This is a genomic window from Variovorax sp. P2_H12 (assembly GCF_056403395.1).
Map to the genome: position 1 here is coordinate 1 of NZ_JBFUFO010000034.1, position 54,358 is coordinate 54,358.

The following is a 54,358-nucleotide window of genomic DNA, read 5'->3' on the forward strand; positions in this document are numbered from 1 at the left end:
AGGCGGGGTCCGCGCAAACTCGCTGCGCTCAGACACGCGCGGCCCTTGATCCGCCTGAAGCTGCGCTCCTCAGCGGCGCAGAGGGGATCGCCCGTCCCGCACCGCATGCCGGGCTTCGGGGTGTTCAACGGCCAGCTGCGCCTCCAACGTTCAGTGCGACCCCAACCTGTCCACGGCGGCGGGCGGTATGCCCTGGGCCGGCCGTTGAGGCACCGCCGAGCAGCGCAGCGGTACGCGGATCAAGGCTCGCGACTGTTTGAGCCGAAGGCGAGTTTGAGCGAGACCCCGCGTACCGCGAGCAGCGCAGGGAAGCCCGAAGGGCCGGTGACGTCGGCCGGCCCAGGGCATACCGCCCGCCGCCGCCACCCCTGCCCCCGCCACCCCTGCCCCCGCCACGACAAGACACACAGAGAGGCCCCATGAACCTCTCCAAACCCTTCGTCGAGCGCCCCATCGCCACGATGCTGCTGACCATCGGCATCGCGCTGGCCGGCATCGTCGCCTTCTTCGTGCTGCCGGTGTCGCCGCTGCCGCAAGTCGACTACCCGACGATCTCGGTGCAGGCCAGCCTGGCTGGTGCCAGTCCGAGCACCATGGCCTCGAGCGTCGCCACGCCGCTGGAGAGAAGGCTCGGCATCATTCCCGGCGTCAACGAACTGACATCGACCAGCTCCAACGGCTCGGCCCGCGTCACGCTGCAGTTCGACCTGAGCCGCAACATCGACAGCGCCGCACGCGAGGTGCAGGCCGCGATCAACGCCGCCCGTGCCGACCTGCCGGCCACGCTGCGCAGCAACCCGACCTATCGCAAGCGCAACCCGACCGCCGCACCGGTCGTGATCCTGGCGCTGACCTCCAAGACCCGCACGCCGGGCCAGATCTACGAGGCGGTGTCGAACATCGTGAGCCAGCGGCTGTCGCAGGTCGAGGGCGTCGGCGAGGTCGAGATCGGCGGCGGCTCGCTGCCCGCGGTGCGGGTCGAGCTGGAGCCCTTCGCGCTCAACCGCTTCGGCATCAGCAGCGAAGACGTGCGCGCCGCGATCCAGGCCAACAACGCCAACCGGCCCAAGGGCGCGATCGAGAGCGACGACCGCCGGCTGCAGATCTACACGCCAGCGCCCGGCCGCCATGCCTCGGAGTACCGCGACATGGTGATCGCCTGGCGCAACGACGCCGCGGTGCGCCTGGGCGATGTCGCGCGCGTGATCGACAGCGTCGAGAACACGCGCACCCTGGGCCTCTTCAACGGCGAGCCGGCGGTGATCGTGCTGGTCACGCAATCGCCGGGCGCCAACATCATCGAGACCGTCGATGGCGTGCGCCGGCTGCTGCCCGAGCTGCGCGCGCAGCTGCCGCAGGACATCGATGCCCAGGTCGCCTCGGACCGCACCAACTCGATCCGTGCCTCGCTGCGCGAGATCGAGGCCACGCTGATGATCTCGGTGGTTCTGGTGGTGCTGGTGGTGGGCCTCTTCCTGCGCAAGGCGCGCGCCACCATCGTGCCGGCGGTGGCGACCGTGGTGTCGCTGCTCGGCACCTTCGGCGTCATGCACCTGCTGGGCTACAGCCTCAACAACCTGAGTCTGATGGCGCTCACGGTCGCCACCGGCTTCGTGGTCGACGACGCGATCGTGGTGCTGGAAAACACCACCCGCCACGTCGAGGCCGGCATGAACCGGGTCGAGGCGGCGCTGCGCGGTGCCCGCGAGGTCGGTTTCACGGTGCTGTCGATCAGCCTGTCCCTGGTGGCGGTGTTCATCCCGCTGCTGTTCATGGGCGGGCAGGTGGGGCGGCTGTTCCGCGAGTTCGCGGTCACGCTGTCGGCCGCGGTGCTGATCTCGCTCGTGATCTCGCTGACCACCACGCCGATGCTGTGCGCCATGCTGCTGCGCAGCGAGGCCGAGGAGGGCGGCAAGACGCCCGGGCGCCTGCGCGCCTGGTTCAGCCGCCAGGCGGAGCGGGCCTGGAACGGCACGCTGCGCATGTATGCGCACAGCCTCGACTGGGCGCTGGCGAGCAAGGGCGTGGTGATGGTGGTGCTGCTGGCGGTGATCGGGCTCAACATCTACCTGTTCAACGCCATCCCCAAGGGCTACTTCCCGCAGCAGGACAACGGCCAGCTCAACGCCGGGCTGCGCGCCGACCAGAGCATCTCCTCGGCGGCGATCGCCGACAAGCTGCGCCAGGCGGTGGACATCATCCGCAAGGACCCGGCGGTCGACACCGTGGTCGGCTTCTCGGGCGGCGGCCGCTCGGGCGGCGGCTTCATGTTCGTCAACCTCAAGCCGGTGGCGCAGCGCAGCGAGAAGACGCAGGCCGTGATCGACCGCCTGCGCCCCCAGCTCAACCAGCTGACCGGCCTGCGCGTGTTCCTGAGCCCGGTGCAGGACCTGCGCATGGGCGGGCGCTCGAGCAACTCGAGCTACCAGTACACGCTCAAGAGCGACAACCTGGCCGACCTGCGCGCCTGGTCGACCAAGCTGGCCAACCGGCTGCGCGACGAGACCGCGCTGACCGACGTCGACAGCGACGATGCCGACAACGGCGTCGAGACCTTCGTCGACGTCGACCGCGAGGCGGCCGCGCGACTCGGCGTGACGTCGGCCGCGGTCGACAACGCGCTCTACAACGCCTACGGCCAGCGCTCGGTGGCGACCATCTACGACGAGCTCAACCAGTATTCGGTGGTGATGGAATGGGCGCCGCGCTTCCAGCGCTCGCCGATCGTCCTGAAGGACCTCTACGTGCCGTCGACGCTGCAGACGACCACCAACGCGAGCGGCCAGTCGATCACCAGCTCGATCAAGAACACGACCGACGCCAACACTGGCACCTCGACCACGGTGTCGGCCAATCCGGCGCTGCGCACCGCCTCCACCGGCCAGCAGATCGCCACCGACACCACGCTCATGGTGCCGCTGTCGGCCTTCGCCAAGCTCAGCGAGCGGGCCGTTCCGACCTCGATCGACCACCAGGACACCGAGCTCGCGAGCACGGTCTCGTTCAGCCTGGCCGACGGCGTCAGCCTGTCGGATGCCAAGCGCATCGTGGCCCAGGCCGAGGCCGACATCGCGATGCCGATCAACGTGCGCGGCAGCTTCCAGGGCACGGCGCTGGCGGCGCAGCAGTCGCAGGGGCAGCAGTGGTTCCTGATCCTCGCCGCGCTGATCGTGATCTACATCGTGCTCGGCGTGCTCTACGAGAGTCTGGTGCACCCGATCACGGTGCTGACCACGCTGCCCTCGGCCGGCGTCGGCGCCGTGCTGGCGCTGCTGCTGTTCCGCATGGAGTTCTCGATCATCGCGCTGATCGGCGTCTTCCTGCTGATCGGCATCGTCAAGAAGAACGCGATCCTGATCATCGACTTCGCGCTCGAGGCCGAGCGCTCGCGCGGGCTCACGGCCGTGGAAGCGGTGCGCGAGGCCTGCCTGCTGCGCTTCCGCCCGATCCTGATGACCACGCTGGCGGCCGCGCTCGGCGCGCTGCCGCTGGCGATCGGCTTCGGCCTGGGCTCGGAATTGCGCCAGCCGCTGGGCGTCGCGATCATCGGCGGGCTGATCGCCAGCCAGCTGCTGACCCTGCTGACCACGCCGGTCGTCTATGTGCTGCTCGACAAGCTGCGCCGGCGGCCCGCCAACGAAAAGTACCTGAGCCGCGCGGCCGACTCCCCCCTGGCCCGCGCGCCCGACATTGCTTCGAATCCATGACCGCATCGAAACGCTTTTTCCCCAGTCGACCCGTGGCACTGGCCCTGGCGGCGCTGCTGGCGGGCTGCGCCGTCGGCCCGGCCTACGAGCGGCCGTCCATGGCGGCGCCGGCGGCCTGGAAGTCGGCCCCGGCCGCCGCCGGCTGGCAGCCTGCGGCGCCGGCCGACGCCTTCGACCGCGGCGAATGGTGGAAGCTGTTCGGCGACGCCACGCTCGACGGCCTGGCCGCACGCGTACAGGTGTCGAACCAGAACATCGCCACCGCCGTCGCCAACTACGCGCAGGCGCAGGCGCTGGTGCGCGGCCAGCGGGCGACGCTGTTCCCGCAGGTCACGCTCGACGGCAGCGTGCGGCGCACCGGCGGGCGCGACGTCTCGGCCGCCACCGCCTCGGCGGCCGTGCTGGGTGTCGATTGGCAACCGGACGTCTGGGGCCGGCTGCGCCAGGCGGTCGACAGTGCGCAGGCCAATGCCCAGGCCAGCGAAGCCGACCTGGCCGCGGCGCGCCTGTCGGCGGTGGGCGACCTGGCGACCAACTACTTCTCGCTGCGCGAGGCCGACGCCGAAATCCGCATCCTCGACGACACGCTCGAGGGCTACCAGCGCAGCCTGCAGATCACGCGCAACCGCTATGCCGCCAGCATCGCGGCCCAGAGCGACGTGCTGCAGGCCGAGACGCTCTACGCCAACACCCAGGCCGAGCGCGCCGCGCTGAAGCGCAACCGCGAAGCGCTCGAGCATGCGATCGCGGTGCTGGTCGGCGTGGCGCCGGCAGACTTCAACCTGCCCGTCGCCGAGTGGAACGTCGAGGTGCCCGGCGTGCCGACGGAAGTGCCCTCGACCCTGCTCGAACGCCGCCCCGACATCGCGGCGGCCGAGCGGCAGGTGGCGGCGGCGAATGCGCAGATCGGCATCGCGCGATCGGCCTACTACCCCAACTTCAGCCTGAGCGGCGGCATCAGCTCCAGCTCCTCGCGCGTGGGCGACCTGTTCAATGCCTCGAACACGCTGTGGTCGCTGGGTCTCTCGGTGGCTCAGGTGGTGTTCGACGCCGGCGCGATCGGCGCCAGCGTCGATGCCGCCAAGGCCGGCCACGAGGCCTCGGTGGCCCGCTATCGCCAGACCGTGCTGGCGGCCTTCCAGAGCGTGGAGGACCAGCTCAGCGCCGGCATCAGCCTGGCGCAGCAGGAGGGCCTGCGGCGCCAGAGCTCGGCCGCGGCCGACCGCACCGAGCAGCAGTTCCTGAACCGCTACCGCGCCGGCACCATCGACTACACCAGCGTGGTGGTGGCGCAGGTGTCGGCGCTCAACGCGCGGCGCACCCTGCTGCAGGTGCAGGCCAACCGCCAGACTTCGGCGGTGGCACTGATCCAGGCGCTCGGCGGTGGCTGGCATGCCGAGTGGATGGCGCCGGCGCCGCAGCCGGTCGCGGCGGCCACGTTGCCCAAGTCCTGACTCAGGCGCCGCGCAGCCGCGGCGGCTGCAGGTAGGCGCCGGACTCGAACAACTGGCTCTCGGCCTGGTCGATGCGCTTGACCACCGGCTTGCCGGCGCGGCTGGCCAGCAGCTCCAGCAAGGCCTCGGTCAGTGCCGTGCCGGCGGCGACCGAAGGGAAGAACGACGGGCTCTGGATGGCGAACAACAGCGTTTCGTCCGCCAGCAGCGACAGCGGCGAGGCCGCGCTGTCGGTCAGCGCGAGCACCTTGCAGCCGGCCGCCTTGGCGGCTTCGGCCACCTGCAGGGCCTCGCGCGAGTAGGGGGCGAAGCTGGCGACGAGCAGCGCATCGCCCTTGGCCATTGCGCGCTGCTGCATCTCGAGCGAGCCGCCCTGGCCGTCGATCAGCTGCACGCTGGTGCGGAACATCCGGTAGACGTAGACGAACGAGAACGCGATCGGAAAGCAGGCCCGGAAGCCGGCCGCGTGCACCGTGGTCGCCTTCTCCAGCAGGGCGCAGGCCTTCTGCAGCGAGGCCGCGCTCTGGCGCTGCGTGGCCACGAGGTTGTGCCGCTGCACCTCGAACATCTCCTCGACCAGGCTGCGGTCGGCGGCGCGGCCGACCAGTGTCCGGGCGCGCTCGCCGTAGGCCTCCGGACCGAGTCCCATCTCCGAGGCCACAGCCTCCTTGAACTGCGGCCAGCCCGCATAGCCCAGGTGCTGCGCGAAGCGCACCAGCGTGGCCGGGGTGCCGCCGGCGCGCGTGCCGACGGTGCGCATCGAATTCGTGACCACGTCGTTCGGATGGTCGAGCACGTACTTGGCGACCTGCTGCAGGGCAGGGCTGAGGCCGGTGTAGCGCTGGCGTAGATCGTCCTTGACGCCCATGGGATTTCCTTTTTGGTTTGGAACGAATGTACCGGATGGAACAAATGTGTTCCATCGTCTCTTGACGGAACAAATGTTCCAAATAATAATTTGGCCGGTACATTGGTTCCAAGCTCAGATCGCCATGACGCACGTCTTCCATCGCCATCTCCACCACACGCCGCCGGTCGCGACCTCCGCCAGCGGCATGACGATCCGCGATGCCGACGGCCGCGACTACCTCGACGCCTCGGGCGGCGCCGCGGTCTCGTCGCTGGGGCACGGGCACCCGGACGTGATCGCCGCGATGCACGCCCAGATCGACAAGCTGCCCTACGTCCACACCAGCTTCTTCACCACCGAGGTGGCGGAGCAGCTCGCGGACGAGTTGATCCGCACCGCGCCCGAGGGCATGAGCCATGTCTACCTGGTGAGCGGCGGGTCGGAGGCCGTCGAATCGGCGCTCAAGATGGCGCGCCAGTATTTCGTCGAGATCGGGCAGCCGCAGCGCACCCATTTCATCGCCCGCCGCCAGAGCTATCACGGCAACACGCTGGGGGCACTGGCGGTTGGCGGCAATGCCTGGCGGCGCGAGCCCTTCGCGCCCCTCCTGGTCCCGGCCACGCATGTGGCGCCGTGCTACCCCTACCGCGAGCAGCGCGACGGCGAGTCGGCCGAGCAGTACGGCCTGCGGCTCGCGGCCGAACTCGAAGCGGCGATCCTGGCGCAGGGCGCCGACCGCGTGATCGCCTTCGTGGCCGAGACCGTGGGCGGCGCCACCGCCGGCGTGCTGACGCCGGTGCCGGGGTATTTCAAGGCCGTGCGCGAGGTCTGCGACCGCCATGGCGTGCTGCTGATCCTCGACGAGGTGATGTGCGGCATGGGCCGCTGCGGCACGCTCTACGCTTGCGAGCAGGAGGGCGTGGTGCCCGACCTGGTCACGGTCGCCAAGGGGCTCGGCGGCGGCTACCAGCCGATCGGCGCGGTGCTCGCGCAGCGCCGCATCGTCGAGGCGATGTCACAGGGCAGCGGCTTCTTCCAGCACGGCCATACCTACCTCGGCCATCCGGTGGCCTGCGCGGCCGCGCTGGCGGTGCAGCAGGTGATCCGCCGCGACGGCCTGCTGGCCAAGGTGCGCGACGATGGCGAGGCGTTCGGCGCCATGCTGCGCACCACGCTCGGCAATCATCCGCACGTGGGCGACATTCGTGGCCGCGGCTTCTTCTGGGGTGTCGAGCTGGTGGCCGATCGGGCCACCAAGACGCCGTTCCCGCCCGGGCTGCGGCTGCACGCCTGGGTCAAGAAGGAGGCGATGGCGCGGGGCCTGCTGTGCTATCCCTTCGGCGGCACGGTCGACGGCCGGCAGGGCGACCACGTGCTGCTGGCGCCGCCCTTCATCGCCACGCGGCAGGACCTGCAGGAGATGGCGAGCCGGCTGGCCGCCGCGGTCGACGCCGTCACGCGCGCGGTCGGTGCGCCACAGGCGCGCTGAAGCGCCGACCGGACGTCCCCCTTTGTCGTTCTTCAACCTGCTTCGAGGAGTTGTTCCATGGCCTTTGCTCGTCTGTCCACGCATGCCTGCGCCACCCTGATGGCGATCTGCGCGCTGGTCCCGTTCACGTCCGTCCAGGCCCAGGAGGGCGGCACGCTGGCCAGGATCAAGGCCAGCGGCGCCATCACCTTCGGCTACCGCGAGTCGTCCTTCGGCTTCTCCTACCTCGACAGCAACCTGAAGCCGGTCGGCTACAGCATCGACATCTGCAACCGCATCGTCGAGGCCGTGAAGACCGAACTGAAGATGCCGGCCATCGAGATCCGCTACCAGGCCGTGACCTCGGCCAACCGCATTCCGCTGGTGGCCAACGGCACGGTCGACATCGAGTGCGGCTCGACCACCAACCTGGTCGAGCGGCAGAAGCAGGTGGCGTTCTCGCCGGACATCTTCCGCTACAACGTGCGCATGCTGGTCAAGGCCGAATCCGGCATCCGGAGCATCGCCGACCTGCAGGGCAAGACGGTGGTCACGACCACCGGCACGACGTCGTTCCGGCTGCTGCGCGATGCCGACAAGGGCAAGAACCTCGAGGTGGTCAACGTTGCGGCCAAGGACCATACCGAGTCCTTCCTGCTGGTCGAGAACGGCCGCGCCCAGGCCTTCGTGCTCGACGACATCCTGCTGGCGGGCCAGGTCGCCAATGCGCGCAACCCGAAGGACTTCCTGATCACCGGCGAGAGCCTGCGCACCGAGAACCAGTCGCTGATGCTGCGCAAGGACGACCCCGAATTCAAGGCGCTGGTGGACCGCGTGGTCGGCGGCATGATGAAATCGGGCGAGATGGAGAAGCTCTACCACCGCTGGTTCATGTCGCCCATCCCGCCGAAGAACATCAACATCAACTACCCGCTCAATGCCGAGACGAAAGACGCGTTCGCGAATCCGTCGTCGAAGGGCATCTGAACACTTTTCGACCATGACCCGCATTGCCCTCATCCACGCCCTGGCGCATTCGGTCGCTCCCATCAACGAGGCGATGGCGCGCGACTGGCCCGAAGCCGTCCGCATGAACCTGCTGGACGACAGCCTGTCGGCCGATCTCGCACGTGGCGGGCGAGGGCTCGACGAAGCGATGCACGAGCGCTTCCAGCGCCTCGCGCAGTACGCGGTCGATACCGGGGCGCAGGGCATTCTCTTCACCTGCTCGGCCTTCGGCCCCTGCATCGAGGCGGTGGCGCGGCGGCACCCGGGCATTGCCGTGCTCAAGCCCAACGAGGCGATGGTGGCGGAGGCGGCGGCAGGCACCGGCAAGCTGGGCTTGATCGCCACGTTCGCGCCGACGCTGGAATCGATGCCCCCCGAGTTTCCCGAGGGCGTCGAACTCGAACTCGGGCTGGCCGAGGGGGCGCTCGATGCGCTGAATCGCGGCGATGCGCAGGGGCACGACGAACGCATTGCCGGCGCGGCCCGGGCCTTGCGCGAGCGCGGCTGCACGCGTCTCGCGCTGGCCCAGTTCAGCATGGCGCGCGCCCGGGGCGCCTGCGAGGCGGCGTCGGGGCTGACCGTGCTGACCACGGTCGACAGCGCGGTGCGCGCGTTGCGGCGGCGCGCCTCGACCGAGTCTGAAAGTTAGCGGACGCCTTCAGACTCGCCGATTCGAGCAGTTAGGATCGTATTCACGATGCACCAGCTCCTCGACAACATCGCCTGGAACACCCTCTCGGGCCCCCATGCGAAGTACGCCACCGGCACCGACCGCGCGCGCCGATATGCCCCCGGCTTTTCTCCGATCGTCGGCTTCGCGAATGCCGAACATCCCGATCTCGATGCCCTGACGCCGTACTGCGAGCCCGGCGATCATTTCTATTGCATGGACTGGTCGGGCACGGCGCCCGCGGGCTGGCGGATCGACCTGGATTCGACCATGTTCAGGATGGTCTGGGCGGGGGGGCCGGTGCCCGACGACGACCAGGCCTTCGACGCCGTTGCGCTCGGGCCGGAACACGCGGCGCAAGCGGTCGCGCTGGCGGCGCTGACCCGTCCCGGCCCCTTCGGTTCGAGGACCCCCGAACTCGGCGACTACTTCGGTTGCTTCGAAGGGGAGCGCCTGATCGCCATGGCGGGCGAGCGCATGTGTGCCGGTGCGCTTCGCGAGATCAGCGGCGTGTGCACGCATCCCGACTTCCAGGGCCGGGGCCTCGCGCGCCGGCTGGCTGCGAAACTGATCCGCCGCCAGCTGCAGCGCGGGGAAACGCCGTTCCTGCATGTCATGCGGGACAACGAGAGCGCCCATCGGCTCTACGCCCGGATGGGTTTCCGCGACCACCGCGAGGCGGTCGTTCGCGTGATTTCGCACTGCTGAGCTGAACGGATCCTGACCGCGGCCATCGCGATAATCGACGCTCTTTCAAGGAGTGCGCGTGGATATCGTATTGCTGGCCAAGGCCGCCGTCATGGGCATCGTCGAGGGCCTGACTGAGTTTCTTCCCATCTCGTCGACCGGCCACCTGATCCTCGCGGGCTCGCTGCTCGGCTTCGACGACGACAAGGCCAAGGTCTTCGACATCGCGATCCAGACCGGCGCGATCTTCGCGGTCATCCTGGTCTACTGGCAGAAGATCCACTCGACCATCGTCGCGCTGCCGCGCCAGCCCAAGGCGCGGCGTTTCGCGCTCAATGTGCTGATCGGCTTCCTGCCGGCGGTGGTGCTGGGCCTGCTGTTCGGCAAGGCGATCAAGGCGAATCTCTTCACGCCGACCGTGGTGGCCAGCACCTTCATCATCGGCGGCTTCATCATCCTGTGGGCCGAGAAGCGGCCGCCGGGCTCGGTGCGCATCGAGCATGTGGACGACATGACGCCCTGGGACGCGTTCAAGGTCGGCCTGGTGCAGTGTTTCGCGATGATCCCGGGCACCAGCCGCAGCGGCTCGACCATCATCGGCGGCATGCTGCTGGGGCTGTCGCGCAAGGCGGCGACCGATTTCTCGTTCTTCCTCGCCATCCCGACCCTGATCGGCGCCGGCGTCTACAGCCTCTACAAGGAACGCGCGCTGCTGTCGGTGGCCGACATCCCGCTGTTCGCGGTCGGCCTGGTGTTCTCGTTCCTGAGCGCCTGGTTCTGCGTGCGCTGGCTGCTGCGCTACATCAGCACCCACGACTTCGTGCCGTTCGCGTGGTACCGGATCGCCTTCGGCATCGTGGTGCTGGCGACGGCGTGGAGCGGCATGGTGGTCTGGGCGGAATGACCTGCGTGAAGCGCGGACTTCGCCGCGCTGGCGGCCCGGCTTCGTCGAAAAACGTCAGCCCAGCAGGTTGCGCAGCGAGGCTTCCACCGCGGCCGCGGTGGCGATCGGCTTCTCCATCGGGAACAGGTGGGTGCCGTCGAGCATCATGATGCGGCCCTTGGTGACCAGCTGGGTCATCGCCATGCCCACTTTCCGCATCTCGACCGACTGGCGCCCGCCGACGAACGCCGCGGGGCATTTGAGCGGATGGGCGCGCAGCAGCGCGCCCAGGTTGTGCGGGATCGTTTCGTAGATCGCGGTCTCGACATCGCGGTCGAAGCTCAGCGCCCGCGAATTGGCCCCCACGCTCGGCACTGACGTGTCCTTGCTGCCCCCCGAGGGGGCCCTCGCGCCTTGGGGCGGCCCGGCGTCGCTCGCATCGTCGACGTCGAAGGTGCCGTGCTCGATGTAGTCGCGCAGCACGCGCTGGTCCCATTTTGCGAACGCCTTCTTGCTGCGGAAGTGCTCGAACACGGCCTCGCGGTGCTCCCAGGTGTTGCGGCGCTTGCGGCTCACCATGCCCGGCGACACGCTCTTCATCAGCGGCGTGCGCTTGATGAGATTGATGGTGCCGGCGCGCCAGCCGCCGATCAGCGGCGAGTCGAGCAGCACGACGCCGCGGGCGAGCTTGGGGTGGCGCGCGGCGCACATCAGGCTCAGGAAGCCGCCGAGCGAATGGCCGACCAGCAGCACCGGGGCGCCCGCGCGATCGGCACGTTCCTGCGCGAAGTCGGCGAGTTGCTGCACCAGGTGCGGCCAGTTGTCGGTGACCGGATACTTCGGGTCGTGGCCGAATTTTTCGAGCGCATCGATGTCGAAGCCGCGATTGCGCAGGCTGTCGAGCATCACGCGGTAGGTGCTGGCGGGAAAGCTGTTCCCATGCGAGAAGATGACTGGCGGCAACCCCATGACCACGCTCAGATCAGCTTTTCTTCGGGGGTCGTGATCTTGCGCAGCGGGCTGTGCCGCGTCGCCGGCATCTTCAGCGGATGCTCGGTGTAGGCATCGTCCCAGACCGGGTCCTCGATGCTGTCGAACACCTCGCGCAGCTTCTGGCCCCAGCTGTTGTGCATCATCCGGTAGTAGGGATTGTCGGCGTCGATGCAGACCACCTTGTCGGTGCGCAGGCTGTTGGCCTCGTACACCACGAGGTCGAGCGGCAGGCCGACCGAGAGATTCGACTTCATGGTCGAATCCATCGACACCAGCGCGCATTTGGCGGCTTCGTCGAGCGGGGTCTCGGGTGTCAGGACGCGGTCGAGCACCGGCTTGCCGTACTTCGACTCGCCGACCTGGAAGTAGGGCGTCTCGGTGGTCGCCTCGATGAAATTGCCGGCCGCATAGACCAGGAACAGGCGCATGCCCTCGCCCTTGACCTGGCCGCCGAAGACGAAGGAGACGTTGAAGTCCAGCCCGGCGTGCTTGAGCGCCTCGGCATCGCGGTCGTAGACATGGCGCACCGCCGAGCCCAGCACACGCGCGGCGTCGAACATGCTCCTGGCGTTCCAGATGGTGATCGGGGGGCTTTCCTCGCCGCTTTCCTTGGTCTCGCGCAGTTCCTCGATCTGCAGGATCTCGCGCACCGACTGCGAGATGCTCAGGTTGCCGGCCGACAGCAGGACCATGACGCGGTCGCCCGGCTGCTCGTAGACGATCATCTTGCGGAAGGTGCTGATGTGGTCCACGCCCGCATTGGTGCGTGAATCGGACAGGAACACCAGTCCGGCGTTGAGTTTGATGCCGACGCAATAGGTCATGAGGTCTTCTTGCACGAATCGGACCATCAGCCGATTTCGCGCGCCTGGAGTTTCTTCAGTGTGTAGAGCGCTTCGAGCGCCTCGCGCGGGCTCATCGCGTCGGGATCGAGCGCTGTCAGCGCGGATTCTACGGCGCTGGCCAGCGGCGTCTCGGCCACCGGCGGCGGCGCGAACAGGTCGACCTGGGCGCGTGTCTTCGTCTGCTGGGACTCCAGCGCCTCGAGCGCCTGCCGGGCGTGGTTGACCACGGCCGCGGGCATGCCGGCCAGCCGCGCCACCTGGATGCCGTAGCTCTTGCTCGCCGGGCCGGGCTGCATCTCGTGCAGGAACACGATGTCGCGGCCGGCTTCGGTCGCGCTCACGTGCATGTTGACCGCGCCATGGTGCGTCGCCGGGAACTCGGTGAGCTCGAAATAGTGGGTGGCGAAGAGGGTGAAGGCGCGCGTGCGGTCGTGCAGCTGGGCCGCGATGCCGGCCGCCAGCGCCAGGCCGTCGAAGGTGCTGGTGCCGCGGCCGATCTCGTCCATCAGCACCAGCGAATGGGCGGTGGCGCCATGCAGGATCTGCGCCGCCTCGGTCATCTCGAGCATGAAGGTCGACTGCGCGTTGGCCAGGTCGTCGGCCGCGCCGATGCGGGTATGGATGGCGTCGATGGGCCCGAGCCGGCAGCCCGCCGCCGGCACGTGCGAGCCGATGGAAGCCAAGAGCACGATGATCGCGACCTGCCGCATGTAGGTCGACTTGCCGCCCATGTTGGGGCCGGTGATCACCTGCATGCGCTGCTGCGGCCCGAGCCGGGTGTCGTTCGCGATGAAGGCGCCCGATGATTTTTCGGCGAGTCGCGCCTCGACCACCGGATGGCGGCCCTGGTCGATCTCGATGCAGGGATGGGCGACAAAACTCGGCGCCCGCCAGTGCAGCGTGTGCGAGCGCTCGGCCAGGGCGCACAGGGCATCCAGCGCGGCCAGCGCGGCGGCCAGCCGGGTCAGGGCTGCCACCGAGGGCTGGAGGGCGTCGAGCAGCTGCTCATAGAGCCACTTCTCGCGCGCCAGGGCGCGATCCTGCGCCGACAGCGCCTTGTCCTCGAAGGCCTTGAGCTCGGGCGTGATGAAGCGCTCGGCGTTCTTCAGCGTCTGCCGGCGGCGGTAGTTGTCGGGCACCTTGGCCAGCGCGCTCTGCGTGACCTCGATGTAGAAGCCGTGCACGCGGTTGAACTGCACCCGCAGGTTGCTGATGCCGGTGCGCTCGCGCTCGCTCGCTTCGAGCTTCAGCAGGAAGTCGTCGCAGTTCTCGCTGATGGCGCGCAGCTCGTCGAGTTCGGCGTCGTGGCCGCTGGCGATGACACCGCCGTCGCGTACCAGGGCCGAGGGTTCGGGATGGACCGCGGCCACCAGCAGTTCGACGCAGCCGGCCGGCGGCGCGAGCCGGCCGGCGATCTCGGCCAGCAGGGGCGCCGAGCCGGGCAATGCGGGCGACAGCTGCTCGGCCTTGGCCAGCGCCATCCGCAGCGCCACCAGTTCGCGCGGACGCACCTGCCCGAGGGCGATACGCGCCGCGATGCGTTCGACGTCGCTGGTGTTCCTGAGCTGCTCGCGCAGCGTGCGCCAGGGCGCGGAAGTGCCGCCGGGCGCGGTGGCCTGGAGTGCCTCGATGGCTTCGAGCCGGGCCTGGGCGTCGCCGCGGTCGCGCCGCGGCGCCAGCAGCCAGCGCTTGAGCCGCCGGCTGCCCATCCCGGTCATGCAGGTGTCGAGGAGCGAGAAGAGCGTCGGCGACTCCTCGCCGCGCAGGGTCTGGACCAGCTCGAGATTGCGCCGGGTGGTCGGCGGCAGCTCGATCAGCTCGCCGTCGCGTTCGACCGCGAGCCGCTGCACGTGCGACAGCGCGCGGCCCTGGGTGTGCTCGGCGTAGCCCAGCAGCGCGGCGGCCGCGGCATGCGCGTTGGTCAGCCCTTCGGCATTCCAGGCGGCCAGATTGGCGCTGCCCATCTGCTCGCACAGCTTGCGCTCGCCCAGGCCAGCGTCGAACTGCCAGGCCGGCCGCACCGAGAGCGTGAAGGGCGAGGTGCCGCGGGCGGCCTTCAGCCGCTGTTCGAAGCCGGGCGTGACTTCGGCGCTGTAGAGCAGCTCGCTGGGCGCGATGCGGGCGATCCAGGCTTCGAGCGCGTCGGTCGGGCATTCGGCCAGCCGCAGTTCGGCGCCGGTGACGCTGAGCCAGGCGAGCCCGCAGAAGTTGCGCGAGCCTGCATGCACCGCCAGCAGCAGGGATTCGCTCTTGTCGTTGAGCAGCTCGGCGTCGGTCAGCGTGCCGGGCGTGACCACCCGCACCACCTTGCGCTCGACCGGCCCCTTGGCGGCGCCGACCTCGCCGACCTGCTCGCAGATCGCGACCGATTCGCCGAGCTTGATCAGCCGCGCGAGGTAGGTGTCGACCGCGTGGAAGGGCACACCGGCCATGATCACGGGCTGGCCGGCCGACTGGCCGCGCTGGGTCAGCGTGATGTCGAGCAGGCGCGCTGCCTTCTCGGCATCGCCGTAGAAAAGCTCGTAGAAGTCGCCCATCCGGTAGAACAGCAGGGTCTCCGGATGGTCCGCCTTGAGGCCCAGATACTGGGTCATCATGGGGGTGTGTCCGGACGCATCCGGCTTCGCAGACCCTTGATTTGCAAGGGGTTTTTTCAGAGTCCCGTGGATTTCACCGGGGCTTTCACGATCGACGGCTGGCTGGTTCAAATGGCGGACACCTAACGAAACTTGGCTGCACTCGCGCCGCATGTCGACGCGTGCTGCAAAGCGCTTGCAGCCGGGCCGGCACATTATGGTTGACGAGCACGGACCGGGTTTCGACGTGCTGATGCTGGACCTGGGTGTCCTTCGGGGGGTGTTTCAGCGCCAGGAAAGGAGTGCCTCTTTTGGAGGCACCGTGTTGCAGGCCCCGCCAGGCAACGATCTCGGCTGAAGCCAGCAGGGTTCTCCACAGCGTTGTCCCCATAAATAAGGGAAAACCCGCAATCCTGCCTGGCCAGGCCGCGATCGCCCGTGATTGCCTCGAAATGGCGCCAGGCGGCACAATGCCGCGGCCCGATGGGTCGCTTCGCGCTGGCGCAGCCCGAGGTCGTTGTCTCTGGCAGCGCGGGAGGTAAAACCAGGATGCAGTTGTTGGCCCAGGCCGAGCACCACTTCCGTGTCGGGCAGATCGCGCTGGCGGAGACCCTTTTGCGCCAGGTCGTCGACCTCGATCCCCGCAACGCAAGGGCCTACGAACTGCTGGCCTACATCTGCGGCAATCGCCAGGAACTGGCGACCTGCGAGGATTTCCTGCAGAAGGCCTCGGCGCTGCCCTCCTGCTCTCCGGAGGCGCTCTTCTACCTGGGGCGCGTCCAGGCGCAGCGCGGCCGGCCGCGAGAGGCCATCGCCTCCTTCGGCCGCTCGCTGAAACTGGCGGGTCAGTACTTCGAAGGACTGCACGAGCTGGGCGTGGCGCACGGCGCGCTGTCGGAGCACGAAAAGGCGCTCGACGCCTTTCGCCGCGCCGAGCGGCTGAACCCGCGCTCTCCCGACCTCCAGTCCAACCTGGCTGGCACGCTGTCCACCCTGCATCAATTCGGCGCTGCCTTGCAGCACTACGACCGCGCCCTGGCGCTCGATTCGCGGCGCGTGAACGATTGGACCGACCGCGGCGCCGCTCTCACCGAGCTCGGGCGCGGCAGAGAGGCGCTCGAAAGCCACGAGCGCGCCTTGTCGCTGGCGCCTCTGGACCTCCCGGCCTGGTTCAACCGTGCGACCACGCTGACGCTGCTTAAAAGGCCGGCCGAGGCGCTGGCCTGCTATGACCAGGTCGCCCGGCAGGCACCGGAATGGGACTATGTGGCCGGCCATCGGCTGCACGCCGCCATGGCCGTGTGCCGCTGGCAGGATTGGGCGCAGCGGGTCGACCAAACGGTGGCACGGGTCGATGCGGGCGAGGGGGCAGCGACTCCCTTCACCCTGATGTCGGTCCCCGCCAGCCCCGCCACGCTGCTGCGATGCGCGCGCACCTATTCGCAAGACCTCTATCCGCCACGACCGATGGTCGCAAGCGCCGGCCCGCGGGATCCGGCGCGCAGGCTGCGGGTGGGCTATTTCTCTTCCGATTTCCGCAACCATCCGATGTCGCAGTTGATCACCCGCGTGCTGGAATGCCATGACCGCACGCGCTTCGAGACCTTCGGCTTCGCGCTCGGCACGCATCCCGTGGATCCGGTGGGGGCGCGCGTTGCCGCGGCACTGGAGCACTTCAGCAGGGTTGGCGAGCACAGCGACGCCGAGATCGCGGCGCTGGCGCGGGCGGCCGGGATCGACATTGCGGTCGATCTCAACGGCTTCAGCGAGGGCGGACGCCCGAGCATCTTCGCCAGGCGCGCGGCACCGGTGCAGGTCAATTACCTCGGCTTTCCCGGATCGATGGGCTGCGACTACATGGACTACATCCTGGCCGATGCGACCGTCATTCCCGAGGACGAATTCGGCCACTATGCCGAAAAGGCGGTCTGGCTGCCGGACAGCTATTTCCCCAACGACAACACCCTGGCCGTCGGCCGCGCGCCGACCACCCGCGCCGACATGGGGCTGCCCCAGCAGGCGGTGGTCTTCGCTTGCTTCAACAGCAACCACAAGATCACGCCGGACGTCTTCGACGTCTGGATGAGGCTGCTCAATGTTCCCGCGAGCGTGCTGTGGCTCCTGAAGAGCAACGACGACGCCCAGCACGCGCTGCGCGCCGAGGCGGCGGCCGCGGCGTCGATCCGCAGCGCATCGTCTGGGCCCCGCGCATGCCCCTGGCCGACCACCTGGCGCGCCACCGGCATGCGGACCTGTTCCTGGACACCTTCCACCACAACGCACACACGACCTGCTGCGACGCGCTGTGGGGCGGCCTCCCGGTGCTGACGCTGGCCGGCGCCTCCTTTCCATCGCGCGTCGGTGCCAGCTTGCTGGCGGCCGTCGGGCTGCCCGAACTCGTGACGCGCAGCGTCCCCGCGTACGAGCGGCTCGCGCTCGAACTGGCGAGTTCGCCCACGCGCCTGGCCGAGTTGCGCGAGGGGCTGCAACGCCAGCGCGCGACCTGGCCGCTGTTCGATTCGGAACGCTTCGCGCGGCGCATCGAGTCCGCCTTCGATGCCATGTGGGCGCGGCACGGCCAGGGTCTGGCACCGGATCACATCCGGATCGCGCGCTGATGAGGCAAGGCGCCGCCCCCCCAAGGCGGCCTGGGGGCCGTTTCAGGCCTGGCCGCGGCGCCGGCGGGCGACGCGCACGGCATCGACCCAGGTGTCGATGTTGAAGCGCTGGCCCGAATCCGCGATGCGCGCGGACGTGATGCGGTGCAGGGGCAGCCGCCGGGCATCGCCGGGCAGTTCGCCGTGGCCGACGATCACTTTCTTCTGCAGGTCCAGGTGATCGACCTGCAGCGTGCATTCGACCTTCCGGTCGTGGGCGTCGACGTAGCGGACCCGGATCCGCGGCGTTTCGTCGACGATGGCATGCTCGCCCTTGCCCTGGATGAACCATTCGGGAAGGGTGTCGGGGACGGAGTCGTCCGAGGGGCCGATCCCCCCGCGCACGGTCGGAATCTCGAGCGGCACGTGGCCCGATCGCACCCGCGCGGCTTCGATGCGGCGTTCCGCCTCGCGGCGCACCGCGATCCGGCGCCAGGCCCACATCGCGCCGAGCAGCAGCAGCACACCCGTCAACGTGGCAATCAAGAACTGCCATTGCGCCAGTTCGAAGCTCATGGCATGCCTCCTTGGCGCTTTTCGCCTTCCAATGCCTAAGTGTTCAAAGCAAACGCGAAATTCTCGGCACCTGACCGGCGAGTGTCAAACGGCCGCGTGGCATAGCGCGTTTGGGGGGCTCAATCCTCGTGGGGTTCGTGCGTGGCGATCGCGCCGCGGCGCCAGTAGCCGGAGGCCTTGACCCACTTCGGATGGGCGCCGCGTTCAGCCACGAGGTGGGCGCGAATCGCCTTGGCGGCGACGGATTCGCAGGCCACCCAGGCGTGGAAATCGCCCGGGGGAAGCGCCTGTTGGCGCAGGGCGTCGAGCAGCGCGGCGCCCGTGCCGGGCTCGGCCCCGCGACGGTGCAGCCAGCGAAGGCTGAGCGACGCCTGCGTGTCGAAGGCGATTTCGTCGGCCTCGCTGTCGACTTCCGCCAGCACCACCGCACGGGCGCCGGGCGGCAGTTCGGCCAGCCGACGGGAGATCGCGGGCAGGGCCGTGTCGTCGCCGATCAGCAGGTGCCAGTCGAAGGCGGTCGGGATGAGAAAGGAGCCGCGCGGGCCGCCGACGCCGACCACGTCGCCGGGGCGGGCCGCTTCGGCCCATTGCGTGGCCGGGCCGGCGTCGTGCAGCGCGAAATCGATTTCGAGCGTGCCGGCCGCCGGGTCGTGGCGGCGCGGCGTGTAGTCGCGCATCGCGGGCTTCGGGCCGGCCGGCCAGACCGGGCCTTCGGGCCCGGCCGTCGGCAGGGCGAGCCGCCCGGTCGCCGTGTCGGGGAAGAAGATCTTCGCGTGGTCGTCGAAGCCGGGACTGGTGAAGCCCGCGAGTTCGTCGCCGCCGAGCGTGACGCGGATCAGGTGCGGCGTGATGCGCTGCACGGCCTGCACCTGCAGCTTGCGAAACCGCAGGTCGTGGCGCACACGGCGCGGCAGGCGGTCGGGGGTGGTGAGCGGGGTGGCGCAAGAGGTTTCGGTCATGAGATTCAGATGCGTTCCAACTGTTGGGCGGCGCTGTCGAGCACCGCGGCGAATGCGTGGGCTTGTTGTTCGGTGAGAGGGGCTCCGGCGAGGCGCAGGCGCATCGCGAGCTTGAGGTTCTCGATGGCGCGCACCACCTGCGGCGGCCGGCCGGCACGCGGTCCGGCGCCATCGACGCCGCCGTCCATGCGGGCCATCATCTCGTCGGTGGTGGCACGGTTGGCGGCGAGGAAATCCAGGCCGCCGGCGGTGATGCTGTAGCGCTTGCGCCCGCCGCCATCGGCGGCATCGACGCTGACATAGCCGAGTTCCTCGAGCAGCGTGAGCGTGGGGTAGACGATGCCCGGGCTCGGGCTGTAGCGGCCGCCGAGGCGCTCCTCGATGGCCTTGATGAGCTCATAGCCGTGGCTCGGCTTGTGGGCGATCAGCTGCAGCAGCACGAAGCGCAGCCCGCCGTGGCCGAAGACCCGGCCCCCGCCGCCGCGGCTGCCGCCGCGATGGGTTTCGCCTTCGGCACGCCCGCCGCCGAGACCGTCGGTGTGTTCACCGCGCCGGCTGCCGTGTAAAAAGCCCTTGAAAGCTCGCATGATGGTCCTCGATGTTGATATCTGATTTGATAAAGATATATCTAAATAGAGTCTGAGTCAAGGTTTGAGCACACCGCGCCACACCTACGTCGCACGCATCAATCGCGTGACCGACCACATCGACAGCCATCTGGCGGAACCGCTCGATCTCGCGACGCTGGCCTCGGTGGCGCACTTTTCGGCCTGGCATTTCCACCGCGTGTTCCAGTCCATGACCGGCGAGACGCTGGCCGATCGCGTCCGGCGGCGCCGGCTGGAGGTGGCGGCGGCCCGGCTGCTGCTCGTTCCGCCCGAGCCGGTGCTGGCGATCGCGCTCGACGTCGGCTTCGGATCGGCGGCGGTGTTCACGCGCGCGTTCGGCGCCCACTTCGGCGTGACGCCGACCGCATGGCGGCGGGGCGGATCCCGGGCCTGGGCCGAGCGCCGCCGCGTCCAGCTCGGCGAGATCCATCAAGCCGAACGCACGGTGCCTCCGGCGGCGGGGGACGAACGGATCAAGGTCGTGCTCAAGACCCTGGCGCCGGCCCGCGTGGCCTTCCTGCGGCATGTCGGTCCCTACGGCAGTTCCGGCATCACGCGCACCTGGCAACGCTTCGCCGCCTGGTGCGACCCGCAGGGGCTGATGCAGCCGCGCCACCGGATGTACGGCATCGCGCATGACAACGCGGACCTCACGCCGCCGGAGCAGTGCCGCTATGACGCCTGCATCGAGGTCGACGCCGACTTCCGGCCCGCGCGCGAGATCGGTGTCCAGGAACTTCGCGGCGGCCGCTACGCCTGCATCGATTTCCAGGGCACGGCGGCCGAGATCCACGCCGCCTGGGTGCAGCTGTGCGACTGGCTGCCCGACAGCGGCTACCAGGCCGACGACGCGCCGCCGGTCGAGGTCTATGGCATGGACTTGGCGCTCGACGCGCAGACCGGCGCCTTCAGCTGCGCCCTGTGCATGCCGGTGCGGCCGCTCTAGGTGTCGCCGATCGGCTCCAGCACGGCGAGCAGGCGCGACAGGCGGGCGTCCAGCGCGGCCAGGTCCGAAGGCTTGAGGGTGGCAAGGATCCGGTGCTCGTTCTCGACATGCGCCTCAACGGCGCGGTCGATCAGCGCGAGCCCGTCCGGCGTCAATTGCACCAGCATGCTGCGGGCGTCATCGGGGTGCGGCAGGCGCTGCACCAGGGCGCGCGCCTCCAGGCCCTTGAGCCGGTGCGTCATGGTGCCCGAGCTCACCATCAGCGCCGAGAACAGGGCCGTCGGCGCCAGCCGGAAGGGCGCGCCGGAGCGCCGCAGCGTGGCCAGCACGTCGAATTCCCAATGGGTCAGCTGGAAGGCCGCAAAGGCCTCGTCCAGCCTGCGCTGCAGCAGGGCGGAGCAGCGGTTGATGCGCCCGATCGGCCCCATTGGAGCGACGTCCAGGTCGGGCCGCTCCCGGTGCCATTGACCCAGGATCACGTCCACCGCGTCCGGCTGTCGTTCGTTTCCCATGCGCCAAGTCCTCAGTTGTCTTGAGTTCAAGATTATCTGCTACGCTATTTATCTTGATTTCAAGATAAATAGATGATGGCCGAACAAAAACTCATCCGCTGGAACGAGGTCCTCCTGACAGCCCTCGCGCCCGCCATCTGGGGCTCCACCTATATCGTCGCCACCGAACTGCTGCCGCCGGACCGGCCGTTCACGGCGGCGTTGCTGCGCTGCCTGCCGGCCGGCCTGTTGCTGACGCTGTTTGTCCGGCGGCTGCCCGCGCGGCGCGACTGGGGCCGGCTGACGCTGCTCTCTGCGCTGAACATCGGCTTCTTCCAGGCGTTGCTGTTCGTCGCCGCATACCGGCTGCCCGGCGGCCTGGCGGCGGTGGTGGGCGCGATCCAGCCGCTGCTGGTGATGGGCCTGGCCTGGGCGCTGGACCATCGCCGGCCTGCGCGGCTGGCCGTGGGCGCGGCTCTGCTGGGGATCCTCGGCATGGCCGCGCTGCTGTTGTCGCCGGGCGCTGCCTGGGACCCGGTCGGTATCGCGGCGGCCCTGGCCGGGGCCGCCTGCATGGCCGCCGGCACCTTCCTGGCGCGGCGCTGGCGGCCCGATGTGCCGGTGCTGGCCTTCACCGGCTGGCAGTTGCTGGCGGGCGGCTTGATCCTGCTGCCGTTGGCCTGGGCCATCGATCCGCCGCTGCCGGCGCTGAGCGCGGTGCAAGTACTGGGCTATCTCTACCTGTCGCTGGTCGGCGCCTTGCTCGCCTATGCGCTGTGGTTCCAGGGCATCGCGCGCCTGCCGTCGGTGGCCGTGTCATCCCTCGGTCTCTTGAGCCCGTTGACGGCGGTGATCCTGGGCTGGGCCCTGCTGGGCCAGTCGATGACGGGCCTGTCGCTGGTCGGCCTCCTGATGGTGCTCGGCAGCATCCTGGCCGTGCAATGGGCCGCCAGCCCGGATGCCGGCGGCAAAACGTGACGAAATGCCGGTCCGGGCTGTGGGTGTATTGCGCAGGGGAGTCTTGAAAACTAGGGTAAACCCCTAAAATAGCAGGCATGACCGCATCGACCTCCTATTTCCCCCGCAACCCCAAGTTCACCGACGCATTCGAGCGTGACTTGGCCAACGACGATGCGCGCCACATCGGCCGCGACGAGCCGTCGGTCTTCGCGCCGGCCCTGAATCGCCTGGGCGCGGGCTTCCGCGCCTTGGTGCGCACCGTGCACTTCCTGCGCGCTTCCGCGCAGCGCCCAGCCCTGGGCATCCAGGCCAGCTGAGCCAAGCGCCCCACAAAAAAGCCCCTTGCGAGGGGCTTTTTTGTTGCCGCCCCACAGCCGAGGCCGGCGCAGCCAGGCCCGTCGGTGGAACACCGCGGATCTGGCTTTGCCAGTCCGCTGGTGTTGCCCCCGGTAGGGGGTGGGCGCCCGACACGAAGTGCGGGCAACCTGGGGGCGAGCCTATCTGTTCGGCATGTCCTTGACGGAATACCCGAGGCTCACGGTCGCATCCTCCGGAATCGCCGGCATCGTGGCATTCCAGGCCAGCCAGGACTCGCGCATCGCGGCCAGGCGGGCGGGCTCCTTGGGAACCTGGTTGGCCCGTTCGCGTTCGTCGGCCGGGATGTTGAACAGGTACTCGTTGCCGTCGACCTGCAGGTACTTCCAGTCGCCGTCGCGCAGCGCGCGCTGGCCGCGATGGTTCATGCGCCAGTGCAGCGGGCGCGCGAAGGTCCTGGTGGCGTCGCGCAGCACCGGCAGCAGGGACACGCCGTCGAGCGGGAACGCCGGATCGGCCGCGACACCCGCGGCGTCCAGCATCGTGGCCGACCAGTCCATCGTCATGCAGTGCTGTTCGCTCACGCCGCCGGCACCGATCACCTTCGGCCAGTGCGCGATCCACGGCACCCGGATGCCGCCCTCGGTCAGGTCCATCTTGCCGCCGACCAGCGGCCAGTTGTCGGAGAAGCGTTCGCCGCCGTTGTCGCTGGTGAAGACCACCAGCGTGTCGTCGGCGATGCCGTGCTTCTCGAGCGCCGCCATGATCCAGCCGATGCCTTCGTCCATGTGGTGGATCATGCGGCGGTAGGTGTGGATGTTGCCGCCCGCGAGGTCGAACAGGTTGTCCTTCACCGCCGGCGCTTTCGCCGCATCCTCGCGCGTTTCCCAGGGCCAGTGCGGCGCCGTGTAGTGCAGGCTCAGGAAGAAGGGTTCCTGCTGCTGGGCCATGCGTTCGACGTAGTCGACCGCGCGGCGCGACAGCAAGTCGGTGAGGTAGCCCTCCTGCCGGCAGTCCTCCTCGCCGGACCACAGGTCGTGCCGGCCGCTGGAGTCGCAGTGCGTGAAGTAGTCGACGCCGCCCGACATCGGGCCGAAGAATTCCTCGTAGCCCGAGCGCAGCGGGCCGAAGGCCGGCGGATAGCCCAGGTGCCACTTGCCGATCAGGGCCGTGCGGTAGCCGGCACCGCGCAGCAGCGAGGGCAGGGTGGGCTGGTCGGTGGGCAGGCCCAGCGTGGCGCTGCCGCGGCTCTTGCTGTTGATCGGCTCCTCGGCCGCGCCGCGCAGCCGATACTGGTAGCGCGCGGTGATCATCGCGAAACGCGTCGGCGAGCAGACGGGCGAATTGGCATAGCCCTGCGTGAAGCGCACGCCCTTCGCGGCGAGGCCGTCGAGCACCGGCGATACCGGCCCGAAGGACGCATCGCGGCCGCCGTAGCAGCCGAGGTCGGCATGGCCGAGGTCGTCGGCCACGATGAAGATGATGTTGGGTCGTTGCATTGTTTTCAGGGCTGGTAGCCGGATTTCTGGACCACCGGCGCCCACTGCGCCCGGTAGGCCTTGAGCATGGCCTCGGTCTGGGCCTGGGTGCTGACCACCGGTGTCATCAGCGTGTCCTTGAAGCGGCGCTGGGTGTCCGGGTCCTGCATGACTTCGCGGATCGCCTGCGACAGGCGTTCGACCTTGTCCTTCGGCATGGTCGCGGGTGCGAAGAAGGTGTTCCAGCCCGTGGCGACCAGGTCGAGGCCGGCTTCCTTGAAGGTCGGGATCTCGGGCGCGAAGGGCGAACGCTTCGCGCCTGAAACGGCCAGGATGCGGATCTTGCCGGCCTGGTGCTGCGGCAGGTCGACGTCGAAGGTGTCGAAGGCGATCGGCACCTGGCCGCCGATCAGGTCGGTGAGCAGCGGGCCTGAGCCGCGGTAGCCGACCACCTCGGCCCGCACCTTGGCCTTCTCGCCCATCATGAGGCCGAAGAAATGCGGCAGGCTGCCGGTCGCCGGCACGCCGAAGTTGGCCTTCTCCGGATTGGCGCGCATCCACGCCAGCAGGTGCGGCAGCTCGCGCACCGGCACCGCGGTCGACACGGCCAGCGCGAACTCGTAGTCGTTCACGTGGGACACCGGCACGAAATCCCGTTCGGCGTCGTAGCCGTTGTCCTTGAAGACCAGCGGCGCGACCACCATCACGGCCGGGTTGGCAAGCATCAGCACGTTCTGCCTGGCCGGCGTCGCCTTGACCTGCTGCGCCGCGAGCCGGCCGCCCGCGCCGGGCTTGTTGTCGACGATCACCGGCACGCCCAGCCGGGCCTGCAGCTTGTCGCCGACGATGCGGGCCACGCGATCGGTGGCACCGCCGGCGGCATAGCCGACCACGATGCGCAGCGGGCCGCCCTCGAGCGCCTGGGCGTGGGCAGACAGGGCCGCGGCGCCCAGTGCCAGGGCGGCGGCGAGGCGGGGGAAGAGTCGGCGAGAAATCATGGGTGCTCCGATGTGCAAGTTCAGTCGTTGGCCCGGAAGTTCACGGCCTTCATGATGCCGCCCCAGCGGGCGGTGTCCTCGCGCATTGTCTTCAACAGCGCCTCGGGGCCATCGCCCACCGGGTACATGCCGTTCTGCAGCAACTGCTGGCGCACCTCGCGCGAATTCACGGCGCGGGTGAATTCGGCGCGCAGCTTGTCGACGATCGGCTGCGGTGTCTTCAGGGGCGCGTAGTAGGCGAACCAGGCGGTCGCGACCACGTCCTTGAGGCCCGCTTCGGTGAAGGTCGGCCGGTCGGGCATCAGCGGCGAGCGCTTGTCGCCGCTGGTTGCGAGCACCTTCACGCGGCCGGTGGGCAGCATCTGGATGGCGCCGCCGATCGTGTCGAAGTACACCGGGATGGTGCCGCCCATCACGTCCTGGCGGGCCGGCGTCGAGCCGCGATACGGCACGTGGACCATCCTGAGCCCGGCCGAGCGGTTGAGCATTTCTCCGAGGAAATGCGAGGGCGTTCCCGCGCCATAGGAGGCAAAGCTCAGCGCGTCGCCCTGCGCCTTGGCCCAGGCCAGGAATTCGGGCAGCGTGTTCGCGGGCACGTCCTTGCCCACCACCAGCGCGAGCTCGAAGCGGGCCGCGTTGACGATCGGCACAAAATCCTTGATCGGGTCGTACGAGAGATGGCGGTAGGCGCCCGGGAACATGGTCATCATGCCCGCCGTGCCCAGCAGCAGCGTGCGGCCGTCGGGTGCCGCGGTCTTCACCGCTTCGACCGCGATGCGTCCAGCGGCGCCCGAGCGGTTGTCGATGATCAGCGGACCGAGCGAATCGCGCACCTCGTGCGCGATGGCGCGGGTCAGCACGTCCTGGGTGCCGCCGGCCGGCACGCCGATCAGGACCTTGATGGGTTGGCCGGGCGTGAAGGCCTGGGCGCCGGCCAGCGGCGCCAACGCGAGGCCGCCCAGGGCGGCGAGGACGCGGCGGCGGTCGAATCTGTGGTGCATGGGGTCCTGGTCTCCTTTGGATTGACTTTAGAGTCGCGGCATCCGATTGATCTAATCAACCATTCCAAGGACTTACCACTAGATGACCACGCCGCCCCGCCGCCCCCTGGACGACCTGCTGCTGTACCGGCTGTCGCGCCTGATCGCGGTCGGCGGCAGCATGGTCATCCGGCTTTGCGAGGGACGCTTCGGCATCACGCGGCGCGAGTGGCGCCTGATCGCCACGCTCGCCAGCCGCGGCGAGCTGAGCTCCTCGCAGCTGGCCGAGCACGCCCAACTCGATCGGGCCCGCACCTCGAAGGCCGTGGGCTCGCTGGTCGCCAAGGGACTGTTGTCGCGCGCGCACCCGGCGGGCGACCGCCGCCAGGTGCTGCTGGGCCTCACGCCGCGCGGACACGGGCTGTACGACGAGCTGTTCCCGTTGGTGACGCAGATCAACGCCGGGCTGATGGAGGCGCTGGACGCCGACGCCGCCGGCCGGCTCGACGATGCGCTTCGCCGCCTGCAGGCCCGCGCCGAGCGCATGGCCGGCGAGGCCGTGCTGCCCAAGGCCGATCGCGGGCGGCGCGGCGGTTGAGCCGCGGGCAGCGCCTCCTTGCCAAGGCGATCCGCGGGGTGCTTCGGCTCAGGGCTGCTGCTGCGCCGCAGCGGCCGGTCGCGCCGCGTCGCCCTCGATCCGCATCCGCGGCAGGAACTGCGGGTACTCGCGCTGCATGAAGTCGATCAGCCCCTCGCGCACCGTGCAGCGCAGGTCGAACGCCAGCGCCGACGACGCCGCGGTGCACAGCACCCGGATCTGCATCGTGCGCTCGGTGGTGTCGGTCACGCGCAGGTTGAAGAAGCGGCCGTCCCACTCGGGCGCCGCTTTCACGATGCGTTCGACCTCGGCCCGCAGCGGCGCCAGCGGCATGCCGTAGTCGGCGAAGACGAAGACCGAGCCGAGCAGCTGGGAGTCGTGGCGGGTCCAGTTCTGGAACGGCTTCTCGATGAAGTAGGTAAGCGGCAGGATGAGCCGCCGGTCGTCCCAGATCCGCAGCACCACGAAGGTCCCGGTGATCTCTTCGACCCGGCCCCATTCGCCCTCGACCACCAGCACGTCGTCGAGCCGGATCGGCTGCGCCAGCGCGATCTGCAGGCCGGCGATCAGGTTGCTGAACACCGGCTTGGCCGCCAGGCCGGCGACGATGCCGATCACGCCGGCCGAGGCCAGCAGGCTGGCGCCGACCTGGCGCGCCCCCGGGAAGGTCATGAGCATGAGCGCGGCACCCGCCACCAGCAGCACCGAGTTGGCGGTGCGCGCCAGCACCCGCGCCTGGGTCAGCACACGGCGGGCCTGCAGGTTGTCCCGGATGTCCGAGGGATGCTGCTTGACCATGCCTTGCGCGAAGCCGCTGACCGCGCCGACCGCGAGCCAGGTCCCTACCGCGATCAGCAGCAGCCCATTGAGATGGCGGACATTGCCGATGAACCGCAGGTCGTCCGGCGCGGCCTGCCAGACCAGCTGCAGCGCGATCAGGGGCAGCACGACCCGGGCCGGCCGCTTGATCGCGAGCAGCATCGCGTGCAGCGCCGGCACCGAACGGGTGACGCGATCGAGCACCAGCCCGGCCACCCGATGGGCCAGCAGCGCCAGGGGCACGGCGAGCAGCGCGGCCAGCAAGGGGCCGAACCACGGATGGGCGATCAGTGTCTGGATCATCAGGGGGTCTGGGGACTGTGCTCTGAGAGGGGTTGCAGGATGCGTGCCGCATCGTCGCGCAGTTGCGCCGCAATGCCCGTGGCGAGGTCGAGCCGGCGCAGCAGCCACGGCGTGACGTCGTTGTCGAAGGGGTCGGGCAGCGGAACCCGGCCGGCCAGGGTGGTCGCCGGGGCGCTGTCCGGCATCGCGGGGCCTCCGGTCGGTGCCGTGCCGATCATGGCAACGATGCGCTGGGCCGTGCGCGCGAGCGGGCCTTCGATCTCGGCCGGCGTGAGCCGGTCGCGCCGCAGCACCAGCATCGACTTGACCGCGCTCAACTGGGCCAGCAGTTGGTAGCTGTGGGCCTGCAGGTGTTCCAGCGGCTCGAGCGGCGGCTGCACCGCGCGCGGTTCCGACAGCGAGCGCTGCGTGGCCTGCACCAGGGCCGACAGGCTGTCGTAGGCCTCGCGGCGCGCCAGCCGCCATTCGAGTTCGGGGCTGACGCCCACCGAGCGCAACTGGCCCAGCCCCAGCGCGAGCCGCGCATGGCGCGCCTGGGCGCCCAGCACGCGCGCCACCAGGGCCGGGATCTGGCCGCGCTCCCACGACGGCAGCACGTAGCAGAAGGCCCAGGCCAGCGCGGCGCCGATCAGGGTGTCGGCCACGCGTTCGAACAGCGCGAAGGTGGTGCTCATGCCGGTGTTGAGCATGTGGGCCTGGACCAGTCCGAGCACGGTGGCCGCCACCGCGGTGATCAGGTAGCGCCGCACCGCGAAGCCGTGGGCGATCGCCTGCGCCAGCGTCATCCCGGCGAGAAGCGTCAGCGGCGACGGACGCGCCGACAGCAGCGCCACCGCGAAAACGCAGCCCAGCAGCGTGCCGGCCACGCGGCTGTTGCGCCGCTCCAGCGTCTGCGACAGGCTGCCCCGGAGCACGACCACGATGGTCAGCAGGATCCAGTACTCGTGCGAACCCCAGGGCAGCGCAAGCGCAATGCCGTAGCCGGCCGCGATCGCCAGCGCGGCGCGGATGGCGTGGCGCAGCGGCGGCGCGTCCCAGCGCCAGAGCGCGAGAAAGGGCCGCAACGACCATTCGGTCGGGCTCACGAACATCTGCCAGCTGGCCCGCACCACCGCCAGATCGGGCTCGCGGTCGCCACGGGCGAGGGCCGACAGCCGAAGCACCTCGTCGTTGATGTGGCCGATGCGGCTGGCCAGCCCGCGCGCCAGCATGGCCGGCGTCGGGCCGACGTAGCCGCGCGCCGGCACGGCTTCCGGTTCGAGGTGGATGGCTGTGAGCTCGCGGCGGCGGTCGACCACCACGGGGGGCTGGCGTCCCAGCAGCAACGCATCGGCCAGCGCCGTGGTGTCGCCAGCCAGCGCTTCGAGGATGCGCCGCATTTCGACCAGCGCCGCCGCGTGGCCCGGGTGCGCCTTGAGCGCGTCGAGGTCGAGCTCGCTGGCCAGCAGCAGGTCGCGCAGCTCGAGCACCGTCATCAGCATGCCGGCGAGGCGCTGCCGATACGGCGTGCGCGGCGATTCGAGCACGATGTCGCGCGCCGCCTGCAACTGGTCGGCCAGCGCGGCCTGCTGGCCCAGCAACTGGCCGAGCAGGGAGGCCGGCACTTCGCGGATGTCGCCGGAATCGTCGCGCGGCGTGAACTGGCAGGCCTCGGTGCGCATCAGCGCCGCCAGCGAGAGCAGCAGGTCGGCCATCACCTGCACCCGGTAGCGCGCGTTGAGCGCCAGGTTGGCGAGCACCGCGTAGATCACGTAGAGCCCGGCCCCGAGACCGAAATGCAGCGTGCGCTGCACGGCCTCGGCCATGTCGACGGGCTTCGGCGTCGACATCGAGAAGATCATCGAGAACATCACCGCGATCGCGATCGGAATGCCGCGCTTGCCCCAGGCCATCGCGAGGAAGGCCAGGAAGGTGGCGGGCACCAGCACCAGGCCGAGCCGCAGCGGCGCCGCATGCAGCATCTGCACGAGGAAGAACAGCGGCAGCCCGATCAGCGGCGCCGGCAGCATCTGCAGGAACTTGCCGCGGCGCGGCCCGGGCAGATCGGGCGGGGCGGTCACGATGACGCCGACCGAGGCGGCCGTGGCCGCGAGGGTGCCCAGCACCAGGTGCACGCCGCCCGAGATCAGCAGCAGCCCGAACGCCACCGACATGCCGTTGGCGATGTAGTGGCCCAGCGCCACGCGCATCGCGGCGCGGCTGCGGACGGCGGCCGCGCTCGGCGAGTGCATCACTTCGCGGCGGCGTCGCCTTCGGCGGGCGTGGCGGGCGCCTCGCGGCGGATGCGCGTGAGCTTGCGCGGCGCCGCGGGCACGGTGGCCGCGGCGGCAGCTTCGTCGCCGGACGCCGGCTCACGCGTGGCGTCGATGGTGCTGCGGGCGTAGGTGTCGCCCGCGTGGGCCGAGGGATCGACCGCGCGCACGCGGTCGCTGGCGCGCAACTTGTCGTCCAGGCCCGCGAACTTGGAGTACTTGGCCAGGAGCGGCACCAGCTGGCCGTAGATGCGCGGGGCGCCGGCCAGGCATTCGCGCTGGTCGAGGAACTCGGGCTCCCCGGTGAAGTTGCCGATCAGGCCGCCGGCCTCGGTGACGATCAAGGAGCCGGCCGCCACGTCCCAGATGTTGAGGCCGGTCTCGAAGAAGGCGTCCGTGAAGCCGGCCGCCACGTAGGCCAGGTCGAGCGCCGCCGCGCCGGGGCGGCGCAGGCCGGCCGCGCGCGGCATCAGGTCGGCCATGATGGCCAGGTACTGCTTGAAGTTGTCGCCGGTGCGGAACGGGAAGCCGGTCGAGATCAGGCACTCGGACAGCCGGGTTCGCTTGCTCACGCGCAGGCGGCGGTCGTTCATGAAGGCGCCGCGGCCCTTTGTGGCGGTGAAGAGGTCGTTGCGGCTCGGGTCGTAGATGACCGCCTGCTCGATCTTGCCGCGCACCGACAGTGCGATCGAGACGCAGTAGACCGGGAAGCCGTGGATGAAGTTGGTGGTGCCGTCCAGCGGATCGATGATCCAGACGAAATCCGAGTCCTTGGCCCCATGCTGGGAGCCCGATTCCTCGGCCAGGATGCCGTGCCCCGGGTAGGCGGTGAGCAGCGTCTCGATGATCGCGTGCTCGCTCGCATGATCGACTTCGGTCACGAAGTCATTGACCTGCTTCTGCGAAATGCGCACGGCCTCGACGTCGAGCGCGGCGCGATTGATGATGGCGCCGGCGGCGCGGGCGGCCTTGACGGCCACATTGAGCATGGGGTGCAGGTTGGGGGACGACATGAATTGTGTGAAGAACGGAAAAGGGGCGATCGGCTGATGCGCAGGCCCCCTGGAAAGCGGCCCGGCGATGCGGGCGGCGAGAATCGGGGGATTTTACCGGCTCCGCGAAGCCGCTGTCCCGAACCCCTGGCCGAGCCCCCCATGCGAACCCGATTCATCCTGATCCAGACCAGCCATGCCGGCAATGTCGGCGCCGCCGCCCGCGCCATGAAGACCATGGGCTTCGACGACCTGGTGCTGGTGGCGCCACGCTGGGCCAACGTGCTGCGGCGCGAGGAGACCATCCAGCGTGCCAGCGGGGCGCTCGACGTGCTGAACAACGCGCGCATCGTCGAGACGCTGGACGATGCCCTCGATGGTGTCACCCACCTGTGCGCGACCGCGATGATCCCGCGTGACTTCGGCCCCCCGACCCGCACGCCGCGCGAGCACCTGGAGCCGCTGGCCCGGGGGGAGGCGCAGCATGTCGCCTTCCTGTTCGGCTCCGAGCGCTTCGGCATGCGCAACGAGGACGTCTACCGCTGCAACGTCGCGCTCAGCATCCCGACCGATCCGGCCTTCGGTTCGCTGAACCTGGGCGCGGCGATCCAGGTGGTCGCCTACGAATGGCGGCTGGCCCTGGGCGGCTACGGGGTGCGCGACGCCACGCCGCCGCCCCGCGCGGCCGACGCGCAGTCGGTGGCCGGCATGCTCGACCACTGGGAGCGCTCGCTGGTCAAGATCGGCTTTCTCGACCCCGAGGCGCCCAAGAAGCTCATTCCGCGGCTGCAGCAGCTGTTCAACCGGGCGCAGCCGACGCCGGAGGAAATCCACATCCTGCGCGGCATCGCCAAGGCGATGGCGGAGGCGGCGGACGGTGGTCCGAAAACCCCATCCCCTGTGCGCGAAGGGCCGGGGATTTAGACTGCCGACCCCCTATCGATATAACAAGAACCCGCATGTTCTCGCGTCTGCGCTCCGACATCCAGTGCATCCTCGACCGCGACCCGGCGGCCCGCACGCGCTGGGAGGTGTTGACCCTCTATCCCGGCCTGCACGCCGTGGTGCTGCACCGTCTTGCGCACTGGTGCTGGGGGCATGGGCTCAAGTGGGTCGGCCGATTCATCTCCCAATGCTCGCGCTGGTTCACCGGCATCGAGATCCATCCCGGGGCGATCGTCGGCGACCGGGTGTTCTTCGATCACGCCATGGGCGTGGTGGTCGGCGAGACCGCCGAGATCGGCGACGGCTGCACCATCTACCAGGGCGTGACGCTGGGCGGCACCTCGCTCTACAAGGGGGCCAAGCGGCACCCGACGCTGGGCCGCAACGTGGTGGTCGGTGCCGGCGCCAAGGTTCTGGGCGGCTTCACGGTCGGTGACGGCGCCAAGGTCGGCTCGAACGCGGTCGTCACCAAGCCGGTGCCGGCCGGTGCCACGGCGGTCGGCAATCCGGCGCGGATCATCGAGGCCGATTCCGCCGCCCGGCGCGAGGAAACCGCCTCGCGCATGGGTTTTTCGGCCTACGGCGTGACTCAGAACGACGATCCGCTGTCGCTCGCGATGCGCGGCCTGATCGACAACGCCGCCGGCCAGGAGCACCAGATCGCGCTGCTGTGGCAGGCGATCGAGGCGCTGTCGGCGCAGCAGCCCGGCAAGAAGGACTGCGTGCCGGTGGATGCGGCCCGTGACGAATGCTTCGAGGCCGAGCGGTTGACCCAACTGGTCGGCAAGTAGAGGGCCCCCACGCTCCCCCACTTCGTGTGGGTCGCTGCCCCCCGAGGGGGCCGCAGGCCGCCTTGGGGCGGCCCGGCGCCGGCCTGGCTCCCCCCATGCTCGCCAAAGGGGGCAGGGGTGAGGGCGCCCCTTCCTACATCCCCACGTAGTTCGGTCCGCCGCCGCCTTCCGGCGTGACCCAGACGATGTTCTGGGTCGGGTCCTTGATGTCGCAGGTCTTGCAGTGCACGCAGTTCTGCGCGTTGATCTGCAGGCGTTCCTTGCCCTCGCTGTCCGGCACGAACTCGTAGACGCCCGCCGGGCAGTAGCGGCTTTCGGGGCCGGCGTACTCGGGCAGGTTGATCTCGGTCGGCACGGCGGCGTTCTTCAGCGTCAGGTGCGGCGGCTGATTCTCTTCGTGGTTGGTGTTGCTGATGAACACCGAGGAGAGCCGGTCGAAGGTGAGCTTGCCGTCGGGCTTCGGGTAGGCGATCTTCTTGCACGCCGCCGCGGGCTTGAGGCGTTCGTGGTCGGCCTGGTGGCGGTGCACGGTCCAGGGGATGTGGCCGCGCAGCACCAGTTGCTCGATGCCGGTCATGACCGTGCCGACGGCCAGGCCCTTCTTGAACCACTGCTTGAAGTTGCGCGCCTTGTTCAGTTCGGTGTGCAGCCAGCTCTTCTCGAAGGCGGCCGGATAGGCCGAGAGCTCGTCGTGCTGGCGGCCCGACGTCACCGCCTCGTAGGCGGCCTCGGCGGCCAGCATGCCGGTCTTGATCGCGGCATGGCTGCCCTTGATGCGGCTGGCGTTCAGGTAGCCGGCCTCGCAGCCCACCAGCGCGCCGCCCGGGAACACGGTCTTGGGCAGCGACAGGAGGCCGCCCGCGGTGATCGCGCGCGCGCCGTAGCTCAGGCGCTTGGGCGCCTTCAGGCCCTTGTCCTGGCCTTCGAAGTACCAGCGGATGTTGGGATGGGTCTTGAAGCGCTGGAACTCCTCGAACGGGCTCATGTACGGGTTCTGGTAGTCCAGGCCGACCACGTAGCCGATGATCAGCTGGTTGTTCTCCGCGTGGTACAGGAACGAGCCGCCATAGGTGTCCGAAGGCAGCGGCCAGCCGGCCGTGTGGATCGCCAGGCCCGGTTCGTGGCGCGCCGGGTCGATTTCCCACAGCTCCTTGATGCCGATGCCGTAGCTTTGCGGATCCTTGCCGTCGTCGAGCTTGTACTTGGCGATCAGCTGGCGGCCCAGGTGGCCGCGCGCGCCTTCGGCAAAGATCGTGTACTTGGCGTGCAGCTCCATGCCGAGCTGGAAGTTCTCGGTCGGCTCGCCGTCCTTGCCGATGCCGAGGTTGCCGGTGGCGACGCCGCGTACCTTGCCGTCGTCGGTGTAGAGCACCTCCGCGGCCGGGAAGCCGGGGAAGATCTCGACGCCGAGCCCTTCGGCCTGCTGCGCCAGCCAGCGCACCACGTTGCCCAGGCTGACGATGTAGTTGCCTTCGTTGTGGAAGTTCTTCGGCAGCATGAAGTTCGGCGTCCGGGTGGCGCCGGTCTCGGTCATCATGAGGAAGGTGTCGCGCGTGACAGGCTGGTTCAGCGGCGCGCCGAGCTCTTCCCAGTCGGGCAGCAGCTCGTACAAGGCGCGCGGATCCATGATCGCGCCCGAGAGGATGTGGGCGCCGGGCTCCGACCCCTTCTCGAGCACGACCACGGAGATGTCCTTGCCGTGCGAAGCGGCCAGCTGCTTCAGGCGGATCGCGGTCGCGAGGCCGCCCGGGCCGGCGCCGACCACGACCACGTCGTATTCCATGGCTTCGCGGGGGCCGAACTGGGCGAGTATTTCGTCATGCGTCATGTGGGTCTCGTCGATAATGATTTGAAGGTGCGAGGCACCGCGGCGGGCCGGGCCATTTTATGCGTCGCCCGCGTGCGTTCCGGGCCGTCGCTTCGGCGACTCCAACAGGACCTCATTCCATGGCTTACAGCATCGATCTTTCGGGCCGCGTGGCGTTCGTCACCGGCGCATCGAGTGGGCTCGGCGCCCAGTTCGCCAAGACACTCGCCCGGGCCGGTGCCGCGGTGGTACTGGCCAGCCGCAACACCGACCGCCTCAAGGAACTGCGCGCCCGCATCGAAGGCGAGGGCGGCGATGCCCACGTGGTCGAGCTCGACGTCACCGACCTGGGCAGCATCAAGGCCGCGGTGGCGCGCGCCGAGACCGAGGTCGGGCCGATCGACGTGCTGGTCAACAACTCCGGCGTCAGCAACACCCAGCGCCTGAAGGATGTCTCGAGCGAGGACTACGACTTCATCTTCGACACCAACGTCAAGGGCTCCTTCTTCGTCGCCCAGGAGGTCGGCAAGCGGATGCTGGCGCGCGCCAAGGGGGCGGCGCCGGGCACCTACATCGGCGGGCGCATCATCAACATCGCCTCGGTGGCGGCGCTCAAGGTGCTGCCGCAGATCGGCGTCTACTGCATGAGCAAGGCCGCGCTGGTTCAGATGACCAAGGCGATGGCCCTCGAATGGGGCCGCTTCGGCATCAACGTCAACGCCCTGTGCCCGGGCTACATCGCCACCGAACTCAACGAGGAGCACTGGGTGACCGATGGCGGCCAGAAGCTGGTCGGGATGCTGCCGCGCAAGCGTGTCGGCAAGCCCGAGGACCTCGACGGCCTGATCGTGCTGCTGGCCAGCGGACAGAGCCATTTCGTCAACGGTGCCGTGATCGCGGCCGACGACGGATTCGCGCTCTGAGGCCGCAGGCGGTCGCCGGCATCGTGGGGCGTGCACGAAGTGACGGAGCGCCGGGGCCTGGTCAAGCCGGGCGCAGCACGATGCGTGCCTCGAAGCCGGTGGCGGCACCCGAGGGCGGCGAGGCCAGGTCGAGCCGGGCCCCGAGCTTCTCGACGATGGTGCCGACGATCGACAGTCCGAGGCCGTAGCCGGCGCGGTCGGCGCCATGGCGCACATGGCGGTGCTGCAGCGTGCTCAATTGAGCGGCGCTGACGCCGGGGCCGAAGTCGCGCACCGCCAGCGTGCAGGGCGCCATCACTTCGACCACGACGCGGCCATGGCCGTAGCGCAGCGCGTTCTCCACCAGGTTGCGCAGCGCGATCGCCAGCGCGTCGACATCGCCGAGCGCGATCGGCGCCGCGCTGTCCGGCACCTTGAGCGACAGGCGTTCGTTCACGCGCGGGTCCTGCCAGAACTCCTGGGCCACCGTGCCGGCCAGCTGCACCAGGTCGATCGGGGCGCGCGTGAGCGAGGCGCCGGATTCGGCCCGGGACAACTGCAGCAGCTTCTCGGTGCGGTGGCCGAGCGTCTGGAGCGCCTCGAGCGCCGCCTGCACATCGGCGCGCCTGAGATCGTGTTCGAGCGCCGTCTGCAGTCGCAGCCGTGCAGCGGCCAGCGGCGTGCGCAGTTCGTGCGCCGCATTGGCCGCCAGCGCCCGTTCGACGTCCAGCGACTGCGACAGGCGCTCCAGCAGCTGGTTGACGTGGTCGCCCACCGACTGCAGCTCTTTCGGCAGGCCCTGCACCCCGATCGGCCGCAGGTCGGTGCCGCTGCGCTGCTCGATCTCCCCGGCGAGCTGCTGCAGCGCCCGCAACTCGGTGCGCGCCACATTGCGCAGCACCAGCGCCAGCACGGGCAGCACCGCGCCGAGCGGAATGATGAGGCCGAACAGGGTGCGGTTGAGCGCGGTGCGGCGTTCGTCCAGCGGATCGGCGACCTGCATGAACAGTTCGCGCACGGGATGCCGCACGGTGTAGACGCGCCAGGCGTCGGAGTTGGCGAAGCCGGGTGCCAGCGGCACGTCGAAGGCGTTGCCCGGCGCCTCGGCGGAGCGCAGCAGCACGCGTTCATGCAGGTTGACCACCTGGTAGATCACGGCGTCGGTCGGAAACAGCTGCGGCGGGGCGATCAGCGGCCGCCGCGCATCGGGGTTCTCGCGCTGCAGCTTGTCGAGTTCCTGTACCGCCATGTCGAACATGCGGTGCGAGACCTCGATCAGTTCGCTGTCGAAGTTGTGGTTGATCTCGCGGTCGACGTACCAGACGACGCCGAGCACGCACAGGAGCCAGACGCCGCCGACCCAGACGATCAGGGTGCGCGTGAGCCGGCCCGCGAGCGAATCGCGCCGGCCCAGTTGTTCGAAGCCGGTCTGCTGCAGCAGCTTGAGATTCATTCTTCCTCTTCGCCCGGCGTGAACGAGAGCCGGTAGCCCAGCCCGCGCAGGGTCTGGATGTGGTTGCGCCCGAGCTTGCGACGCAGCCGGCTGATGAAGACCTCCAGCGTGTTGCTGTCGGCCTCGTCGCCGAAGCCGTAGAGCGCGTCGGCCAGGTTCTCGCGGGTGTGGATGCGGTCGGGGCGGGTCGCCATCACGCGCAGCAGCGCCCATTCCTTCTGGGTCAGCGTGACCGGGAAGCCGTCCTTGCGCACCAGGTCGCGCGCCAGGTCGATCTCGAGCGTGCCAAGCTGCAGCACCGGGGCGCTGCTGGTGCTGCGCCGGCGCTCGACCGCGCGCAGCCGGGCCAGCAGTTCGGCCGGGTCGTAGGGCTTGATCAGGTAGTCGTCGGCGCCCGCGTCGAGACCGCGGATGCGGTCCGTCACCTGGTCGCGAGCGGTGAGCACGATCACGATCGGACGGTCGCGCAGGGCGCGCACGATGGGCAGCAGCGAGAGGCCGTCGCCGTCACCGAGGTGCAGGTCGAGCAGCACGGCGGCGTACTGCACCGCGGCCAGCGCGGCGCGCGCTTCGGCCAGGCCGGGCGCCACGTCGACCACGAAGGCCTTCGCCTCGAGGTAGCTGCACACCGCGCTTGCCAGGGCGGCATCGTCTTCGACCAGCAAAATGCGCACGGGCTCCGTCCTTTTCAAAAGAAGGAGTCTAGTGCCAGCTTCAGGCTGGGTTCAGCCGCGAAAACTAAGCTCGCGCCGGATGATTCGACCTACCGCCGCGCGTCCGCTCGCCCTGACCCTGATCGCCCTGGCCTTGCTGCTCCTGTGGGATGCGAGTGGCCTCGACCTGGCGCTGGCGAGGCTGGCGGGCACCCCGATGGGCTTTCCGTGGCGCGACCACTGGTTCCTGGTCAAGGTGATGCACGAAGGCGCCAAGTCCCTGAGCTGGGTGCTGGTGATCGCGCTGTTCGCCGCCATCCGGTGGCCCGTCGGCGTGCTGCGCCGACTGAATCCCGGCGAAAGAATCCAGCTTGCTGTCACGGCGCTCCTGTCCGTCCTGCTGATCTCGCTCATCAAGTACTGGAGCAACACCAGCTGTCCCTGGGAGCTCCAGACCTTCGGCGGCGTGGCTCGACACGTGTCGCACTGGGCCTGGGGCACCAGCGACGGCGGGTCGGGCCACTGCTTCCCGGCCGGCCACGCCTCGGCCGCCTTCGCGTACCTGGGCGGGTATTTCGCGTTTCGGCGCTCGTCGCCCGTCGTGGCGCGTATCTGGCTCGCCTGCACGCTGGTTGCCGGGTTGGCGCTCGGCCTGTCGCAGCAGCTTCGCGGCGCCCACTACATGAGCCATACGCTGTGGACGGCATGGGTGTGCTGGGTGGTCGCCTTCGCGATCGATGCGCTGGCGCGTTCGGCCCATTCGCGCCGCGTCTCCCGGCGTGCCAGGCTGGCCGCTCTACCGAAACTGAACGATTCCTGACCAAGTCATTCAGGGAGATTTAAGTCCGGCAGCCTAGTCTCGCCGGATGCTTGGTTCCCCCGCGCAATCCGTCTGTCTCCCTCACGAACACGCCACTGCAGGCTCCTCCACCCCCAGCCCCTCCGGGGCCCCCGCCGCAACCCCCTGGCGGGCCGTCGATGACTGGTTCGCACGCCCCCGGTCGGTGCGCAGGGTCATCGTCTGGCTGAGTCTCTATCTCGCCCTCGTCGCCAACTGGCCGCTGTGGATCGAACTCGCCCGCATCGGCGGTGCTCCGAGCGTCTATCTGACGTCGATCGCATCGATGGCGCTGCTCACGGTGTGCGGCACCGTGGCACTGCTGTCGTTCACGGCCTGGTCGCGCTGGATGAAGCCGATCTGGTTCGGCGTCGTGGTGCTGGCCGCGGTGGCTCAGCACTACATGCTGAGCTATCGCGTGGTGATGGACCCCAGCATGCTGGCCAATGCGGTGCAGACCGATGCCAACGAGGTGCGCGACCTGCTGAGCTGGCGGCTGGTGTTCAACGTGTTCCTGGTCTGCGCGCTGCCGGCCTGGGCGCTGTGGCGCGTGCGCGTGGAGCGGCTGCCGGTTCTCTCGCAGGCCTGGCGCAACGCCGTGCTGCTGCTCGCGGTGGCGGCCATCGCCGCCGGCGGCGCGCTGGCGATGAACCGGCAGTTGGCGCCGCTGATGCGCAACAACGCTCACCTGCGCTACATGATGAACCCGCTGGCCAGCCTCTACTCGGCGGCCACGGTCGCGGTCAGGCCGATGTTCCAGCGCAGCCGCCAATTGATCCCGGTGGCCGGCGGCACCGCGCTGGGTTCGAGCTACGCGGGCCAGGTGAAGCCGCCGCTGTTCGTGCTGGTGGTGGGCGAAACGGCGCGGGCGGACCACTTCGGGCTCAACGGCTATGCGCGCGACACCACGCCGGAACTCGCGGCGCGGCAGGTGCTGAGCTACCGCGACGTGCGCTCCTGCGGCACCAATACGCTGGCGTCCGTGCCCTGCATGTTCTCGCCGCTGGGCAAGCAGGCCTTCGAGGCCCGCAAGGACGACCACGAGAACCTGATGGATGTGCTGCAGGCCTCCGGCCTGGCCGTGTTCTGGCTCGACAACCAGGCCGGCGGCTGCAAGGGCGTGTGCGACCGCATCCCCCATGCGTCGGCCTTCGATCCTCTGGGCGCAGGCGTCAAGAGCGCGCTGTGCGATGGCGACGAATGCCTCGACGACGTGATGCTCAAGGGCCTGGACGAACGTCTGGCTGTGCTGCCCGCCGAGCGCCGCGCCAGGGGCGTGGTGCTCGTGATGCACCAGATGGGGAGCCATGGCCCCTCGTACTTCAAGCGTTCGTCGCCCGATGCGAAGCGCTTCCTGCCCGAGTGCAAGAGCAACGCGCTGGCCGAATGCAGCCACTTCGAGTTGCTGAACGGCTACGACAACTCGATCGCCTACACCGACCGCTTCCTCGGCAAGACCATCGACTGGCTCAAGGGTCAGTCCGGGCAGTTCGATCCCGCGCTGCTCTACCTGAGCGACCACGGCGAATCGCTGGGCGAGTACGGCCTGTTCCTGCACGGCGTGCCCTATGGCTTCGCCCCCGAGGTGCAGAAGCACGTGCCGATGGTGACCTGGTTCAGCGAAGGCATGAAAGCGCGGCGCCACTTGTCGAGCGCCTGCATGGCATCGGGCCTGGACACGCCGCTCACGCACGACAACCTCTATCACACGGTGCTGGGCGTGATGGATGTGGCGACGCCCACCTACCAGCCCGCACTCGACGCCCTGGCGTCCTGCCGCGGGCGCGACGCGGTCGCTACTTCTTCTCGCGCGGCAGCCGCCCCATCAGGAAGAACTCCGGGTTAGGCTGCATGCCGCTGAAGCTCGCCAACCGGTTCGAGAGACCGAAGAAGGCGGTGATGGCGGCGATGTCCCAGATGTCCTCGTCGTCGAAGCCGTGGGCATGCAGCGGCGCGAAGTCATGCTCGTCGATCTCGTGCGATCGCTCGCAGACCTTCATCGCGAACTCGAGCATCGCACGCTGGCGCGGCGTGATGTCCGCGCGGCGCCAGTTGACGGCCACCTGGTCGGCCACCAGCGGCTTCTTCTCGTAGATGCGCAGCAGCGCGCCGTGCGCCACCACGCAATAGAGGCACCGGTTCACCGCGCTGGTGGCGGTGACGATCATCTCGCGGTCGCCCTTCGTGAGCGAGCCTTCTTCCTTCAGCATCAGGGCGTCGTGGTAGGCGAAGAAGGCCCGCCACTCGGCCGGTCGGCGCGCGAGGCCGAGGAACACGTTGGGCACGAAGCCGGCCTTCTCCTGGACCTGAAGCACCGCGGCGCGGATGTCGTCGGGCAGGTCCTTGAGTTCGGCCAGGGGATAGCGATCGGTCATGAGGTCTCCTTGTTCCCTTGTTTCTGGGGGCTCGGCCCGATCATAGGGAGTGGGGAAGATGGAGTTCGCTGTCGTCCTTCAACCCGACCCCTGTCAAGCCGCGGCGCAGCGCCTCGCGCAGCAGCCATCCGAGCTTGAAGGCGGCCGTCGCGTAGGCGAGCCCTTCGGGCCGCACATTCGAGATGCAGTTGCGCTCGGCGTCGTGGCGGCCGCGCCGCGGCGCATGGGTGACGTAGATCCCCAGGCTGTCGGGCGAACTCAGGCCCGGGCGTTCGCCGATCAGCATGATCGACAGCCGCGCGCCGAAGGCCTCGCCGACTTCGTCCGCCAGGGCGACGCGCGCCTGGGTGGCGATCACCACCGGCGCCAGCGACAGGTCGGTGGGCAGATGTTCTCGCAGGGCCGCCAGCAGCGGCACGGCATGGCGAGCCACCGCCAGCGAGGACAGGCCGTCGCCGATGACGATGCACAGGTCGACGGGCGAGCCGGCATCGGCACGCAGCCGCTGCGCGTCTTCGGCATCGAGTTGCCGGCCCAGGTCGGGGCGCCGCAGATAGGCGGTGCGGTCGGGCGCTTGGCTGCGCACGTGAGCGACCTTCCAGCCGCCGTCGCGCAGCGCGGACTCGAGTGCCGGGACATCGAGTGCCGCATGGATCGCATCGCGCGCCATCGCATGCGCCCAGCCGAAGCGCAGCACCTCGTCGGTCGGCATGCCCGTGCCGGCACGGCCCAGCGCAAGCCGCGCCGGCGTGGCGCTGCGCCAGTCGCCCCAGGGGCTGGAGGTGACGATGTCCTTCATCGGGTCAATGCCGTCAAGGCGCCCATGTCCGCCAGCAGGCGGTTGGCCGCTGGCGGATGCAGCCGGCCGGCGCCGTCGCTGATCTGCATGCGCTGCAGCCAGGCCTCGAACTCGGGCGCACGCTTCAGGCCCAGCGTCTCGCGCAGGAACAGTGCGTCGTGGAAGGAGGTGCTCTGGTAGTTGAGCATCACGTCGTCGGCGCCGGGCACGCCCATGATGAAGTTGATGCCGGCGGTGCCGAGCAGCACCAGCAGCGTGTCCATGTCGTCCTGGTCGGCCTCGGCATGGTTGGTGTAGCAGATGTCGCAGCCGATCGGCAGCCCCAGCAGCTTGCCGCAGAAGTGGTCCTCGAGGCCGGCGCGGATGATCTGCTTGCCGTCGTAGAGGTACTCGGGCCCGATGAAGCCGACCACGGTGTTGATCAGGAGCGGCTGGTAGCGCCGCGCGAGCGCGTAGGCGCGTGCCTCGCAGGTCTGCTGGTCGACGCCGAAGTTGGCGTCGGCCGACAGCGCGCTGCCCTGGCCGGTCTCGAAGTACATCAGGTTGCGGCCCACCGTGCCGCGGTTCAGCGACTGTGCCGCGGCGTGGGCCTCGTCGAGCAGCTCGGGCGTGACGCCGAAGGAGAGGTTGGTCTTCTCGCTGCCGCCGATGGACTGGAACACCAGGTCGATCGGCGCTCCCGAATCGGCCAGCTTCAGCGTGTTGGTGACATGGGTCAGCACGCAGCTCTGCGTCGGGATCTCGAAGCGCTGGATCACCTCGTCGAGCAGGCGCAGCAGGTCGCCCAGCACCGGCATGCTGTCGGAAGCCGGGTTGAGCCCGATCACGGCATCGCCCGCGCCCATCAGCAAGCCGTCGAGCGTGGAGGCCGCGACGCCGCGCAGGTCGTCGGTCGGGTGGTTGGGTTGCAGCCGCACCGAGAGATGCCCCGGCAGGCCGATGGTGTCGCGGAAGCGCGTGACCACGCTGCACCTGCGCGCGACCGCGACCAGGTCCTGGTTGCGCATCAGCTTCGAGACGGCGGCCGCCATCTCGGGCGTGAGGCCGGGCGCCAGAGCGCTCAGCGCGGCAGTGCTCGCCTGCTCCGACAGGAGCCAGTTGCGGAAGTCGCCGACCGTGAGGTGCGACACGGGCGCGAAGGCCTGCGCATCGTGGCCGTCGATGATCAGGCGCGTGATGTTGTCCGACTCGTAGGGGATCAGTGCCTCGGTCAGGAATCGCTTGAGCGGGGTCTCGGCCAGCACGTGGCGGGCCGCCATGCGCTGCTGCGCGGTGGCCGCACCGATCCCGGCCAGGTAGTCGCCCGAGCGCGCCGGGCTGGCCATGGCCATGACCTGCTTGAGGTCGTCGAATTCGAAGACCAGGGAATCAATCGTGGTGCGATAGCGCATCGTGGAGGAAGGGGTAGGAAAGGGCGGTGGCAACGAGGTGCAAGCGACGCCGCGCCGCGGCAATAATGAACCCGTTCTTCCATTCAACCAAGGGTTTGCCGTGCGATCAGTTCTTTGTGCCGCCGTTGTTTCGTTGTTCGTCCTGCCGAGCGCCTTCGCGCAGTCCGCGTCGGTCACCAAGCCGAGCGGCCTGATTTTCCAGTCGCTGACCGACGGCAAGGGCGCCTCGCCGGCCGCCACCGACGTGGTCAAGGTGCACTACCGCGGCACCTTCCCCGATGGCAAGGAGTTCGACAGCTCCTACAAGCGCGGCGAGCCGACCGAATTTCCGCTCAACGGCGTGATTCCGTGCTGGACCGAGGGCGTCCAGCTGATGAAGCCGGGCGGCAAGGCCAAGCTCACATGCCCGCCCGCGATCGCCTACGGCACGCGCGGCGCCGGCGGCGTGATCCCCCCGAACGCCACCCTCAACTTCGAGATCGAACTGATCTCGGTGAAAGCCAAATAAGGGCCTTCTTTCCAGGAATACCGCGGAACCGGCTTGGCCGGGCCGCTGGTATTGCCCCCGGTAGGGGGTGGGCGGGCTACACGAAGTGAGCCCAACCTGGGGGCGAGCAACAGTCAGAAAGGTTGGAACTGGTAGAGCCAGGTTTCTGACAGGGTCTGGTTGCCGTTCTTCAGGAAGAGCCGCATGTCGACCGGTTCGTTGCCTTCGGCCGTGAAGTCGAATTGCGCGCGCCAGTGGCCCGGCACGCCGTTCGGCACGGCTTCCGCGAAGATGTAGGAAAACTTGCCGCGCGAGGCGGTGAGCACCAGCTCGGGCTTGACGCCGAAGGGCAGCGACTCCAGCGGCTTGCCGATGAACTCGACCATGAACTTGCGCACGCCCGGCGGCCGCGGCTGGCCGGGCTGGCCGCCGCGCCCGAGGCGGGTGGCGACGCAGCGCGCGAGCGGCGACGGGAAGGGCTCCTCCGCGGTCCAGTAGAGCCGGTACTTGAGCGTCACGCTCGAGCCCGCCGTGGCCGGCGCCTTGGGCACCCAGCAGGCGAGCACGTTGTCGTGGATCTCGTCGTCGGTCGGGATTTCGATCAACTGCACCGAGCCCTCGCCCCAGGCGCCGAGCGGCTCGACCCACAGGCTGGGCCGCTTCTCGTAGTAGACGCCGTCCTGGTAGTGGTCGAAGCCGCGGTCGCGCTGCAGCAGGCCGAAGCCCTTCGGGTTGTTGTCGCTGAAGGACGAGGCGCGGGTCTGGGTCGGGTTGTTGAGCGGCCGCCAGATGCGCTCGCCGGCGCCGTTCCACATCGCCAGGCCGTCCGAATCGTGCACTTCCGGCCGCCAGTCGATGCCGGTCGGCTTCACGGTCTCGGAGTACCAGTACATCGAGGTCAGCGGCGCGAGCCCGAAGCGGCCGACGTCGCGGCGCAGGAACAGGCGGCATTCGATGTCCATCAGCACGCCCTTGCCGCGCTGCAGGACGAACTTGTAGGCGCCGGTGATGCTGGGCCCCTCGAGCAGCGCATAGATCGTCATGGCATCCGAGCCCTGGGCCGGGGGCTCGAAGTAGAAGCGCGTGAAGGTCGGGAACTCCTCCGGCCGGTCGGGCATCGCGGCGTCCAGCGCGATGCCGCGCGCCGACAGGCCGTACTGGTAGAGCTCGCCGATGGCCCGAAAGTACGAAGCGCCGAGGAAGGCCGCCCAGTCGTTCTTCTGCCAGGGCAGCCTGGCCTGGTCGCCGAGGCGGCTTTCCTGCAGCCGGAAGCCCGCGAAGCCGGCGCCGTCGGGCAGCTTCTTGGCCGGGCTGTCGTCGGGCATCGTGAAGTAGGCCGGGTCGTAGAGGATCTCGCGCGCGAAGCCGTCGCCGCTCGCGTTCTCGAGCACGTACATGTGGACCGGCACCTGGAAATAGCGCCCCAGGTGGAAGAAGGTCACCGGGAACGGGCCCGGGCCGTCCCGGAACAGGGCGTGGTCGGTGTTGAACCGGATCTTGCCGTGGGCGTCGTAGTCGATCCGCTCCAGCACGTCGGCCGGCAGCGAGGTGTCGCCGACGAAGGGCGCGGCGCCCAGCGACTTCGCCCGGGCGACCAGGCGTTCGAAGGAGAAAGGGCTCGGCTGGCTGAGCTTGAGGCCGTTGGCCGCGAGGGCTTCGGCAGGCAGTCCGAGGGCGGCGAGCGCGAGCGAGGCGCCACCGGCGGTGAGGAGTGAGCGACGGTCGATCATGTGGGCCAAATGGTAACGAGGCGCGGGCCCGCAGCCCGTAGGCCGGGGCCCTGAAACAAAATCCAGGTCCGGTGGTGCAGGCGTCGTCCTACATGCGAATTCGAAAGCAAGACACGGAGTGCGTTGTCTTTCGTCGTTCCCTACAGTGAACGCATCGATTCACGGCAACACCACGAGGACGCAGATGAACATGAGCAACACCAATGAAATGCGGGCGCTCGCCACGGCGAGCGATCCGCGCTGGGCGGCGGTCGCCGCACGCGATCCGGCGGCGGACGGCCGCTTCGTCTATTCGGTCCGGACCACCGGCGTGTACTGCCGGCCGTCCTGCGCGGCGCGGCCGGCCCGCCCCGAGAACGTGGACTTCCATGCCACCGCGGCCGAGGCCGAGCGTGCCGGGTTCAGGCCCTGCATGCGCTGCAAGCCCGACCAGCCGGCACGCGCCGAGCGCGAGGCGGCGCGTATCGCCGAGCTGTGCCGTTTCATCGAAGACGCGGAGCCGGCGCCCACCCTGGACACGCTCGCCGAGCGTGCCGGTCTCAGCAGTTCGCACCTGCACCGCCTCTTCAAGGAGGTCACGGGGCTCACGCCGAAGGCCTATGCGGCCGCGCATCGCGCCCGCCGCGTGCGCGAGGAACTGGGCCGCAGCGACACGGTGACGAGCGCGATCTACAACGCCGGCTACAACTCCAACGGGCGCTTCTACGAGAACGCCGACGGGATGCTGGGCATGACGCCCACCGCCTGGCGCGACGGCGGGGCCGACACCGAGATCCGCTTCGCCATCGGCGAGTGCGCGCTCGGCGCGATCCTGGTCGCCCAGAGCGCGCGCGGTGTCTGCGCGATCGCGCTGGGGGACGATCCCGACGCCCTGGCGCGCGATCTGCAGGACCGCTTCCCGAAGGCCCGCCTGATCGGGGGCGAAGCCGGCTTCGAAGCGCTGGTGGCCCGGGTGGTCGGCTTCGTCGAGGCGCCGGGCCTCGGGCTCGATCTGCCGCTGGACCTGCGCGGCACGGCCTTTCAGTTGCGCGTCTGGCAGGCGCTGCGCGAGATCCCCGCCGGGACGACCGCCAGCTACAGCGAGATCGCCGAGCGCATCGGCGCGCCGCAGGCGGTGCGCGCCGTGGCGCAGGCCTGTGGCGCCAATGCGCTGGCGGTGGCCATCCCCTGCCATCGCGTGGTGCGCAGCGACGGCAGCCTCTCGGGCTACCGCTGGGGCGTCGAGCGCAAGGGGGCGCTGCTGCGGCGGGAGGCGGAGCATGAGCGCCGCTCGCACCGCAGCACGGAGCTTGGCCAATGAGCGCACGTGAGGTGAGCACGGTCGATTGGGCGGCGGTGGGCGTCGATCTCGACGAGCAGGGCAGTGCCCTGATCCCGGGACTGTTGACGCCGGATCGATGCGCAGCGATGGCCGCGCTCTACGCCGAGCAAGCGCCGTTCCGCAGCCGCGTCGTGATGGAGCGGCATGGCTTCGGGCGCGGCGAGTACAAGTATTTCGACTATCCCTTGCCGGGCCTGGTCGCGGGGCTGCGCGAAACGGTCTATGCGCAGCTCGCGCCGATCGCCAACCGCTGGAACCAGGCGATGGGCCTCGACGTGAGCTATCCGCCGCAGCACGCCGAGTTCATCGCGCGCTGCCAAGCGGCCGGGCAATCGCGGCCGACGCCGCTGCTGCTGCAGTACGGGCCGGAGGACTACAACTGCCTGCACCAGGACCTTTATGGAGAGCAGGTCTTTCCGCTGCAACTGGTGGTCCTCCTGTCCGAGCCGGGCCGCGATTTCACGGGCGGAGAATTCGTCATGACCGAGCAGCGGCCGCGCATGCAGTCGCGGCCGATGGTGCTGCCGCTGCGCCAGGGCGACGCGGCGGTGATCGCGGTGCACCAGCGGCCGGTGCAGGGCACGCGCGGCGTCTACCGGGTGAACCTGCGGCATGGCGTGAGCCGTGTGCGCTCCGGCAGGCGGCATACGCTGGGCATCATCTTTCATGACGCGGCCTGAACCATGACCCTGGACCTGTTCGAACCCGATGCGCCGACGCTGGAGCCACTGGAGCCCGGTGCGATGGTGCTGCGGCGCTTCGCGTGCCGGCACGAGACGGCCCTGCTGGCCGCCGTGCAGGGCGTGATCGAGCAGGCACCGCTGCGCTGCCTGGAGACGCCGGGCGGCTTCCGGATGTCGGTGGCGATGACCAACTGCGGGGCGCTGGGCTGGGTCAGCGATCGCACGGGCTACCGCTATGACGCCATCGACCCTGACAGCGGCCGGCCGTGGCCGCGGATGCCCGAGGCGTTCTCGCTGCTGGCCGCCGAGGCCGCGGCCTCGGCCGGCTTCGAGGGATTCGCGCCCGATGCCTGCCTGGTCAATCGCTACGCGCCCGGCACCCGGCTGTCGCTGCACCAGGACCGCAACGAGCGCGACTTCGGCCAGCCGATCGTCTCGGTGTCGCTGGGCCTGCCCGCGGTGTTCCTGTTCGGCGGGGCGAAGCGGGACGACAAGGCGCGCCGCGTGCCGCTGGTCCATGGCGACGTGGTGGTCTGGGGCGGGCCGGCCCGATTGCGTTTCCACGGCGTGCTCCCCGTCAAGGAGGGCGAGCATCCGCTGCTCGGCGGCTGCCGGATCAATCTGACGTTTCGGCGCGCGGGCTGATCGGGCTGCGGGGCGTGAGCCTGCGCGTCTCGCCGATCGCCGTCACGAAGAAGGCCTCCTCCGGCAGGCCCTGGACGCCGCGCAGTTCCGCCAGCTTGCGCGGCGGTTCGTCCAGCGCCTCGTCGGTCAGCTGGAAGACCCCCCAGTGGATGCCGAGCGAGCGCTTGGCGCCGACGTCGGCATGGATGCGCAGCGCTTCCTCCACGTCCACATGCTGGTTGCGCATGAACCAGCGCGGCGCGTAGGCGCCGATCGGGATCAGCGCGAGGTCGAAGCCGCCGCCGCGTTCGGGCGTCTGCAAGTCCTCGAAGTGCGCGCGGATGTCGCTGAAATCGCGCGAGTAGCCGGTGTCGCCGGTGAAGAGCAGGTGGCAGTCCGGCGCCAGCACCGCGAAACCGCCCCACAGCGTGGCCATGGCATCGCCGGGGCTGCGCGAGGACCAGTGCTGGGCGGGAACGAGCGCCACCTCGACCGCGCCCCGGGGGCCGGCCACCCGATGGCGATCCCACCAGTCCAGCTCGACCGCGTGCGCGACGCCGCGCGCCGCCAGCCAGGGCTTGAGGCCCAGCGGCACCACGAACAGCGGCGAGCCGCCGGGCTGGCCGGCCAGCGCCGCCACCGAGGCGGCATCGAGATGGTCGTAGTGGTTGTGCGACACCAGCACCAGGTCCACATGCGGCAGTTCGGCCAGCGAGAGCCCCGGGGCCGCATGGCGCTTCGGGCCGACCAGCGGCAGCGGCGAGGCGCGCGGCGAGAACATCGGATCGGTCAGCAGCGTGAGCCCGCCCATCTGCACCATCGCGGTGGCGTGGCCGATCCAGGTGACGGCCGGTTCCATCGCCGCGCCGGCGCGCGCGTTGGCGTTCAGCCAGGCCAGCTCGGGCGCGACCCTCGGCGTCGGGGCCAGCGGTGGCGGCGGCAGCTGCTGGCGCGCGGCCTCGCGGCGCCAGCGCAACAGCTCGGACAGGCTCTTGGGCTGGAAGTCGAGGTAGTTGTTCTGGAAGCCGCGCGGGCGGTGATGGGGCTTGCCGGGGTCGTGGTAGGGGTTCATCGGGTGCGTGCGGACTCTATCCGGCGATCAGTTTCTGCACCAGTTCGGCCGTGGTTGCCGCCGCGTACTTGCGCATCAGGCGGGCGCGGTGGATCTCGACCGTGCGGTGGCTGATGGCCAGCGCCCGCCCGATCTCCTTCGAGGTCAGCCCCTTCATCACCTGGGCCGCGACCTCGCGCTCGCGCGGCGTCAGGTCGGCCTTGGCCGCCCGGCGCGAGCCCAGGTCCTCGAACACCCAGATGCCGGCCTCGTGCGGCGCCTCGCGGTTGAGCGCCTGGCCGCTCACGTGGCACCAGAAGGTCTCGCCCGCGAAGGCGCCGTGCAGGTCGCCCAGCCGTTTCATCATCCGGTTGTCGGCGTAGCGGCCGCTGGCGTTCAGGATCGGCTCCATGCGCTTGCCGATGCGCTCGAATTCGGCGACGCTCGGGTACAGGACACGAAACGACTGGCCGACCAGCGCCCCGCGCGTGGCACCGAACATCTCGCACAGGCGCGTGTTGCAGTCGACGATGATGCGATGCCGCGACAGCACCATGCCCACCGGCGCCTGCTCGAAGGCGAGCCGGTAGTCGATGGCGGCGAGGGGCGCGTCGGGGGTGTCCATTACGAAATACTACGTATGCCAGTACGTAGTATCGTCTCTGCTCGGATTTCAACCATCACCCAGCGAGGAATCATGGCGAACAAGATCTATCCTTCCGCCGACGCGGCGCTCAAGGGCGTCGTGGCCGACGGCCAGACCCTCGCCGTCGGCGGCTTCGGCCTCTGCGGCATTCCCGAGGCGCTGATCGACGCGCTGCACGATTCGGGCGTCAAGAACCTGACCTGCATCTCGAACAACGCCGGCGTCGACGGCTTCGGTCTCGGCAGGCTGCTCGGCACGCGCCAGATCAAGAAGATGGTCGCGAGCTACGTGGGCGAGAACAAGGAGTTCGAGCGCCAGTACCTGGCGGGCGAACTCGAACTCGAATTCACGCCGCAGGGCACGCTGGCCGAGAAGCTGCGCGCCGGCGGTGCCGGCATCCCGGCCTTCTTCACCAAGACCGGCGTCGGCACCCAGGTCGCCGAGGGCAAGGAGCTGCGCGAGTTCGACGGCGAGACCTACGTGATGGAGCGCTCGCTGGTGCCCGACGTGGCGCTGGTCAAGGCCGACGTGGCCGACAAGTCCGGCAACCTGCGTTTCCGGCTGACGGCCCGCAACTTCAATCCGGCCGCTGCGATGGCCGGCAAGATCTGCATCGTCGAAGTCGAGAAGATCGTCGAGGTCGGCGAACTCGCGCCCGACGACATCCACCTGCCGGGCATCTACGTGCACCGCATCGTGCTCAACGCCACGCCCGAGAAGCGAATCGAGAAGCGCACCGTGAGCGCCGAGGCGCCGGTCGACGCGGTCGCCGCCAAGGTCCAGGCGCAGGCCGCGATCGCGCAGGCCGCCGTGGGCAGCGAAGTGCCCGCCCCCATCCAGAACAACGTCAAAGGAGCCTGAGATGCCCTGGACCCAGGACCAGATGGCCGCGCGCGCGGCCCAAGAACTCGAAGACGGCTTCTACGTCAATCTCGGCATCGGCATTCCGACCTTGGTCGCCAACTTCGTCGGCGACAAGGAAGTCTGGCTGCAGAGCGAGAACGGCATGCTGGGCATCGGCCCGTTCCCGACCGAGGACCAGGTCGACGCCGACCTGATCAACGCCGGCAAGCAGACCGTGACGACCCTGCCGGGCTCGGCCATCTTCGGCAGCCACGACAGCTTCGCGATGATCCGCGGCGGCAAGATCAACCTGTCGATCCTCGGCGCCATGCAGGTCAGCAGCAAGGGCGATCTCGCCAACTGGATGATCCCGGGCAAGATGGTCAAGGGGATGGGCGGCGCGATGGACCTGGTGGCCGGCGTCAAGCGCGTGATCATCCTGATGGAGCACGTCGCGAAGAAGAAGGACGGCACCGAGGACCTCAAGATCCTCGAGCAGTGCACGCTGCCGCTCACCGGCGTGGGCGTGGTCGACCGCATCATCACCGACCTGGCCGTGATGGACGTGGTGCCCGCAGGCCTCAAGGTCATCGAGCTGGCGCCCGGCGTGAGCTTCGAGACGCTGCAGTCCAAGACCGGCGCCAAGCTGATCCGGTGACGGCACGCGCGACGTAGCGCACCAAGGGCAGGGCCGTGCGAACGTGCCCTGCCTTTTTCATTTGGGAGTGCATGACATGGATGCGACCGAAGCATTGAAGGCCCTCTGGCAGGCCGCGGGGCTGCCGCCCGAGGCCTTGGCATTTGCACAGCTCACGGGGGCCGACCCGGTGCTGCCGTCGTCCTTCGCGGTCGGTGCGGCGGCGCAGAGCACCATTGCCGCCGCCGCGCTGGCCGCCTGCGAGCTGGGCCATGCGCGGGGCGCGCCGCGCCAGCAGGTCGGCGTCGAGATGCGGCATGCGGCGCTCGAGTGCACCGGCTGGTTCAGCATCGACGGGCGGGTGCCGGACCTGTGGGATCCGTTTTCGGGCCTCTACCGCGCGGCGGACGGATGGGTGAGGATCCACGCCAATTTCGCCCACCACCGGGAAGGTGCGCTGCGGCTGCTGGGGCTGGACCCGAAGCTCGCGCAGCGCGCCGATGCCGAGGCCGCGATGCGGGCCTGGAAGTCGCGCGACTTCGAGGATGCGGCCGCCGCCCACGGCCTGGTCGCCACGGCGCTGCGGCGTTTCGACGAATGGGATGCGACGCCCCAGGGCAGGGCGCTGCAGGCGCAACCCCTGTTCACGATCGAGCGGATCGGCGACGCGCCGCCGCTCGCGCTGCCGCCTCTCGCCGAAGGCGCGCGGCCGCTGTCCGGCGTGCGCGTGCTCGACCTCACGCGCATCCTCGCCGGCCCCGTGGGCGGGAAGGCGCTCGCGGCCTATGGTGCGGACGTGTTGCTGGTCAATTCGCCGCACCTGCCCAATATCGAGGCGATCGCCGACACCAGCCGCGGCAAGCTGTCGGCGCAGATCGACCTGCGGACCGAGTCCGGGAAAGAGGTGCTGGCCGGGCTGATTGCGCAAGCGCACGTGTTCGTCCAGGGCTACCGGCCCGGCGGCATCGCGGCGCTGGGCTTCGGTCCCGCCCAGGCGGCCCGCATGCGACCGGGCATCGTCCACGTCTCGCTGTCGGCCTATGGAACGATCGGCCCCTGGGCCCAGCGCCGCGGCTTCGATTCGCTGGTGCAGACCGCGATGGGCTTCAACCGGGCCGAGGGCGAAGCGGCCGGCGACGGCAAGCCCCGGGCGTTGCCGATGCAGATCCTCGACGAGGCGACCGGCTACCTGATCGCGATGGGCGCGGCGGCCGCGCTGTGGCGCCAGCGGCGCGAGGGCGGCAGTTGGCAGGTGCAGGTCTCGCTGGCGCAGACCGGGCAATGGCTGCGCGGGCTGGGCCGGGTGGAGGCCGGCCTGAAGATCGCGCCGCCCGACCGGACGCCGTACCTCGAGACCTCGGCCTCGGGTTTCGGCGCGCTGTGCGCCCTGCGGCACAGCGCGCAGCTGTCGCGCACGCCGGCAGGATGGACGCGGCCCTCGGTGCCGCCGGGGAGCGATCCGCCCGTGTGGCCCCCATCGGACGGGGGAAAGCCGTTGATTTGACGCGCAATGGCTGCGGATATACATTTGAGTTTTGTATATCCTTCGTGAGGCCGATGATGCAAGTCTCGAAGTGGGGAAACAGCCTGGCGATTCGATTGCCGGCCGCACTGGTCAAGGATCTGGATCTGGCCGATGGCGATGATGTGCAGCTGAGCGTGCGCGGTCCGCGCGAGTTCGCCTTGAGCAAGAAGCCGTCGAGGGACCAGATCCTTGCGGCGCTGCGGGACTTCCGCGGCCGGCTGCCATCCGATTTCAGGTTCGATCGAAACGACGCCAATGACCGCTGACCGGTTCGCGGACACCAACGTCGTGCTGTACCTCATGTCGCAGGATGCGGAAAAGGCCGATCGAGCAGAGCAGGTGCTGGCGCAAGGCGCGGTCGTGAGCGTCCAGGTCTTCAACGAGTTCACGAGCGTGGCCCGGCGCAAGCTGGGAATGGCGTGGAGCGACATCGGGGACTTTCTGGAGATGCTTCGTGCGCTCTGCCGCGTCGAAGCGATCACAATCGAAACCCACGACCTCGGCCGGCAAGTCGCCGAGCGGTATCAGCTGTCGGTGTATGACGCCATGATCGCGGCCTCCGCTTTGATCGCCGGCTGCGACACGCTGTATTCGGAAGACATGCATGCCGGACTTTGCATCGACGGCCGGTTGACCGTCGTGAATCCGTTCGACGGCGGGTCACATTTCACGGCGAGCCGTCAGTAGATCGCCGCAGACCAACTCAAAAGGAATTTCAGACATGGGCGCGCAATGGAAAGCCAAGCACAAGGACCTGGCGGCCAACGCCAAGGGCAGGCTGTTCGGCAAGCTGGCCAAGGAAATCATGATCGCCGCTCGCAGCGGCGCCGACCCGGCGTCGAACGCGCGCCTGCGACTGGTGGTCGAGCAGGCCCGCAAGGTCTCGATGCCCAAGGACACCCTGGAACGGGCCATCAAGAAAGGCGCCGGCCTCACGGGCGAGGCGGTGCATTTCGAGCACGTGATCTATGAGGGCTTCGCGCCGCACCGGGTGCCCGTGATGGTCGAATGCCTGACCGACAACGTGAACCGCACCGCCCCGGAGATGCGGGTGCTGTTCCGCAAGGGGCAACTGGGCGCCTCCGGCTCGGTGGCCTGGGATTTCGACCATTTGGGCATGATCGAAGGCGAGGCGACGGTGGCCGGTGCCGATCCCGAACTGGCCGCCATCGAGGCGGGCGCCCAGGACTTCGAACGCGGCGAGGAAGCCGGCACGGCGACCTTCCTGACCGACCCCGCCGACCTCGACCTGGTGAGCCGCGCGCTGCCGGCCCAGGGTTTCCAGGTCGTGTCCGCGAAGCTGGGATACAAGCCCAAGAACCCGATCGATCCTGCGAGCCTGAGCGCAGCACAACTGGAGGAAGTCGAGGCCTTCCTGGCGGCCATCGATGCGAACGACGACGTGCAGAACGTGTATGCGGGCCTGGCGGGCTAGTTCTATCGCGTGAACGAGGGCACTGTTGCCGGAAGTGCGGGAGCGCGCCAGACGTATTCGTCGCGCAGGATGTTCCGGCTCGGTTCGTTGCCGGTCCAGCGGATGTCGAGCAGGTCCGCGACCACCCAGCCGGTCCAGTCCGAGCGAAAGGGCTGTGCGGCGATGCCCGGTCGCGGGTGCGGGGGCTGGCGATTGCGCCAGATGATCGTCGGGATGCGATAGCCCGACGCGGTCGACGGGCTGTGGCCGGCACGGTCGCTCCCATGGCCGACTTCCTGGCCGTGGTCGGACAAGTACATCCACGCCCGGTATTCCGCCTTGTCCTGGACGGCCCGTGTCATCTGAAGCAGTTCGGACACCACGAAGTCGTGATACAGCAGCGCGGCGTCGTACTCCTGCCGGAAGCGGC

At 69.3% G+C, this 54,358-nt stretch carries 52 protein-coding genes (1 of these 52 cut by a window edge); 28 read left to right on the forward strand and 24 right to left on the reverse strand.

Annotation, left to right across the window (positions count from 1 at the left end):
* Positions 1–419 precede the first annotated feature (419 nt).
* On the forward strand, positions 420–3,707 hold the full coding sequence (locus tag AC1DYK_RS25010; protein ID WP_478168736.1) for an efflux RND transporter permease subunit: 3,288 nt from the start codon (positions 420–422) through the stop codon (positions 3,705–3,707).
* The gene (locus AC1DYK_RS25015) at positions 3,704–5,161 is read left to right on the forward strand and encodes an efflux transporter outer membrane subunit (protein WP_478168737.1); all 1,458 of its coding nucleotides are present in this window, start codon (positions 3,704–3,706) and stop codon (positions 5,159–5,161) included. Before AC1DYK_RS25010 ends, AC1DYK_RS25015 begins: the two co-directional genes overlap by 4 nt.
* A 1-nt stretch (position 5,162) precedes the next feature.
* Here AC1DYK_RS25015 and AC1DYK_RS25020 read toward each other — a convergent pair whose 3' ends face one another.
* The gene (locus AC1DYK_RS25020) at positions 5,163–6,029 is read right to left on the reverse strand and encodes a MurR/RpiR family transcriptional regulator (RefSeq protein ID WP_478168738.1); all 867 of its coding nucleotides are present in this window, start codon (positions 6,027–6,029) and stop codon (positions 5,163–5,165) included.
* 124 nt (positions 6,030–6,153) lie between these two features.
* On the opposite strand from AC1DYK_RS25020, the gene AC1DYK_RS25025 reads away from it, so the two are divergent.
* From AC1DYK_RS25025 to AC1DYK_RS25045, 5 genes are all read left to right on the forward strand, one after another.
* Complete coding sequence (locus tag AC1DYK_RS25025; RefSeq protein WP_478168739.1) at positions 6,154–7,500, forward strand: aspartate aminotransferase family protein; 1,347 nt, start codon at positions 6,154–6,156, stop codon at positions 7,498–7,500.
* A 99-nt stretch (positions 7,501–7,599) separates the two neighbouring features.
* Positions 7,600–8,466 (forward strand): transporter substrate-binding domain-containing protein, encoded by an 867-nt coding sequence (locus AC1DYK_RS25030; protein ID WP_478168794.1) that lies wholly within the window; start codon positions 7,600–7,602, stop codon positions 8,464–8,466.
* Between the two features lie 13 nt (positions 8,467–8,479).
* Entirely contained in the window at positions 8,480–9,136 is a 657-nt protein-coding gene (locus tag AC1DYK_RS25035; RefSeq protein WP_478168740.1) for an aspartate/glutamate racemase family protein, read from the forward strand.
* 48 nt (positions 9,137–9,184) lie between these two features.
* Positions 9,185–9,865, forward strand: a complete 681-nt coding sequence (locus AC1DYK_RS25040) for a GNAT family N-acetyltransferase (RefSeq protein ID WP_478168741.1) — start codon at positions 9,185–9,187, stop codon at positions 9,863–9,865.
* A 58-nt stretch (positions 9,866–9,923) separates the two neighbouring features.
* Positions 9,924–10,748 carry an undecaprenyl-diphosphate phosphatase gene (locus AC1DYK_RS25045; RefSeq protein ID WP_478168742.1) on the forward strand — a complete coding sequence of 275 codons (825 nt, stop codon included), beginning with the start codon at positions 9,924–9,926 and terminating at the stop codon, positions 10,746–10,748.
* A gap of 54 nt (positions 10,749–10,802) precedes the next feature.
* Here the strand turns inward: AC1DYK_RS25045 and AC1DYK_RS25050 are convergent, their stop codons facing one another.
* From AC1DYK_RS25050 to mutS, 3 genes are read right to left on the reverse strand one after another with little or no spacing between them, the layout of a single operon-like run.
* Complete coding sequence (locus tag AC1DYK_RS25050) at positions 10,803–11,696, reverse strand: alpha/beta hydrolase (protein ID WP_478168743.1); 894 nt, start codon at positions 11,694–11,696, stop codon at positions 10,803–10,805.
* A gap of 8 nt (positions 11,697–11,704) precedes the next feature.
* Entirely contained in the window at positions 11,705–12,544 is an 840-nt protein-coding gene (locus AC1DYK_RS25055) for a peptidase (RefSeq protein ID WP_478168744.1), read from the reverse strand.
* A gap of 26 nt (positions 12,545–12,570) precedes the next feature.
* The gene (gene mutS, locus AC1DYK_RS25060) at positions 12,571–15,159 is read right to left on the reverse strand and encodes a DNA mismatch repair protein MutS (RefSeq protein WP_478168745.1); all 2,589 of its coding nucleotides are present in this window, start codon (positions 15,157–15,159) and stop codon (positions 12,571–12,573) included.
* Between the two features lie 531 nt (positions 15,160–15,690).
* Here mutS and AC1DYK_RS25065 point away from each other — a divergent pair.
* Both AC1DYK_RS25065 and AC1DYK_RS25070 read left to right on the forward strand, forming a co-directional pair.
* On the forward strand, positions 15,691–17,469 hold the full coding sequence (locus AC1DYK_RS25065) for an O-linked N-acetylglucosamine transferase, SPINDLY family protein (RefSeq protein WP_478168746.1): 1,779 nt from the start codon (positions 15,691–15,693) through the stop codon (positions 17,467–17,469).
* Positions 17,352–17,759 (forward strand): O-linked N-acetylglucosamine transferase family protein, encoded by a 408-nt coding sequence (locus AC1DYK_RS25070; RefSeq protein WP_478168747.1) that lies wholly within the window; start codon positions 17,352–17,354, stop codon positions 17,757–17,759. The genes AC1DYK_RS25065 and AC1DYK_RS25070 overlap by 118 nt, the downstream gene beginning before the upstream one ends.
* A 42-nt stretch (positions 17,760–17,801) precedes the next feature.
* Here the strand turns inward: AC1DYK_RS25070 and AC1DYK_RS25075 are convergent, their stop codons facing one another.
* From AC1DYK_RS25075 to AC1DYK_RS25085, 3 genes are all read right to left on the reverse strand, one after another.
* Positions 17,802–18,314 carry a hypothetical protein gene (locus AC1DYK_RS25075; RefSeq protein ID WP_478168748.1) on the reverse strand — a complete coding sequence of 171 codons (513 nt, stop codon included), beginning with the start codon at positions 18,312–18,314 and terminating at the stop codon, positions 17,802–17,804.
* A gap of 119 nt (positions 18,315–18,433) precedes the next feature.
* Positions 18,434–19,273, reverse strand: a complete 840-nt coding sequence (locus AC1DYK_RS25080; RefSeq protein WP_478168749.1) for a siderophore-interacting protein — start codon at positions 19,271–19,273, stop codon at positions 18,434–18,436.
* A gap of 5 nt (positions 19,274–19,278) precedes the next feature.
* A complete protein-coding gene (locus AC1DYK_RS25085) occupies positions 19,279–19,860 on the reverse strand; it encodes a PadR family transcriptional regulator (RefSeq protein WP_478168750.1) in 582 nt (193 codons plus the stop codon).
* A 64-nt stretch (positions 19,861–19,924) separates the two neighbouring features.
* Between AC1DYK_RS25085 and AC1DYK_RS25090 the strand changes: the two genes are divergently transcribed.
* A complete protein-coding gene (locus tag AC1DYK_RS25090; protein ID WP_478168751.1) occupies positions 19,925–20,827 on the forward strand; it encodes an AraC family transcriptional regulator in 903 nt (300 codons plus the stop codon).
* On the opposite strand, the gene AC1DYK_RS25095 is transcribed toward AC1DYK_RS25090, so the two are convergent.
* Positions 20,824–21,339, reverse strand: coding sequence for a MarR family winged helix-turn-helix transcriptional regulator (locus AC1DYK_RS25095; RefSeq protein ID WP_478168752.1), 516 nt, complete (start codon positions 21,337–21,339; stop codon positions 20,824–20,826). The genes AC1DYK_RS25090 and AC1DYK_RS25095 overlap by 4 nt on opposite strands.
* A 75-nt stretch (positions 21,340–21,414) precedes the next feature.
* On the opposite strand from AC1DYK_RS25095, the gene AC1DYK_RS25100 reads away from it, so the two are divergent.
* Both AC1DYK_RS25100 and AC1DYK_RS25105 read left to right on the forward strand, forming a co-directional pair.
* On the forward strand, positions 21,415–22,296 hold the full coding sequence (locus tag AC1DYK_RS25100; RefSeq protein WP_478168753.1) for an EamA family transporter: 882 nt from the start codon (positions 21,415–21,417) through the stop codon (positions 22,294–22,296).
* A 77-nt stretch (positions 22,297–22,373) separates the two neighbouring features.
* Positions 22,374–22,595 (forward strand): hypothetical protein, encoded by a 222-nt coding sequence (locus tag AC1DYK_RS25105; RefSeq protein ID WP_478168754.1) that lies wholly within the window; start codon positions 22,374–22,376, stop codon positions 22,593–22,595.
* Positions 22,596–22,775: 180 nt separating this feature from the next.
* Here AC1DYK_RS25105 and AC1DYK_RS25110 read toward each other — a convergent pair whose 3' ends face one another.
* Genes AC1DYK_RS25110 through AC1DYK_RS25120 form a run of 3 tightly spaced genes read right to left on the reverse strand, consistent with a single transcriptional unit; the run spans position 22,776 to position 26,070 of the window.
* Positions 22,776–24,092, reverse strand: a complete 1,317-nt coding sequence (locus tag AC1DYK_RS25110; protein WP_478168755.1) for a sulfatase family protein — start codon at positions 24,090–24,092, stop codon at positions 22,776–22,778.
* 5 nt (positions 24,093–24,097) lie between these two features.
* Positions 24,098–25,069 (reverse strand): Bug family tripartite tricarboxylate transporter substrate binding protein, encoded by a 972-nt coding sequence (locus AC1DYK_RS25115; RefSeq protein WP_478168756.1) that lies wholly within the window; start codon positions 25,067–25,069, stop codon positions 24,098–24,100.
* A 20-nt stretch (positions 25,070–25,089) separates the two neighbouring features.
* Entirely contained in the window at positions 25,090–26,070 is a 981-nt protein-coding gene (locus AC1DYK_RS25120) for a Bug family tripartite tricarboxylate transporter substrate binding protein (protein WP_478168757.1), read from the reverse strand.
* Between the two features lie 82 nt (positions 26,071–26,152).
* Between AC1DYK_RS25120 and AC1DYK_RS25125 the strand changes: the two genes are divergently transcribed.
* Positions 26,153–26,647, forward strand: coding sequence for a MarR family winged helix-turn-helix transcriptional regulator (locus tag AC1DYK_RS25125; RefSeq protein ID WP_478168758.1), 495 nt, complete (start codon positions 26,153–26,155; stop codon positions 26,645–26,647).
* Between the two features lie 48 nt (positions 26,648–26,695).
* On the opposite strand, the gene AC1DYK_RS25130 is transcribed toward AC1DYK_RS25125, so the two are convergent.
* From AC1DYK_RS25130 to AC1DYK_RS25140, 3 genes are read right to left on the reverse strand one after another with little or no spacing between them, the layout of a single operon-like run.
* Complete coding sequence (locus AC1DYK_RS25130) at positions 26,696–27,769, reverse strand: mechanosensitive ion channel family protein (RefSeq protein ID WP_478168759.1); 1,074 nt, start codon at positions 27,767–27,769, stop codon at positions 26,696–26,698.
* Entirely contained in the window at positions 27,769–30,000 is a 2,232-nt protein-coding gene (locus AC1DYK_RS25135) for an FUSC family protein (protein WP_478168760.1), read from the reverse strand. The genes AC1DYK_RS25130 and AC1DYK_RS25135 overlap by 1 nt, the downstream gene beginning before the upstream one ends.
* Entirely contained in the window at positions 30,000–31,034 is a 1,035-nt protein-coding gene (locus AC1DYK_RS25140; RefSeq protein WP_478168761.1) for an inositol monophosphatase family protein, read from the reverse strand. Before AC1DYK_RS25140 ends, AC1DYK_RS25135 begins: the two co-directional genes overlap by 1 nt.
* A gap of 141 nt (positions 31,035–31,175) precedes the next feature.
* On the opposite strand from AC1DYK_RS25140, the gene AC1DYK_RS25145 reads away from it, so the two are divergent.
* Positions 31,176–31,937 carry an RNA methyltransferase gene (locus tag AC1DYK_RS25145; protein WP_478168762.1) on the forward strand — a complete coding sequence of 254 codons (762 nt, stop codon included), beginning with the start codon at positions 31,176–31,178 and terminating at the stop codon, positions 31,935–31,937.
* A gap of 35 nt (positions 31,938–31,972) precedes the next feature.
* A complete protein-coding gene (gene cysE / locus AC1DYK_RS25150; RefSeq protein ID WP_478168763.1) occupies positions 31,973–32,749 on the forward strand; it encodes a serine O-acetyltransferase in 777 nt (258 codons plus the stop codon).
* A gap of 133 nt (positions 32,750–32,882) precedes the next feature.
* Here the strand turns inward: cysE and AC1DYK_RS25155 are convergent, their stop codons facing one another.
* On the reverse strand, positions 32,883–34,577 hold the full coding sequence (locus tag AC1DYK_RS25155) for an electron transfer flavoprotein-ubiquinone oxidoreductase (protein WP_478168764.1): 1,695 nt from the start codon (positions 34,575–34,577) through the stop codon (positions 32,883–32,885).
* Between the two features lie 119 nt (positions 34,578–34,696).
* Here AC1DYK_RS25155 and AC1DYK_RS25160 point away from each other — a divergent pair, with 119 nt between their 5' ends.
* Positions 34,697–35,479, forward strand: coding sequence for an SDR family oxidoreductase (locus tag AC1DYK_RS25160; protein WP_478094343.1), 783 nt, complete (start codon positions 34,697–34,699; stop codon positions 35,477–35,479).
* Positions 35,480–35,540: 61 nt separating this feature from the next.
* Here the strand turns inward: AC1DYK_RS25160 and AC1DYK_RS25165 are convergent, their stop codons facing one another.
* Positions 35,541–36,911, reverse strand: coding sequence for an ATP-binding protein (locus tag AC1DYK_RS25165; RefSeq protein ID WP_478168765.1), 1,371 nt, complete (start codon positions 36,909–36,911; stop codon positions 35,541–35,543).
* Complete coding sequence (locus AC1DYK_RS25170) at positions 36,908–37,585, reverse strand: response regulator (protein WP_478168766.1); 678 nt, start codon at positions 37,583–37,585, stop codon at positions 36,908–36,910. Before AC1DYK_RS25170 ends, AC1DYK_RS25165 begins: the two co-directional genes overlap by 4 nt.
* 79 nt (positions 37,586–37,664) lie before the next feature.
* On the opposite strand from AC1DYK_RS25170, the gene AC1DYK_RS25175 reads away from it, so the two are divergent.
* Positions 37,665–38,384: a phosphatase PAP2 family protein gene (locus AC1DYK_RS25175; RefSeq protein ID WP_478168767.1), complete on the forward strand. Its 720-nt coding sequence runs from the start codon at positions 37,665–37,667 to the stop codon at positions 38,382–38,384.
* 46 nt (positions 38,385–38,430) lie between these two features.
* Positions 38,431–40,248 (forward strand): phosphoethanolamine transferase, encoded by a 1,818-nt coding sequence (locus AC1DYK_RS25180; protein WP_478168768.1) that lies wholly within the window; start codon positions 38,431–38,433, stop codon positions 40,246–40,248.
* Here the strand turns inward: AC1DYK_RS25180 and AC1DYK_RS25185 are convergent.
* From AC1DYK_RS25185 to AC1DYK_RS25195, 3 genes are read right to left on the reverse strand one after another with little or no spacing between them, the layout of a single operon-like run.
* Positions 40,199–40,777 carry a peroxidase-related enzyme gene (locus AC1DYK_RS25185; RefSeq protein ID WP_478168769.1) on the reverse strand — a complete coding sequence of 193 codons (579 nt, stop codon included), beginning with the start codon at positions 40,775–40,777 and terminating at the stop codon, positions 40,199–40,201. The genes AC1DYK_RS25180 and AC1DYK_RS25185 overlap by 50 nt on opposite strands.
* 40 nt (positions 40,778–40,817) lie before the next feature.
* Entirely contained in the window at positions 40,818–41,576 is a 759-nt protein-coding gene (gene eutC / locus AC1DYK_RS25190) for an ethanolamine ammonia-lyase subunit EutC (protein WP_478168770.1), read from the reverse strand.
* Positions 41,573–42,967, reverse strand: coding sequence for an ethanolamine ammonia-lyase subunit EutB (locus tag AC1DYK_RS25195; protein ID WP_478168771.1), 1,395 nt, complete (start codon positions 42,965–42,967; stop codon positions 41,573–41,575). The genes eutC and AC1DYK_RS25195 overlap by 4 nt, the downstream gene beginning before the upstream one ends.
* A 100-nt stretch (positions 42,968–43,067) precedes the next feature.
* On the opposite strand from AC1DYK_RS25195, the gene AC1DYK_RS25200 reads away from it, so the two are divergent.
* Positions 43,068–43,475 (forward strand): FKBP-type peptidyl-prolyl cis-trans isomerase, encoded by a 408-nt coding sequence (locus tag AC1DYK_RS25200; protein ID WP_478168772.1) that lies wholly within the window; start codon positions 43,068–43,070, stop codon positions 43,473–43,475.
* 113 nt (positions 43,476–43,588) lie between these two features.
* Here AC1DYK_RS25200 and AC1DYK_RS25205 read toward each other — a convergent pair whose 3' ends face one another.
* Complete coding sequence (locus AC1DYK_RS25205) at positions 43,589–45,184, reverse strand: OpgD/OpgG family glucan biosynthesis protein (protein WP_478168773.1); 1,596 nt, start codon at positions 45,182–45,184, stop codon at positions 43,589–43,591.
* A gap of 184 nt (positions 45,185–45,368) precedes the next feature.
* On the opposite strand from AC1DYK_RS25205, the gene ada reads away from it, so the two are divergent.
* The 3 genes from ada to alkB are packed head-to-tail and all read left to right on the forward strand — an operon-like array spanning position 45,369 to position 47,833.
* Positions 45,369–46,484, forward strand: coding sequence for a bifunctional DNA-binding transcriptional regulator/O6-methylguanine-DNA methyltransferase Ada (gene ada, locus AC1DYK_RS25210; protein ID WP_478168774.1), 1,116 nt, complete (start codon positions 45,369–45,371; stop codon positions 46,482–46,484).
* Positions 46,481–47,185, forward strand: a complete 705-nt coding sequence (locus tag AC1DYK_RS25215) for a 2OG-Fe(II) oxygenase (protein WP_478168775.1) — start codon at positions 46,481–46,483, stop codon at positions 47,183–47,185. Before ada ends, AC1DYK_RS25215 begins: the two co-directional genes overlap by 4 nt.
* Before the next feature lie 3 nt (positions 47,186–47,188).
* Positions 47,189–47,833 carry a DNA oxidative demethylase AlkB gene (alkB, locus tag AC1DYK_RS25220; RefSeq protein ID WP_478168776.1) on the forward strand — a complete coding sequence of 215 codons (645 nt, stop codon included), beginning with the start codon at positions 47,189–47,191 and terminating at the stop codon, positions 47,831–47,833.
* Here alkB and AC1DYK_RS25225 read toward each other — a convergent pair.
* Together AC1DYK_RS25225 and AC1DYK_RS25230 are read right to left on the reverse strand one after the other, a co-directional pair.
* Entirely contained in the window at positions 47,805–48,884 is a 1,080-nt protein-coding gene (locus AC1DYK_RS25225) for an MBL fold metallo-hydrolase (RefSeq protein ID WP_478168777.1), read from the reverse strand. The genes alkB and AC1DYK_RS25225 overlap by 29 nt on opposite strands.
* Before the next feature lie 16 nt (positions 48,885–48,900).
* On the reverse strand, positions 48,901–49,488 hold the full coding sequence (locus AC1DYK_RS25230; protein ID WP_478089901.1) for a LuxR C-terminal-related transcriptional regulator: 588 nt from the start codon (positions 49,486–49,488) through the stop codon (positions 48,901–48,903).
* A 72-nt stretch (positions 49,489–49,560) separates the two neighbouring features.
* Here AC1DYK_RS25230 and AC1DYK_RS25235 point away from each other — a divergent pair, with 72 nt between their 5' ends.
* From AC1DYK_RS25235 to AC1DYK_RS25260, 6 genes are all read left to right on the forward strand, one after another.
* On the forward strand, positions 49,561–50,370 hold the full coding sequence (locus AC1DYK_RS25235; protein ID WP_478168778.1) for a CoA transferase subunit A: 810 nt from the start codon (positions 49,561–49,563) through the stop codon (positions 50,368–50,370).
* A gap of 1 nt (position 50,371) precedes the next feature.
* The gene (locus AC1DYK_RS25240; protein WP_478168779.1) at positions 50,372–51,010 is read left to right on the forward strand and encodes a 3-oxoacid CoA-transferase subunit B; all 639 of its coding nucleotides are present in this window, start codon (positions 50,372–50,374) and stop codon (positions 51,008–51,010) included.
* 76 nt (positions 51,011–51,086) lie between these two features.
* Entirely contained in the window at positions 51,087–52,493 is a 1,407-nt protein-coding gene (locus AC1DYK_RS25245) for a CoA transferase (protein WP_478168780.1), read from the forward strand.
* Between the two features lie 56 nt (positions 52,494–52,549).
* On the forward strand, positions 52,550–52,780 hold the full coding sequence (locus AC1DYK_RS25250) for an AbrB/MazE/SpoVT family DNA-binding domain-containing protein (RefSeq protein ID WP_478168781.1): 231 nt from the start codon (positions 52,550–52,552) through the stop codon (positions 52,778–52,780).
* Positions 52,770–53,201 (forward strand): PIN domain-containing protein, encoded by a 432-nt coding sequence (locus AC1DYK_RS25255; protein ID WP_478168782.1) that lies wholly within the window; start codon positions 52,770–52,772, stop codon positions 53,199–53,201. The genes AC1DYK_RS25250 and AC1DYK_RS25255 overlap by 11 nt, the downstream gene beginning before the upstream one ends.
* 34 nt (positions 53,202–53,235) lie before the next feature.
* Positions 53,236–53,949 (forward strand): YebC/PmpR family DNA-binding transcriptional regulator, encoded by a 714-nt coding sequence (locus AC1DYK_RS25260; protein WP_478089905.1) that lies wholly within the window; start codon positions 53,236–53,238, stop codon positions 53,947–53,949.
* Positions 53,950–53,951: 2 nt separating this feature from the next.
* Here the strand turns inward: AC1DYK_RS25260 and AC1DYK_RS25265 are convergent, their stop codons facing one another.
* Positions 53,952–54,358, reverse strand: partial view of a phosphoethanolamine transferase gene (locus AC1DYK_RS25265; protein ID WP_478168783.1) — the final stretch only. 1,237 nt of this gene lie beyond the right edge of the window; 407 of the gene's 1,644 nt are visible here — the last part of the coding sequence; its start codon lies beyond the right edge, outside the window; its stop codon occupies positions 53,952–53,954.

What these genes read in the sequence shown, in the direction of transcription:
- AC1DYK_RS25155 (WP_478168764.1), bottom strand. Translation starts at nt 34,577, where the DNA reads ATGACGCATGACGAAATACTCGCCCAGTTCGGCCCCCGCGAAGCCATG.
- AC1DYK_RS25085 (WP_478168750.1), bottom strand. Translation starts at nt 19,860, where the DNA reads ATGCGAGCTTTCAAGGGCTTTTTACACGGCAGCCGGCGCGGTGAACAC.
- AC1DYK_RS25035 (WP_478168740.1), top strand. Translation starts at nt 8,480, where the DNA reads ATGACCCGCATTGCCCTCATCCACGCCCTGGCGCATTCGGTCGCTCCC.
- alkB (WP_478168776.1), top strand. Translation starts at nt 47,189, where the DNA reads ATGACCCTGGACCTGTTCGAACCCGATGCGCCGACGCTGGAGCCACTG.
- AC1DYK_RS25065 (WP_478168746.1), top strand. Translation starts at nt 15,691, where the DNA reads ATGCAGTTGTTGGCCCAGGCCGAGCACCACTTCCGTGTCGGGCAGATC.
- AC1DYK_RS25020 (WP_478168738.1), bottom strand. Translation starts at nt 6,029, where the DNA reads ATGGGCGTCAAGGACGATCTACGCCAGCGCTACACCGGCCTCAGCCCT.
- AC1DYK_RS25130 (WP_478168759.1), bottom strand. Translation starts at nt 27,769, where the DNA reads ATGATCCAGACACTGATCGCCCATCCGTGGTTCGGCCCCTTGCTGGCC.
- AC1DYK_RS25050 (WP_478168743.1), bottom strand. Translation starts at nt 11,696, where the DNA reads ATGGGGTTGCCGCCAGTCATCTTCTCGCATGGGAACAGCTTTCCCGCC.
- AC1DYK_RS25160 (WP_478094343.1), top strand. Translation starts at nt 34,697, where the DNA reads ATGGCTTACAGCATCGATCTTTCGGGCCGCGTGGCGTTCGTCACCGGC.
- AC1DYK_RS25215 (WP_478168775.1), top strand. Translation starts at nt 46,481, where the DNA reads ATGAGCGCACGTGAGGTGAGCACGGTCGATTGGGCGGCGGTGGGCGTC.
- AC1DYK_RS25040 (WP_478168741.1), top strand. Translation starts at nt 9,185, where the DNA reads ATGCACCAGCTCCTCGACAACATCGCCTGGAACACCCTCTCGGGCCCC.
- AC1DYK_RS25250 (WP_478168781.1), top strand. Translation starts at nt 52,550, where the DNA reads ATGCAAGTCTCGAAGTGGGGAAACAGCCTGGCGATTCGATTGCCGGCC.
- AC1DYK_RS25135 (WP_478168760.1), bottom strand. Translation starts at nt 30,000, where the DNA reads ATGCACTCGCCGAGCGCGGCCGCCGTCCGCAGCCGCGCCGCGATGCGC.
- AC1DYK_RS25030 (WP_478168794.1), top strand. Translation starts at nt 7,600, where the DNA reads ATGGCGATCTGCGCGCTGGTCCCGTTCACGTCCGTCCAGGCCCAGGAG.
- AC1DYK_RS25110 (WP_478168755.1), bottom strand. Translation starts at nt 24,092, where the DNA reads ATGCAACGACCCAACATCATCTTCATCGTGGCCGACGACCTCGGCCAT.
- AC1DYK_RS25225 (WP_478168777.1), bottom strand. Translation starts at nt 48,884, where the DNA reads ATGAACCCCTACCACGACCCCGGCAAGCCCCATCACCGCCCGCGCGGC.
- AC1DYK_RS25260 (WP_478089905.1), top strand. Translation starts at nt 53,236, where the DNA reads ATGGGCGCGCAATGGAAAGCCAAGCACAAGGACCTGGCGGCCAACGCC.
- AC1DYK_RS25070 (WP_478168747.1), top strand. Translation starts at nt 17,352, where the DNA reads ATGCCCCTGGCCGACCACCTGGCGCGCCACCGGCATGCGGACCTGTTC.
- AC1DYK_RS25025 (WP_478168739.1), top strand. Translation starts at nt 6,154, where the DNA reads ATGACGCACGTCTTCCATCGCCATCTCCACCACACGCCGCCGGTCGCG.
- AC1DYK_RS25145 (WP_478168762.1), top strand. Translation starts at nt 31,176, where the DNA reads ATGCGAACCCGATTCATCCTGATCCAGACCAGCCATGCCGGCAATGTC.
- AC1DYK_RS25075 (WP_478168748.1), bottom strand. Translation starts at nt 18,314, where the DNA reads ATGAGCTTCGAACTGGCGCAATGGCAGTTCTTGATTGCCACGTTGACG.
- AC1DYK_RS25180 (WP_478168768.1), top strand. Translation starts at nt 38,431, where the DNA reads ATGCTTGGTTCCCCCGCGCAATCCGTCTGTCTCCCTCACGAACACGCC.
- AC1DYK_RS25055 (WP_478168744.1), bottom strand. Translation starts at nt 12,544, where the DNA reads ATGACCTATTGCGTCGGCATCAAACTCAACGCCGGACTGGTGTTCCTG.
- AC1DYK_RS25165 (WP_478168765.1), bottom strand. Translation starts at nt 36,911, where the DNA reads ATGAATCTCAAGCTGCTGCAGCAGACCGGCTTCGAACAACTGGGCCGG.
- AC1DYK_RS25235 (WP_478168778.1), top strand. Translation starts at nt 49,561, where the DNA reads ATGGCGAACAAGATCTATCCTTCCGCCGACGCGGCGCTCAAGGGCGTC.
- AC1DYK_RS25125 (WP_478168758.1), top strand. Translation starts at nt 26,153, where the DNA reads ATGACCACGCCGCCCCGCCGCCCCCTGGACGACCTGCTGCTGTACCGG.
- ada (WP_478168774.1), top strand. Translation starts at nt 45,369, where the DNA reads ATGAACATGAGCAACACCAATGAAATGCGGGCGCTCGCCACGGCGAGC.
- AC1DYK_RS25175 (WP_478168767.1), top strand. Translation starts at nt 37,665, where the DNA reads ATGATTCGACCTACCGCCGCGCGTCCGCTCGCCCTGACCCTGATCGCC.
- AC1DYK_RS25205 (WP_478168773.1), bottom strand. Translation starts at nt 45,184, where the DNA reads ATGATCGACCGTCGCTCACTCCTCACCGCCGGTGGCGCCTCGCTCGCG.
- AC1DYK_RS25230 (WP_478089901.1), bottom strand. Translation starts at nt 49,488, where the DNA reads ATGGACACCCCCGACGCGCCCCTCGCCGCCATCGACTACCGGCTCGCC.
- AC1DYK_RS25195 (WP_478168771.1), bottom strand. Translation starts at nt 42,967, where the DNA reads ATGCGCTATCGCACCACGATTGATTCCCTGGTCTTCGAATTCGACGAC.
- mutS (WP_478168745.1), bottom strand. Translation starts at nt 15,159, where the DNA reads ATGACCCAGTATCTGGGCCTCAAGGCGGACCATCCGGAGACCCTGCTG.
- AC1DYK_RS25010 (WP_478168736.1), top strand. Translation starts at nt 420, where the DNA reads ATGAACCTCTCCAAACCCTTCGTCGAGCGCCCCATCGCCACGATGCTG.
- AC1DYK_RS25240 (WP_478168779.1), top strand. Translation starts at nt 50,372, where the DNA reads ATGCCCTGGACCCAGGACCAGATGGCCGCGCGCGCGGCCCAAGAACTC.
- AC1DYK_RS25080 (WP_478168749.1), bottom strand. Translation starts at nt 19,273, where the DNA reads ATGACCGAAACCTCTTGCGCCACCCCGCTCACCACCCCCGACCGCCTG.
- AC1DYK_RS25095 (WP_478168752.1), bottom strand. Translation starts at nt 21,339, where the DNA reads ATGGGAAACGAACGACAGCCGGACGCGGTGGACGTGATCCTGGGTCAA.
- AC1DYK_RS25120 (WP_478168757.1), bottom strand. Translation starts at nt 26,070, where the DNA reads ATGCACCACAGATTCGACCGCCGCCGCGTCCTCGCCGCCCTGGGCGGC.
- AC1DYK_RS25100 (WP_478168753.1), top strand. Translation starts at nt 21,415, where the DNA reads ATGGCCGAACAAAAACTCATCCGCTGGAACGAGGTCCTCCTGACAGCC.
- cysE (WP_478168763.1), top strand. Translation starts at nt 31,973, where the DNA reads ATGTTCTCGCGTCTGCGCTCCGACATCCAGTGCATCCTCGACCGCGAC.
- AC1DYK_RS25245 (WP_478168780.1), top strand. Translation starts at nt 51,087, where the DNA reads ATGGATGCGACCGAAGCATTGAAGGCCCTCTGGCAGGCCGCGGGGCTG.
- AC1DYK_RS25015 (WP_478168737.1), top strand. Translation starts at nt 3,704, where the DNA reads ATGACCGCATCGAAACGCTTTTTCCCCAGTCGACCCGTGGCACTGGCC.
- AC1DYK_RS25105 (WP_478168754.1), top strand. Translation starts at nt 22,374, where the DNA reads ATGACCGCATCGACCTCCTATTTCCCCCGCAACCCCAAGTTCACCGAC.
- AC1DYK_RS25115 (WP_478168756.1), bottom strand. Translation starts at nt 25,069, where the DNA reads ATGATTTCTCGCCGACTCTTCCCCCGCCTCGCCGCCGCCCTGGCACTG.
- AC1DYK_RS25140 (WP_478168761.1), bottom strand. Translation starts at nt 31,034, where the DNA reads ATGTCGTCCCCCAACCTGCACCCCATGCTCAATGTGGCCGTCAAGGCC.
- eutC (WP_478168770.1), bottom strand. Translation starts at nt 41,576, where the DNA reads ATGAAGGACATCGTCACCTCCAGCCCCTGGGGCGACTGGCGCAGCGCC.
- AC1DYK_RS25185 (WP_478168769.1), bottom strand. Translation starts at nt 40,777, where the DNA reads ATGACCGATCGCTATCCCCTGGCCGAACTCAAGGACCTGCCCGACGAC.
- AC1DYK_RS25255 (WP_478168782.1), top strand. Translation starts at nt 52,770, where the DNA reads ATGACCGCTGACCGGTTCGCGGACACCAACGTCGTGCTGTACCTCATG.